The 56,950-nt window shown below is 45.8% G+C and carries 60 protein-coding genes (2 of these 60 only partly in view); 44 read left to right on the top strand and 16 right to left on the bottom strand.

What is annotated here, in order from left to right; all coding sequences use genetic code 11:
- The 10 genes from dapD to FQV30_RS05995 form a co-directional block, all read left to right on the top strand.
- Window positions 1–23: the final stretch of a 2,3,4,5-tetrahydropyridine-2,6-dicarboxylate N-acetyltransferase gene (dapD, locus tag FQV30_RS05950; RefSeq protein WP_146499183.1), read on the top strand. 691 nt of this gene lie to the left of the window's left edge; the window shows 23 of its 714 coding nt (coding positions 692–714); its start codon lies off the left edge, out of view; it ends in the stop codon at window positions 21–23.
- Window positions 24–26: 3 nt separating this feature from the next.
- A complete protein-coding gene (locus tag FQV30_RS05955) occupies window positions 27–1,151 on the top strand; it encodes an N-acetyldiaminopimelate deacetylase (RefSeq protein WP_186725539.1) in 1,125 nt (374 codons plus the stop codon).
- 113 nt (window positions 1,152–1,264) lie between these two features.
- A complete protein-coding gene (locus FQV30_RS05960) occupies window positions 1,265–3,625 on the top strand; it encodes a hypothetical protein (RefSeq protein WP_146499184.1) in 2,361 nt (786 codons plus the stop codon).
- Window positions 3,622–4,557: an ABC transporter ATP-binding protein gene (locus FQV30_RS05965; protein WP_146499185.1), complete on the top strand. Its 936-nt coding sequence runs from the start codon at window positions 3,622–3,624 to the stop codon at window positions 4,555–4,557. Before FQV30_RS05960 ends, FQV30_RS05965 begins: the two co-directional genes overlap by 4 nt.
- Window positions 4,554–5,396, top strand: a complete 843-nt coding sequence (locus FQV30_RS05970; protein WP_146499186.1) for an ABC transporter permease — start codon at window positions 4,554–4,556, stop codon at window positions 5,394–5,396. Before FQV30_RS05965 ends, FQV30_RS05970 begins: the two co-directional genes overlap by 4 nt.
- 12 nt (window positions 5,397–5,408) lie before the next feature.
- Window positions 5,409–6,845 carry a hypothetical protein gene (locus FQV30_RS05975; protein ID WP_146499187.1) on the top strand — a complete coding sequence of 479 codons (1,437 nt, stop codon included), beginning with the start codon at window positions 5,409–5,411 and terminating at the stop codon, window positions 6,843–6,845.
- Window positions 6,846–6,859: 14 nt separating this feature from the next.
- Window positions 6,860–7,852 (top strand): AAA family ATPase, encoded by a 993-nt coding sequence (locus FQV30_RS05980; protein ID WP_146499188.1) that lies wholly within the window; start codon window positions 6,860–6,862, stop codon window positions 7,850–7,852.
- Window positions 7,849–8,709: a DUF58 domain-containing protein gene (locus FQV30_RS05985; protein ID WP_146499189.1), complete on the top strand. Its 861-nt coding sequence runs from the start codon at window positions 7,849–7,851 to the stop codon at window positions 8,707–8,709. The genes FQV30_RS05980 and FQV30_RS05985 overlap by 4 nt, the downstream gene beginning before the upstream one ends.
- Window positions 8,710–8,720: 11 nt before the next feature.
- Window positions 8,721–10,454 (top strand): vWA domain-containing protein, encoded by a 1,734-nt coding sequence (locus tag FQV30_RS05990; protein ID WP_146499190.1) that lies wholly within the window; start codon window positions 8,721–8,723, stop codon window positions 10,452–10,454.
- Entirely contained in the window at window positions 10,441–13,008 is a 2,568-nt protein-coding gene (locus FQV30_RS05995; RefSeq protein ID WP_255473361.1) for a VWA domain-containing protein, read from the top strand. The genes FQV30_RS05990 and FQV30_RS05995 overlap by 14 nt, the downstream gene beginning before the upstream one ends.
- A gap of 31 nt (window positions 13,009–13,039) precedes the next feature.
- On the opposite strand, the gene FQV30_RS06000 is transcribed toward FQV30_RS05995, so the two are convergent.
- On the bottom strand, window positions 13,040–14,230 hold the full coding sequence (locus FQV30_RS06000) for an MFS transporter (RefSeq protein ID WP_146499192.1): 1,191 nt from the start codon (window positions 14,228–14,230) through the stop codon (window positions 13,040–13,042).
- 359 nt (window positions 14,231–14,589) lie between these two features.
- Between FQV30_RS06000 and FQV30_RS06005 the strand changes: the two genes are divergently transcribed.
- Together FQV30_RS06005 and FQV30_RS06010 are read left to right on the top strand one after the other, a co-directional pair.
- Window positions 14,590–14,895, top strand: coding sequence for a hypothetical protein (locus FQV30_RS06005; protein ID WP_255473362.1), 306 nt, complete (start codon window positions 14,590–14,592; stop codon window positions 14,893–14,895).
- A 127-nt stretch (window positions 14,896–15,022) separates the two neighbouring features.
- Window positions 15,023–15,682 (top strand): potassium channel family protein, encoded by a 660-nt coding sequence (locus FQV30_RS06010; RefSeq protein WP_146499194.1) that lies wholly within the window; start codon window positions 15,023–15,025, stop codon window positions 15,680–15,682.
- 39 nt (window positions 15,683–15,721) lie between these two features.
- Here the strand turns inward: FQV30_RS06010 and rnjA are convergent, their stop codons facing one another.
- Both rnjA and FQV30_RS06020 read right to left on the bottom strand, forming a co-directional pair.
- Entirely contained in the window at window positions 15,722–17,389 is a 1,668-nt protein-coding gene (gene rnjA, locus FQV30_RS06015) for a ribonuclease J1 (protein ID WP_146499195.1), read from the bottom strand.
- Window positions 17,390–17,391: 2 nt separating this feature from the next.
- Window positions 17,392–17,604, bottom strand: a complete 213-nt coding sequence (locus FQV30_RS06020) for a DNA-dependent RNA polymerase subunit epsilon (protein WP_146499196.1) — start codon at window positions 17,602–17,604, stop codon at window positions 17,392–17,394.
- A 278-nt stretch (window positions 17,605–17,882) separates the two neighbouring features.
- Here FQV30_RS06020 and FQV30_RS06025 point away from each other — a divergent pair, with 278 nt between their 5' ends.
- Complete coding sequence (locus FQV30_RS06025) at window positions 17,883–18,653, top strand: Cof-type HAD-IIB family hydrolase (protein WP_146499197.1); 771 nt, start codon at window positions 17,883–17,885, stop codon at window positions 18,651–18,653.
- A gap of 16 nt (window positions 18,654–18,669) precedes the next feature.
- On the opposite strand, the gene def is transcribed toward FQV30_RS06025, so the two are convergent.
- Entirely contained in the window at window positions 18,670–19,236 is a 567-nt protein-coding gene (gene def / locus FQV30_RS06030) for a peptide deformylase (RefSeq protein WP_146499198.1), read from the bottom strand.
- 144 nt (window positions 19,237–19,380) lie between these two features.
- Here def and FQV30_RS06035 point away from each other — a divergent pair, with 144 nt between their 5' ends.
- The 6 genes from FQV30_RS06035 to FQV30_RS06060 all read left to right on the top strand — a co-directional run bounded on the left by FQV30_RS06035 (window position 19,381) and on the right by FQV30_RS06060 (window position 26,322).
- Complete coding sequence (locus tag FQV30_RS06035; protein WP_146499199.1) at window positions 19,381–20,016, top strand: YkyA family protein; 636 nt, start codon at window positions 19,381–19,383, stop codon at window positions 20,014–20,016.
- A 261-nt stretch (window positions 20,017–20,277) separates the two neighbouring features.
- Window positions 20,278–21,390: a pyruvate dehydrogenase (acetyl-transferring) E1 component subunit alpha gene (gene pdhA / locus FQV30_RS06040; RefSeq protein WP_146499200.1), complete on the top strand. Its 1,113-nt coding sequence runs from the start codon at window positions 20,278–20,280 to the stop codon at window positions 21,388–21,390.
- A gap of 3 nt (window positions 21,391–21,393) precedes the next feature.
- A complete protein-coding gene (locus FQV30_RS06045; RefSeq protein WP_146499201.1) occupies window positions 21,394–22,371 on the top strand; it encodes an alpha-ketoacid dehydrogenase subunit beta in 978 nt (325 codons plus the stop codon).
- Between the two features lie 28 nt (window positions 22,372–22,399).
- Window positions 22,400–23,791, top strand: a complete 1,392-nt coding sequence (locus FQV30_RS06050; protein ID WP_146499202.1) for a dihydrolipoamide acetyltransferase family protein — start codon at window positions 22,400–22,402, stop codon at window positions 23,789–23,791.
- A gap of 4 nt (window positions 23,792–23,795) precedes the next feature.
- Window positions 23,796–25,205 (top strand): dihydrolipoyl dehydrogenase, encoded by a 1,410-nt coding sequence (gene lpdA, locus FQV30_RS06055; RefSeq protein WP_146499203.1) that lies wholly within the window; start codon window positions 23,796–23,798, stop codon window positions 25,203–25,205.
- Window positions 25,206–25,449: 244 nt separating this feature from the next.
- Window positions 25,450–26,322: a polysaccharide deacetylase family protein gene (locus FQV30_RS06060; protein WP_146499204.1), complete on the top strand. Its 873-nt coding sequence runs from the start codon at window positions 25,450–25,452 to the stop codon at window positions 26,320–26,322.
- Between the two features lie 45 nt (window positions 26,323–26,367).
- Here FQV30_RS06060 and FQV30_RS06065 read toward each other — a convergent pair whose 3' ends face one another.
- On the bottom strand, window positions 26,368–27,837 hold the full coding sequence (locus FQV30_RS06065; RefSeq protein ID WP_146499205.1) for an aminotransferase class I/II-fold pyridoxal phosphate-dependent enzyme: 1,470 nt from the start codon (window positions 27,835–27,837) through the stop codon (window positions 26,368–26,370).
- 136 nt (window positions 27,838–27,973) lie between these two features.
- Here FQV30_RS06065 and FQV30_RS06070 point away from each other — a divergent pair, with 136 nt between their 5' ends.
- The gene (locus FQV30_RS06070) at window positions 27,974–28,939 is read left to right on the top strand and encodes an NAD(P)H-dependent flavin oxidoreductase (protein ID WP_146499206.1); all 966 of its coding nucleotides are present in this window, start codon (window positions 27,974–27,976) and stop codon (window positions 28,937–28,939) included.
- A gap of 15 nt (window positions 28,940–28,954) precedes the next feature.
- A complete protein-coding gene (locus tag FQV30_RS06075) occupies window positions 28,955–29,233 on the top strand; it encodes a UPF0223 family protein (RefSeq protein WP_146499207.1) in 279 nt (92 codons plus the stop codon).
- Window positions 29,234–29,456: 223 nt separating this feature from the next.
- On the opposite strand, the gene FQV30_RS06080 is transcribed toward FQV30_RS06075, so the two are convergent.
- Complete coding sequence (locus FQV30_RS06080) at window positions 29,457–30,077, bottom strand: YktB family protein (protein ID WP_146499208.1); 621 nt, start codon at window positions 30,075–30,077, stop codon at window positions 29,457–29,459.
- Window positions 30,078–30,242: 165 nt separating this feature from the next.
- On the opposite strand from FQV30_RS06080, the gene FQV30_RS06085 reads away from it, so the two are divergent.
- The gene (locus FQV30_RS06085) at window positions 30,243–30,437 is read left to right on the top strand and encodes a hypothetical protein (RefSeq protein ID WP_146499209.1); all 195 of its coding nucleotides are present in this window, start codon (window positions 30,243–30,245) and stop codon (window positions 30,435–30,437) included.
- An 87-nt stretch (window positions 30,438–30,524) separates the two neighbouring features.
- Window positions 30,525–31,316 (top strand): inositol monophosphatase family protein, encoded by a 792-nt coding sequence (locus FQV30_RS06090; RefSeq protein WP_146499210.1) that lies wholly within the window; start codon window positions 30,525–30,527, stop codon window positions 31,314–31,316.
- Window positions 31,317–31,353: 37 nt separating this feature from the next.
- Here FQV30_RS06090 and FQV30_RS06095 read toward each other — a convergent pair whose 3' ends face one another.
- Window positions 31,354–31,539, bottom strand: coding sequence for a YlaF family protein (locus tag FQV30_RS06095; RefSeq protein WP_146499211.1), 186 nt, complete (start codon window positions 31,537–31,539; stop codon window positions 31,354–31,356).
- Between the two features lie 109 nt (window positions 31,540–31,648).
- Here FQV30_RS06095 and typA point away from each other — a divergent pair, with 109 nt between their 5' ends.
- On the top strand, window positions 31,649–33,496 hold the full coding sequence (gene typA, locus FQV30_RS06100; protein ID WP_146499212.1) for a translational GTPase TypA: 1,848 nt from the start codon (window positions 31,649–31,651) through the stop codon (window positions 33,494–33,496).
- A gap of 24 nt (window positions 33,497–33,520) precedes the next feature.
- Window positions 33,521–33,850 (top strand): YlaH-like family protein, encoded by a 330-nt coding sequence (locus FQV30_RS06105; protein WP_146499213.1) that lies wholly within the window; start codon window positions 33,521–33,523, stop codon window positions 33,848–33,850.
- Here the strand turns inward: FQV30_RS06105 and FQV30_RS06110 are convergent.
- From FQV30_RS06110 to FQV30_RS06120, 3 genes are read right to left on the bottom strand one after another with little or no spacing between them, the layout of a single operon-like run.
- Window positions 33,844–34,293 carry a hypothetical protein gene (locus FQV30_RS06110; RefSeq protein ID WP_146499214.1) on the bottom strand — a complete coding sequence of 150 codons (450 nt, stop codon included), beginning with the start codon at window positions 34,291–34,293 and terminating at the stop codon, window positions 33,844–33,846. The two genes, FQV30_RS06105 and FQV30_RS06110, sit on opposite strands and share 7 nt — an antisense overlap.
- Window positions 34,293–34,496: a YlaI family protein gene (locus tag FQV30_RS06115; RefSeq protein ID WP_146499215.1), complete on the bottom strand. Its 204-nt coding sequence runs from the start codon at window positions 34,494–34,496 to the stop codon at window positions 34,293–34,295. The genes FQV30_RS06110 and FQV30_RS06115 overlap by 1 nt, the downstream gene beginning before the upstream one ends.
- A 12-nt stretch (window positions 34,497–34,508) precedes the next feature.
- Complete coding sequence (locus FQV30_RS06120; protein WP_146499216.1) at window positions 34,509–35,015, bottom strand: peptidyl-prolyl cis-trans isomerase; 507 nt, start codon at window positions 35,013–35,015, stop codon at window positions 34,509–34,511.
- A gap of 166 nt (window positions 35,016–35,181) precedes the next feature.
- Between FQV30_RS06120 and FQV30_RS06125 the strand changes: the two genes are divergently transcribed.
- The 3 genes from FQV30_RS06125 to pyc all read left to right on the top strand — a co-directional run bounded on the left by FQV30_RS06125 (window position 35,182) and on the right by pyc (window position 40,154).
- Window positions 35,182–35,463: an Fpa/YlaN family protein gene (locus FQV30_RS06125; protein WP_146495747.1), complete on the top strand. Its 282-nt coding sequence runs from the start codon at window positions 35,182–35,184 to the stop codon at window positions 35,461–35,463.
- Window positions 35,464–35,531: 68 nt separating this feature from the next.
- Window positions 35,532–36,698 (top strand): FtsW/RodA/SpoVE family cell cycle protein, encoded by a 1,167-nt coding sequence (locus FQV30_RS06130; RefSeq protein ID WP_146499217.1) that lies wholly within the window; start codon window positions 35,532–35,534, stop codon window positions 36,696–36,698.
- A gap of 15 nt (window positions 36,699–36,713) precedes the next feature.
- Window positions 36,714–40,154 carry a pyruvate carboxylase gene (gene pyc, locus FQV30_RS06135; protein ID WP_146499218.1) on the top strand — a complete coding sequence of 1,147 codons (3,441 nt, stop codon included), beginning with the start codon at window positions 36,714–36,716 and terminating at the stop codon, window positions 40,152–40,154.
- A gap of 30 nt (window positions 40,155–40,184) precedes the next feature.
- On the opposite strand, the gene FQV30_RS06140 is transcribed toward pyc, so the two are convergent.
- The gene (locus FQV30_RS06140) at window positions 40,185–41,102 is read right to left on the bottom strand and encodes a COX15/CtaA family protein (RefSeq protein WP_146499219.1); all 918 of its coding nucleotides are present in this window, start codon (window positions 41,100–41,102) and stop codon (window positions 40,185–40,187) included.
- 348 nt (window positions 41,103–41,450) lie between these two features.
- Here FQV30_RS06140 and cyoE point away from each other — a divergent pair, with 348 nt between their 5' ends.
- From cyoE to FQV30_RS06175, 7 genes are all read left to right on the top strand, one after another.
- Entirely contained in the window at window positions 41,451–42,368 is a 918-nt protein-coding gene (gene cyoE / locus FQV30_RS06145) for a heme o synthase (RefSeq protein WP_146499220.1), read from the top strand.
- Between the two features lie 53 nt (window positions 42,369–42,421).
- Window positions 42,422–43,516 carry a cytochrome c oxidase subunit II gene (gene coxB, locus FQV30_RS06150; protein ID WP_146499221.1) on the top strand — a complete coding sequence of 365 codons (1,095 nt, stop codon included), beginning with the start codon at window positions 42,422–42,424 and terminating at the stop codon, window positions 43,514–43,516.
- A gap of 32 nt (window positions 43,517–43,548) precedes the next feature.
- Window positions 43,549–45,432 carry a cytochrome c oxidase subunit I gene (gene ctaD, locus FQV30_RS06155; RefSeq protein ID WP_146499222.1) on the top strand — a complete coding sequence of 628 codons (1,884 nt, stop codon included), beginning with the start codon at window positions 43,549–43,551 and terminating at the stop codon, window positions 45,430–45,432.
- On the top strand, window positions 45,419–46,045 hold the full coding sequence (locus FQV30_RS06160) for a cytochrome (ubi)quinol oxidase subunit III (protein WP_146499223.1): 627 nt from the start codon (window positions 45,419–45,421) through the stop codon (window positions 46,043–46,045). The genes ctaD and FQV30_RS06160 overlap by 14 nt, the downstream gene beginning before the upstream one ends.
- 1 nt (window position 46,046) lies before the next feature.
- Window positions 46,047–46,379, top strand: a complete 333-nt coding sequence (gene ctaF, locus FQV30_RS06165; RefSeq protein ID WP_146499224.1) for a cytochrome c oxidase subunit IVB — start codon at window positions 46,047–46,049, stop codon at window positions 46,377–46,379.
- 287 nt (window positions 46,380–46,666) lie between these two features.
- A complete protein-coding gene (ctaG, locus tag FQV30_RS06170; protein WP_146499225.1) occupies window positions 46,667–47,590 on the top strand; it encodes a cytochrome c oxidase assembly factor CtaG in 924 nt (307 codons plus the stop codon).
- A 24-nt stretch (window positions 47,591–47,614) separates the two neighbouring features.
- The gene (locus FQV30_RS06175; protein WP_146499226.1) at window positions 47,615–48,076 is read left to right on the top strand and encodes a DUF420 domain-containing protein; all 462 of its coding nucleotides are present in this window, start codon (window positions 47,615–47,617) and stop codon (window positions 48,074–48,076) included.
- A gap of 76 nt (window positions 48,077–48,152) precedes the next feature.
- On the opposite strand, the gene FQV30_RS06180 is transcribed toward FQV30_RS06175, so the two are convergent.
- A complete protein-coding gene (locus tag FQV30_RS06180) occupies window positions 48,153–48,518 on the bottom strand; it encodes a YugN family protein (RefSeq protein ID WP_146499227.1) in 366 nt (121 codons plus the stop codon).
- Window positions 48,519–48,660: 142 nt separating this feature from the next.
- Here FQV30_RS06180 and FQV30_RS06185 point away from each other — a divergent pair, with 142 nt between their 5' ends.
- Window positions 48,661–49,725 carry a CAP domain-containing protein gene (locus tag FQV30_RS06185; RefSeq protein ID WP_146499228.1) on the top strand — a complete coding sequence of 355 codons (1,065 nt, stop codon included), beginning with the start codon at window positions 48,661–48,663 and terminating at the stop codon, window positions 49,723–49,725.
- On the opposite strand, the gene FQV30_RS06190 is transcribed toward FQV30_RS06185, so the two are convergent.
- Entirely contained in the window at window positions 49,640–50,014 is a 375-nt protein-coding gene (locus FQV30_RS06190; protein WP_255473330.1) for a PaaI family thioesterase, read from the bottom strand. The genes FQV30_RS06185 and FQV30_RS06190 overlap by 86 nt on opposite strands.
- A 217-nt stretch (window positions 50,015–50,231) precedes the next feature.
- Here FQV30_RS06190 and FQV30_RS06195 point away from each other — a divergent pair, with 217 nt between their 5' ends.
- On the top strand, window positions 50,232–50,678 hold the full coding sequence (locus FQV30_RS06195; RefSeq protein ID WP_146499229.1) for a YlbF/YmcA family competence regulator: 447 nt from the start codon (window positions 50,232–50,234) through the stop codon (window positions 50,676–50,678).
- 90 nt (window positions 50,679–50,768) lie between these two features.
- On the opposite strand, the gene FQV30_RS06200 is transcribed toward FQV30_RS06195, so the two are convergent.
- Window positions 50,769–51,680: a glycerophosphodiester phosphodiesterase family protein gene (locus tag FQV30_RS06200; RefSeq protein WP_146499230.1), complete on the bottom strand. Its 912-nt coding sequence runs from the start codon at window positions 51,678–51,680 to the stop codon at window positions 50,769–50,771.
- A 265-nt stretch (window positions 51,681–51,945) separates the two neighbouring features.
- Between FQV30_RS06200 and FQV30_RS06205 the strand changes: the two genes are divergently transcribed.
- Window positions 51,946–52,218, top strand: coding sequence for a YlbG family protein (locus FQV30_RS06205; RefSeq protein WP_146499231.1), 273 nt, complete (start codon window positions 51,946–51,948; stop codon window positions 52,216–52,218).
- On the opposite strand, the gene FQV30_RS06210 is transcribed toward FQV30_RS06205, so the two are convergent.
- Entirely contained in the window at window positions 52,219–52,599 is a 381-nt protein-coding gene (locus FQV30_RS06210) for a DUF7147 family protein (RefSeq protein WP_146499232.1), read from the bottom strand.
- Between the two features lie 81 nt (window positions 52,600–52,680).
- Between FQV30_RS06210 and rsmD the strand changes: the two genes are divergently transcribed.
- From rsmD to FQV30_RS06225, 3 genes are read left to right on the top strand one after another with little or no spacing between them, the layout of a single operon-like run.
- On the top strand, window positions 52,681–53,256 hold the full coding sequence (gene rsmD / locus FQV30_RS06215; protein ID WP_146499233.1) for a 16S rRNA (guanine(966)-N(2))-methyltransferase RsmD: 576 nt from the start codon (window positions 52,681–52,683) through the stop codon (window positions 53,254–53,256).
- Window positions 53,249–53,728, top strand: coding sequence for a pantetheine-phosphate adenylyltransferase (coaD, locus tag FQV30_RS06220; RefSeq protein ID WP_146499234.1), 480 nt, complete (start codon window positions 53,249–53,251; stop codon window positions 53,726–53,728). Before rsmD ends, coaD begins: the two co-directional genes overlap by 8 nt.
- 55 nt (window positions 53,729–53,783) lie before the next feature.
- Complete coding sequence (locus tag FQV30_RS06225; RefSeq protein WP_146499235.1) at window positions 53,784–54,809, top strand: SepM family pheromone-processing serine protease; 1,026 nt, start codon at window positions 53,784–53,786, stop codon at window positions 54,807–54,809.
- Here FQV30_RS06225 and FQV30_RS06230 read toward each other — a convergent pair.
- Window positions 54,797–55,996, bottom strand: a complete 1,200-nt coding sequence (locus tag FQV30_RS06230) for a nucleotidyltransferase (protein ID WP_146499236.1) — start codon at window positions 55,994–55,996, stop codon at window positions 54,797–54,799. The genes FQV30_RS06225 and FQV30_RS06230 overlap by 13 nt on opposite strands.
- Before the next feature lie 127 nt (window positions 55,997–56,123).
- Between FQV30_RS06230 and FQV30_RS06235 the strand changes: the two genes are divergently transcribed.
- The 3 genes from FQV30_RS06235 to FQV30_RS06245 all read left to right on the top strand — a co-directional run.
- Entirely contained in the window at window positions 56,124–56,657 is a 534-nt protein-coding gene (locus tag FQV30_RS06235) for a YceD family protein (RefSeq protein ID WP_146499237.1), read from the top strand.
- A gap of 24 nt (window positions 56,658–56,681) precedes the next feature.
- Window positions 56,682–56,855, top strand: a complete 174-nt coding sequence (gene rpmF / locus FQV30_RS06240) for a 50S ribosomal protein L32 (RefSeq protein ID WP_106534910.1) — start codon at window positions 56,682–56,684, stop codon at window positions 56,853–56,855.
- A gap of 78 nt (window positions 56,856–56,933) precedes the next feature.
- Window positions 56,934–56,950, top strand: partial view of an enoyl-CoA hydratase/isomerase family protein gene (locus FQV30_RS06245; protein ID WP_146499238.1) — the 5' end (the start) only. The gene runs 736 nt beyond the window's last position; the window shows 17 of its 753 coding nt (coding positions 1–17); the start codon lies at window positions 56,934–56,936; its stop codon lies off the right edge, out of view.

Raw genomic sequence — 56,950 nt, forward strand, 5'->3', positions numbered from 1 at the left:
AACACGAACTAAGACAGCTTTAATAGGTGTCTGCCATGGATTTAGTGAAAATCAGAAGAGACTTGCACGAAATTCCGGAAATCGGCTTCCAGGAAATCAAAACCCAAAGCTACCTGCTTGAGCGCATCTCTTCGCTGCCGCAAGAACGGCTTGAAGTTGCCCTGTGGAGAACGGGGATAGCGGTGAAGGTTGCAGGATCGAATCCGGCAAAAACCATCGCATGGCGGACGGATATAGACGGCTTGCCGATTACTGAAGAAACGGGTCTGCCGTTCAGTTCAGCGCATCCAGGCTTTATGCATGCCTGCGGACATGACATCCATATGGCGACGGCGCTTGGTCTTTTGGGAAAATTGATTGAAGAACCCCTTGAAGACGACGCGGTGGTACTGTTTCAGCCAGCCGAAGAAGGCCCGGGCGGCGCATTGCCGTTATTGGAATGGCTAAAAACCGAAAAGCAAGATTTTATGCCGGACCTGATTTGCGCACTGCATGTGGCGCCGGAATATCCGGTCGGGACGGTTGCGACAAAACCGGGCTTGCTGTTTGCCAATACGTCGGAGCTGTTTATCGATTTGCACGGCAAGGGCGGGCACGCAGCTTATCCGCATTTAACGGAAGACATGGCAGTTGCGGCCGCCTCCCTGCTGATGCAGCTGCAGACAATCGTCAGCCGGAATATCAATCCGATGGACAGCGCGGTATTGACGGTCGGCAAGCTAAGCGCCGGTACAGTGCAGAACATCATTGCTGAACATGCAAGGCTGGAAGGAACAATCCGGACATTGAACAACGAGTCAATGGCAAAGGTTAAAAAGCGCATCGAGGCAATTTGCCGGGCGGTTGAAGAGGCATACAACTGCAAAGTATCCATCGATTACGGCTCCAGCTATCTAGAGGTCGATAACGATCCAGAGCTTGCCGAAGGATTCTTGGAGTTTGCAGGAACGTTTAGCGGCATCACGGCAATAAGAAGCGAAGCAGCTATGACTGGCGAAGATTTCGGCTATTTTACAGCTGAGATCCCAGGCCTGATGTTTTGGGCCGGTGTCGATTCCGAGTTCGGCCTTCACCATTCAAAGCTTAGCCCTGATGAAGCGATTCTTGGCATCATGCCGACACTCATCCACCAATTTTTTAAATCTCTATAACAAGTAGGCTGTCGAGAACCCATTCCCGGCAGCCTATTTTTTTCTGTGAAGAAGGAACTAATTATCATGTGCAACGTACTAATTAGAAGAGAGCAGAAAAAGGGGGATTCATTATGCAGAAACGTTTGTTGGCCATACTGGCAAGCGCTTTTTTAACTGGATTATTTTTGTTGCCGCAAACATCATTTGCAGCTCCGGACATAACCGTCGATGCAAGTGCCGGCCTTCAAAATAAAGTGAAATACGAGGAAGGGTTGCCGCTCCAGTTTACGTTGACGAACAATGGAACGGCATTTTCCGGCGACCTTGTTTTCAGCTATTCAGAAAGCTACTCTGTGGGCACTGGAGTAGCTGTGCCGATAGAACTAGCTGGCGGTGAAACCAAAACTGTGCAGGTTGCCTCATCCGGTTTGTCCGATATGTCTTATATGGCCGGCACATCCGCCCAGAACATATTTTTGTTTGAAGGCGGATGGGAGGAAGGGGAATCCATTAAGTTCAATGGATCTAAAACGTTAAAACCTGCCTACTTTCCTCCTGCTTCATTGTTTATAGCCAGTCTGACTTCCAATTCCGATCGCCTTCAGCAGCTTAAGGAAGTGTCTGCCGGCAATAGCGAAGGAACACAAGTTTTTCATCTTAACCAGATGAACCAATTCACACTGCCTACAGAAGCGATGGCGTGGGAAGTTATCGATTATTTAATAATTGATGAGTTTGCGTATAGCGACTTGCCGTCTGCCGTCCAACAGGCTGTTGTTCAGTGGATGCAGCAAGGCGGCCATATAGTCGTTGGTTCAACAGGGAACCTTGCCGCTGAACTAGGCAACTTGAGTGAATTTTTGCCGTTAGATTTAGGCGGGTCCATACAAGTGTCTGCCCCGGGAATGGAGCAGCAGGTGCCGGCATTTGAAGCGACAGCGAAAGACGGAGCCGAAATTCTTCTGGAAGACAATGGACAGGTGCTTGCTGCAAGCCGGAAAATCGGATCCGGAACCTTGACGCAAACCAGTTTTTCATTGGGGGATGAAGTTGTTTCATCCCAGAAAGGGTATCCTAAACTTATCAGCAGCTTTCTGCAAAATAACAGCAGTCCTAATCCAAACATCCAAGGAGAGCCGTTGACGGACAGGATGGCCTACCAAGTCGGGGACGTCAACGAATTGTTTGAGAGTTTTGCCGTATCTAAAACGTTGATCATGGGCATCATCATTCTTTATATTGTCCTGATCATTCCGGTTCTTTACGTGATTTTGAAAAGGAGGGACAAGCGCGAATACGCTTGGTTCATCATTCCGGCAGCAGCCATTCTAACCTCCATTGGGCTTTTTGCTCTTGGCGCGAAGGACCGCATTGGAAATGCCCAAATACAGCAGACCGGTTTTTTTGAAGTGGACGCGAACAAAGGCTTAAGCGGTTATTACGTCAATTCTTTGCTGTCGAACTCGGGCGGTGATTATCAGTTTACGGCTCCTTCTTCTACAACAATGAGCTACCGTCTGAAGTCGCAAATGACGGAGGAAGAGCCACATCAAGCTGCGATATTGGAACGGCAGGCTGCCGGCAGCACAATGACATTGCGTGACATGCGATATTGGTCTGTAGCATCGATAATGGGTGAATCTTATATTGAAAATACTGGGAATTTTGATGTCCGGCTGAACGTGGCCAATCGGACAATAGCAGGGACCATCACGAATAACTTTCCATTTACAGTAGAAGATGTCTCAGTTTGGACAGGAACCCGCTTACTGTCGCTGGGCAACATGAATCCAGGACAGGAACTTCAAGTCGAGGAAACCATCAGCTCTGATATTTTGGCGCCTGCGTCATCCATCGGCCAGTCTTTTGGTTATCAGCCGATTGCCGATGCGAAAGCCTTAGCCCAGGCAAGACGCCAGTCGCTCGTGACGATTTCATATGATGAACTTGAAAAAAGCGGAACATCTCCCTACATCATCGGCTATACAAAAGACGCCATTGTGCCAATTTCGCTGGAGGAGCAGCGGGCTTCGGTTTCTTCACTTCACTTGATTGCGCAAAGTTTCAAGCCTGAAACGGCATTGAGCGGGAATATCACCTTGGATCCGGAAACGTTCAATATGGAAGTGAAAAGTGTGAACCAGCAGGCTTACTTCGAAAATGTTTCAAATGATCCCTTCTACTATTATTTTGATGATGGCGACTACGAAATCACGTATCAAGTGATTGATGCGATTGATTTAAAGCAAGCGCGATGGGAAGAACTTGGCATCAGCATGTCAACGCCAGGCCCTAAAATTTCCATTTATAACGAAAAGACAAACGGCTATGAAGAAATTTCAGGAACGCGCCAAACATTCGATAAACAAGTGGAACAATATATTTCACCAGAAGGCACCATCAAGTTTTCTTTAGAAATGAGGGCCGGCGCTTCAGGGATGCCAGAAGCCACCTTGCCGAAACTGAAGCTGAAAGGAGTGGTAGCGCCATGATTGAAACGGTAGGATTGACAAAAAAATACGGCTCCTTCTACGCGTTAAAAGACTTGAATCTGACAGTGGAAGACGGAACGGTTTTCGGGTTTGTGGGAGCTAACGGTGCCGGAAAATCGACTACATTCTCCATTTTGGCTACACTTCTTCAGCCGACTGCCGGCGATGCTTTTGTCAATGGATTAAGCGTCACTAAACATGCGCATGAAGTAAGAAAGCAAATTGGCTATATGCCGGATTTTTTTGGGGTGTACGATCAGCTGAAAGCGGATGAGTACCTGGATTTTTACGGAGCCAGCTATGGCTTGAAGCCAAAAGAACGTGAAGCGCTCATTCCGAAATTGCTGGAACTGGTCAACTTGGAGCATAAACGCTATGAGTATGTTGATTTGCTGTCGCGCGGTATGAAACAGCGGCTCTGTCTTGCTCGATCGTTGATACATGATCCGAAAATCCTCATTTTGGATGAGCCGGCATCCGGGTTGGATCCGAGGGCAAGGGTGGAAATGAGGGATATTTTAAAAGAATTGAAAGCAATGGGCAAGACCATCCTAATATCATCCCATATCTTGCCGGAACTTGCGGAAATGTGCGACAGCATTGGCGTGATCGACTCAGGGGAACTGATAGCCCAAGGTTCGGTTGCCGATATCCAGGCGCAGCTTCAAAGCGAGAAAGTGATGCGTGTGAAGGTAGCGGGATCGTCAAAAGAGGCGGTGCTGTTTTTCGAAAACGATCCGTATGTTTCGAGAATCATTGAATCGCCCGAAAAACAGCTTGTTCAGTTTCTGTATAGGGGATCAGAAGAAGACCAGCTGAAACTATTGCAAAAAGCTGTTTCCATGCAATTGCCGATTTTATCTTTTTCGGAGGAAGAAACCGATTTGGAAGATGTCTTTATGGCGATCACGAAAGGGGCAGATGTGGAATGAGAACGCTCCTGGCTAATCCGGTGCTGATCAAAGAAATCAAATTGCGTTTCCGCAATTTGAAGAGTTTCACGGGAATTTTGTTTTATTTGATTGCAATGAGCATTTTTGTGTTTGGCTTTATTCTGTTGACCACTTCCTTTAGCGGAAGCGGTTATTTCCGTCCGGATGAAAGTTTTATGCTGTTCAGCATGATGACTTATATCCAATTGGGGTTAATCCTCTTTATTACGCCTGCTTTGACGGCGGGAACAATCAGTACAGAGAGGGAAAAACAGACTTTGAATATTTTGCTGACAACATCACAAACTTCCTTCCAGATCATTTTTGGGAAAATGACGTCTTCTGTCGCCTTCCTATTACTGATGATTGTTTCCGGACTTCCAATTTACAGCTTGGTGTTCTTATATGGAGGGGTGTCGCCGACCCAGCTTTTCGTCATTTTCCTGTTTTACTTTTTGACATTATTGACGATTGGCAGTATAGGGGTGATGTTTTCGACCCTTATTCGGAAAACGATTGTCGCCATTATTGCCACGTATGGTGCCATGATTTTTCTTGTCGCGGTTACAGGCTTTTTCATGATTATTTCGATGCAAATTTCACAAATGGGCATGAGCGCCGCAAGCTTTTCGCCATTCACGCATTTTTGGGCCAGCATCAATCCTGCGGTAGTAATGTTCACCTTGCTGCAGCCGATGTATGCCGAAGAACTCCAAACGATGACTCTTGTCCCTTTGCCGCTATGGGTCGGGTATTTGTTGTTTTATGCGGGCTTAGGTGCAGGTGCTCTCTTTATCGCAGTCAACCGGCTGCGCGTGAATATGACTAAATACAAATAAGGAGGAAAAGTTATGGACAGCCGGGAAATTAAGAAGTACGTAGCAAAAACCAACCGGTATTTGAAAATAGTGCATATAGTGAAAGCTTTTCAAAGAGCTTTGCTCTTTGGACTGGCTGCTGCCGCCGCAATGCTTTTCATATCCCGGCTGTTCGTCCTTCCTTATTATGGATTTTATGCATATGGAGCAGGGGGGCTGCTCTTTGTGGCGTGGATTCTTGCTGCGCTTTACCAGCTCCCAAAACGGGAACAGGCGGTACGCGCACTTGATCGATTCACACCGCAAAATCAGCTTTTAACTGTATGGCAGTTTGAAGAAGACAATGCGCTAACACAAGCTTTAACCCGAAAAACAGAAGAAATTTTGCCATTCAGCTATGGGTTGTTCCGGAAAGAGCCGAAAAACTGGCTTCTTGGCAATTGGGTGGCAGGTGCCGTAGTCAGTGCTGTTTTGGTTGTGCTGTTAAGTGTATTTCCAGGTACTCTGCAGCAGCAGGCGAAGGAAATTGAACGCGACCAGGAATTGGTGGAGGAAATGGCTGAGAAAGTGGCTGAAACAGAAGACAGGGCAAAGCTTGAAAAAGTAAAAAAGGAATTGCAGGAACTGCAAGAAGACATCAAGAAGGCTGAAACAGCCGAAGAGGCTTTAAAAGAAATGGTCAAAAAGCAAAAAGAGTTGAATTTACAGAAACAGCAGGCGAATGATGAGACTCAACAGGGGCTAAAAAAAGAACTGGAAAATGCTTCCGGGGAATTGGCTGAACAAGCGGGCAAAACACAGACCGCTTTAAGCAATATGGGAAAACCAGTGCCATTCCCGCTTGAACAGACTATAGCCAACAGCAGCCCATCGGCAGCCGCCGCAGGCTCTGAATCTTCTGGTGCTGGAGCGTCAGACGATGCAGCTGCAAGCGGCTCTGAGAGTTCTTCAACTAGCAGCGGCACCGAACAGAGCCAAGAACAGGGACAAGAACAGGGGCAAGAACAGGGACAAGGACAAGGACAGGGACAAGGACAGGGACAAGGACAAGAACAGGGGCAAGAACAGGGACAAGGACAAGGACAGGGACAAGGACAGGGACAGGGACAGGGGCAAGGACAAGGACAGGGACAGGGGCAGGGGCAGGGGCAAGGACAGGGACAAGGACAGGGGCAGGGGCAAGGACAGGGAGCAGGTCTTGGGCAAGGCGACCGGGAGCTGTTGACTGTTCCTTCAAGAATCGGCGGGACAGGCGAGATGGCAGTGGACAATGGAGAACTTGGCGAAGGGCAAGCAGTGAGCGAGCAAAAAGGGGGAGTGCCGGTTGAAAAAGGCGAGGCCCGTCCTTATGCGGAAGCTGTAGGCGATTATTCGGAATCATATTTTTCAAGCGCCGAGCGTATGCAACTGCCTCCGGATTTGCAGAAAGTTGTTGAACAATATTTCACTTCAATTGAAACTGAAGAGTAGAAAGCAGGGAGAAAATGACATTGACACCAGATCAATTTACAGAAATGAGCAAACGGCTTCAAGAGGTAAGGGAGGAAATTGGCCGCTTCATTGTCGGACAGGAGGAAGCGGTCGAATTTTCCCTCTATGCCATTTTGGCTGACGGCCATGCCCTTCTTGAAGGCTTGCCCGGCCTTGGGAAAACGATGCTGATCCGGACCATTTCCGAAGTTTTGGATCTATCGTTTTCGCGCATTCAGTTTACACCCGATCTGATGCCTTCTGATATTACAGGAACGAGTTTGATTGAGCGGGATGCAAATGGAAAGCAGCATTTTTCTTTTAAGGAAGGGCCGATTTTTCACCAGATGGTCTTAGCCGATGAGATCAACCGGGCGACGCCAAAAACGCAGAGCGCCCTTTTAGAAGCAATGGGTGAAAAGACTGTAACCATTCTAGGCGAGACGAAATCGATGGCCCGTCCGTTTTTTGTTTTGGCAACTCAAAATCCCATTGAAATGGAGGGGACATATCCTTTGCCGGAAGCACAAATGGACCGTTTCCTTTGCAAAATTCTAGTGGCTTATCCGAATCGGGCAGAGTTGGCGGAAATCAGCAGGCGGACAACAGGTGCGCAGACAATCGAGCTGGAAAAGAAAATGACGGGGCTGGAATTGCTGGAAGCTCAGCAGTTGGTCAAATCTGTCATGATTGCAGAAGACATTTTAATGGTGGCGGTCGATATTATCCAAAATACCAACCCGCTTGAAAGCGAAATCGGCCAAATCCGGGAATTTGTCCAATATGGCAGCGGCCCCCGCGGCTTGCAAAGCTTGATCCGGCTGGCGAAGGCGCGCGCTTTGGTAGAAGGGCGATTCCATGTTTCCATCAGCGATTTGAAGCATGTGGCCAAGCCTGCTTTAAGGCACCGGCTGCTGCTGAACTATGAAGGAGAAGCGTCCGGGGCAAGTGCAGACGAACTGGTCGGGCAAATCACAGAAATTGCCGGGAAGGGCGTATTAAAATGACTTCGCTGCACTTGCCGGGCGATTGGATAAACCGTCTGAGCCGCTACTCGATAGGCACAAAAGCGAAAATCCGCGGACACCATAAAGGGTCGCATCGTTCTATGCGCTTCGGCTCTTCATTGGATTTTTCGGATTTCCGTGAATATCATCTTGGAGATGATGTCCGCCATATCGACTGGAACGTTTATGCGCGCACCGAGAAAGTTTACATAAAGCGCTTTTTGGATGAGCAAGAGATGCGTGTCCATCTGCTAATGGACAATTCAAAATCAATGGAGAAAAAATGGCTTTTTACGAGGCAATTGGCTTTTTCGCTTGGAATGATGGTTTTGTCGGGCGATGACCGGCTGACGGTTTCGGCGGGGCAAAAAGAAGGAGCGCCTTTCCGTAAAAAAGGGAAATCAGCCAGGAAGCTGTTCGAGCACTTTGTATCGAACCTGCAGGAGCCGGCTGCTTTATCGTTTGCCAGAACTGCCAGTTTCCATGCGGCTAAAGACTCGACTGTGGTGTTCGTTTTGTCGGATGGTTTGGAACCGCTTGAAGACTGGCGGCAGTTTTTCAAACAGGCGCCAAAATATTCGCATGATGTTCGTTTTCTGCACATCCTGTCGAAAGAAGAACGTTTGCCTGAGTATACCGGAGATGTCCGATTTATCGATGAGGAAACCGGTGAAGCTGTCAATGTGACCTTGACGCCAGATGCCGCCGCCAGTTATCAGGAGAAACGCGAAATGCATGAAAAAGGGCTGGAAGCGCTGTGCCGAAAGCATGGCATACATTATTTGCAAGTTTCCGTCGAGGAAGGGATACAGCATGTGTTGTTTCAGCAAATGGCTCGAAAAAAATGGATTGAATGAGGTGAAGCGGCATGAGTTTTTCAGAATGGGGATATTTATGGGCTGCTGTTATGCCTCTTGCCGTACTGCTATATTACTTTTTCCGCAAAAAATACAAAGACCAGCACGTTTCATCCACTTTGCATTGGCGCGAACTCATGAAAGAAATTCATGCATCGCCTTATTTGAAAAAGCTGCAGCATCATATCCTGCTTTATTTGCAGCTGGCGGCGCTCTTGATTTGTCTGTTCGCGCTCCTCGGCCCGCGGTTGGATTCGGAAACATTGGAAGGCAATGAATTCATATTTGTCGTCGACACTTCTGCAACAATGCTGGCAGGAGAACCGGCGGCTTTTAGCAGGCAGCAGGAACTGATGAAAAACCTGATCACTCAAACTGGCGGAAAGCCGGTCACTATCGTGACGACGGGGGCAAGGCCTGAAGTGGTAATGAGAAAAGAACGTGATTCCGATAGGCTGGAAAAAGCGATAGACCAATTGGAAGTCGCCTATGAAAATGCGGAGATAGAACAGACTCTGCTTTTTGCTGAAACGCTTGTTGAAGATGCCTCTACCGTAATTCATGTGTTTACAGATTCTTTGGACCGGTCACTTCTTGCCCATAAAATCGATCAGGTTTATGAGGTCCATGCTATCGGACAGCCTTTGCGGAATGTTTCTATTCGCCAATTCGGGTTGTCGGAAACGGAGGAAGGCATGCGGGCAATCGTTCAAATTGTTAACGAAACTTCAGAAGCCGTTTCCGGCAAACTCATACTTACAGGTGAAGGAATGGAGAAAACAGCGGATATTCAACTGTCATCCAAGGAAGAACTTTTGGTGCCGTTCGAACAATTGCCGGACCAACCGATATGGCAAGCCGAACTGCAAATCGGAGATGATTATTCCGCTGATAATTCCATGGTGGCTGCTGTCAATGAAACCTCAAACAGCGTTGTCGTCGATTCATCGCTCCATGAATTGGTCGGTACGGGTTTCCAATCGCTGAAAGTGGAAGTTAACCTGATGGAACCTGGCCAATTGGCGCAGGCGGCCGCTGTGCCGCTCGTCACTAATCAGACCGATTTGCTGGAAGCCGATATGCCGCTTTTGCTTATCGGACGGGCCGATGAGAAGACCCATCCGGTGGCGGGACCAATCGAAACGGTTCCGCATGCGCTTTTCACGTATGCCTCTCTTGAAGATGTGTATGTTTCGGAAATCTATCCGCCATTTGAAGGCTATGAAACCATCGCTACAATAGGCGAAGAGCCGCTGATTCAAATCTCTCCGGATGGGGATGTTGCCGTATTGACGGACATTCAACTGACAGATTGGCCACTCCATCCGTCTTTCCCGCTGTTTTTATGGAGCACGATCGGCGAACTGTCCGGAACAGACACTCTCTTGGGGTTTTTCCAGCCGAACGAACAGCGTGCAGTGGCGCTCGCTTCAAAAAGCGGAGAATGGGAAGTTTACAAAGACGGGGAATATCTCCAGTCCTATATGGAAGGGCAAGGGCCATTTACAGCGCCGCGACAGCCAGGAGTCTACGAAATAGTGGGAGATGGCAGGACGTTGAAAATGATTGTGCAATTAAGCAATGAAGAGAAAACAATGGCCGAAGGAACCAGTTATAAAATAGGTCGCGCGGAAGCGACTGGTGGAACAGTGGAATTTTCAATTGTTCCTTGGCTGATTTTTGCGGTGCTGTTTCTTCTTGTAGCGGAATGGGAGGTGTATCGCCGTGGAAATGCGCATCGATAATCCCATTTGGCTTTGGTTTTGTTTGCCGGCGATTTTGTATTTTGGATTGGTTGCCATCCAATTTTGGCCGAAAAGCTCAGCGCTTTATCGAACGGTCTATTGCTTGCGCGTAGCTGCTGTTGCTTTATTGATCTTTGCGCTGACAGATCCTTCCCTTTACCGGTCGGAAAAACAGGAACAGATCATTTTTTTGATGGACCGTTCCGCTTCAATGGCTGGCTTGGAAACGGATATGTCCACAACAATCAATGCTGCCCTTTCCGAAAAAGAAGATCATCAATTGGCAGGCGTCTATACGTTTGCGGAAGATTTTCAAAGCTTGGTTCCGATATCAAAAGAGCGGCAAACGGTGCCTGCAGATATCAGCATCAACCAAAACAAGCATACCAATATTGCCCAGGCGCTTGAACTTGCCGCAAATAGCGGAAACAAGGATTTAGCAACACGGATTGTGCTGCTGACCGATGGCAATGAAACCCAAGGTTCGGCGATTGAAAGTTTGGAGCGGCTGCAATCCGAGCGGCTGCAAGTAGACGTTTTCCCGGTAAAACAGCAAGCGGAAAACGATGCAGCCATCACACGGTTTGAAACTCCGGAAAGTGCTTTTCTAGGAGAAGCCCAAGCGTTTTCTGTTTCCATCCATGCAGAAGCCGATGCTGCCGCGCGTTTGATATTTTCAGTGAATGACCAGGATTTTGACCAGAAAGAAGTGTCCTTGTCAGCAGGCAGCAATGTGTTTTCCTATTCCTATCCTGCCGAAGAAGAAGGGCTTGCAAAATATGAAGCGAGGATTGAGGTCGCTGAAGACGCCTTCTTGGAAAACAATAGGTTGGCCAGCATTACTGATATAGGTGGAACGCCTGAAGTGCTGGTTGTCGAAGGTGCGGAAAAGAGTCCGATACCGGCAGTGCTCGACAGGGAAAGAATCAATGTTTCTGAAATGGCTGCAACGCAGCTTCCTCAAAATTTATCCTCAATTCTTGGATACGATGCCGTCATTTTTGATAATGTACCCGCAACTTCAATCGGAGAACAGCAGATGGCAGTGATTGAACAGGCGGTGAAGCAATTCGGACTCGGCTTTATGATGGTCGGCGGCGATCAAAGCTATGGCCTTGGCGGATATTTTAAGACGCCGATTGAACAGCTGCTGCCAGTCGAGATGGAAGTGAAAGGGAAGCATGAATTGCCGTCGCTAGGACTAGTCATAGTTATGGACCGTTCCGGCAGTATGGCAGGAGGGAAAATGGAACTGGCGAAAGAGGCAGCGGCGCGTTCAGTTGAGTTGCTTCGGAGTGATGATACAGTCGGCGTAATCGCTTTTGATGACCGGCCATGGGAAATTGTCCCGACAGAAAAACTAAAGGATCCAAAAGCGGCGACGGACAAAATTTTGTCGGTTGCACCAGGCGGTGGGACAGAAATATACAAGTCGCTCGAAGAAGCCTACAAACAGCTGGAAGACCTGGAATTGCAGCGCAAGCACATCATCTTGCTGACTGACGGGCAATCGGCCACTTCCAATGATTATGATGCCTTGATTGAAGCGGGGATAGAAAACAACGTTACGCTTTCGACCGTTTCAATCGGGCAGGATGCGGACAAAGGTTTACTTGAAGGAATGGCTGGGTCAGGGAACGGCCGCTTTTATGATGTAACAGATGCTACAACGATTCCAGCTATTTTATCCAGGGAAACGATTATGATGTCGCGCACTTATATCGTCGATAAACCATTTTACCCGACAGTTTACAGCAGTAAATGGAATCCTCTTTTCTCAGACGGAATTCCGCAGATGAATGCGTATATCGCTACTACCGCAAAAGGAACTGCTTCAGTCGCACTTGAAAGCGAAGAAGAGGATCCCATACTTGCAACATGGAATTACGGGCTTGGAAAAACTGTCGCCTATACATCAGGCAGCGGTGCATGGAGCGGTGGATTCCAGACTTGGAAAAACTGGCCGGCTTTTTGGAACCGCAATGTTTCCGAGCTGCTTCCTGCATTTGAGGAAGTGCCGTTTTCGGTAGCCAAAAAAGCACAGGGCATTTATACAGTAGAAGATCCGTCGCATTCATCCGCTATATTGGATATCACCGTAGTGGATGAAAAGGGAGACGAAGTGCCGATTCAAACCCAGCCGATTGCCCCAGGAAAAGTGGAAGTTGCATTGGATGCGGAACCAGGCCTGGTATTTTTCAGCATTTCCAACGAAACTGGTGCAGCTTATAAAACCGGACTGGCAGTTCCTTACGGAGATGAATACCGTATAGATGAGCCGAACATGGCAATGCTTACGGCAATTGCAGAAAGAACGGGGGGAACAGTGGCAGATTCGCTGGATGAGGTATTCCGAAATCTTCCGTATGAAAGCGGAACAAAACAGCCGATTCGGCATAACCTGCTCCTGTTTGCAATGATTCTATTTTTCATTGATATCACATTGCGGCGGTTTGGCCTGAAACTGCCGAAAAAACCACTTAAAAGGGCCGCTGAAACCGAAAAGTCTCCAAGAACAGTTGAACAATTGATAAAAGCGAAAAAGAGAAGTTGATCTCTTTTTCGCTTTTATTTTGACGGCAAATTTAAGTTCTGCTCAGCTCCAATAAGTGCTGCTTTTTCAATGACCAAATATTGGCAAGGAAGAAGCAGCCAATCAATATGACGGTTCCGGCGATATACGGGAAGCTGATATTGATATCAAACAAAATCCCGGCCAAAGTAGGGCCGATCATAGTTCCTAAGCTCATGTATGCATTGTTCATACCAGCAGCAAAGCCTTGTTCGTCGCCTGCAAGTTTCGATATCAAAGTGTTGATTGCCGGCCGAAGAAGCGCAGCGCCGGTAAAGAAGACGGAGGATACCAGCAAAATTGTCCAATAAGTATGGACAAACAAAATGGCAATCATGGTAATCGACAAAACTATTAGATTCACCAGGATAATCTTCATTTCACCATAACGCTTGAACAGCCTTTCGATGATGAAAGTTTGGACTATGACTCCTGCAAATCCGCCGACTGTCATCAATACGGCAATATCTGTCGGCGTATAATTGTATTTATGGTCGACGTAAAGAGAAATGGTCGACTGGAAATTTGCGAGGCCAAAAGAGAAAAATAACATGACAAGCAGCATAACAAAATACGGTGTCGCAGTAGAACGTTTCATCTGCCGGAAAAGATTTTCCTGTTTCTCATTGTTGTTTGGAACAGAAGGCACGATATTCGGCAAGACGAAAAATGATACGGCTGCCGCAATCAATGCAACGGATGCGGCGATATAAAAAGGGAACTGCAAACTGACGCCAGCTAAAAATCCCCCGACTCCGGGGCCGATTGTAAATCCGAGCGACATGGAAGCGCCAAGCAATCCCATGCCTCTGCCGCGTTCTTCGTAAGTGGTGATATCTGCTACAAAAGCCATCATCGGCGGAATCAAAAACGCAGAACCAAGGCCGGTGAAAAAACGTGCTAAATATAGAATCCAAAGATCCGTGGCCAGTCCGAAAACCAGTTGAGAAAGTCCGAAAACAATCAATCCAAAAACAATCAAGTTCTTCCGGCCATATTTGTCCGATAATTGGCCGGAAATGGGGGAGAACAGAAATTGCGCCAAAGCAAATGTGGCAATCAATGTTCCGAGTGCCTGTCCGGCAACGCCGAAAGTTTCAAGGTAGGCAGGCATGATCGGAAGGATCAGCCCTATTCCGCTCATAGCAATAAACATATTGAACATCAGTACGTAAAGTGCATAATTTTTTGATTCTGTTGCCATCGGCAATCCTTCTCTCTTCGTTGTTTCGTGTTCCTAAAGTTTAGCATATCTGACTGAACAACTATACCCGAATTGGGAAGAAAAAAACAAGCGGAAAACCTCTATACCGCTCCTTCCTGCATATTTAGAATTGGAAAGCAACAAAGTCCGCCATCTGCTCATCAGCAAATTTGTCATTTTGGAGAACGCTTTCATTCTGTTGTATAAATTTTTGAAAAACTTATTCATATCTATTGCAATTCTTGTTCAAAAGTCTTTATTATAAAGGAACGACAGAAAGAATTTTGCCGCAAAACACGCATTTGATGCTATTATGGTAAAGGTGCTTAAAAAGAAGAAGCTTAGCCATTACTTTGGGAGTGATCCGCTTGAACGGGAAAATGAATTTTTTTCTGGACCCAGCAAAAAGGGTGGTCCGAAAATCTTCAATCATGAATTACAAACAAAACCAACAAGGACTTTATTTGGTTGCAAATAAAAAATTTATCAATTGGATGGAAGTCCATACGTATTGCCATACGTGCTTATCCGCTCTTACATTCGATGACGAGTTCGATGCAAGCTACTGTGCGACATGCAACGAGTGGCGTGAAGAACAATGCAGCGACAGCAGCTGCGAATATTGTGAGAATCGGCCGACGCGGCCGTTAGATCCCCGCCGATGAGGCGGGTTTTCTTTGTTTTACCCCAGATTGATGAGAACAGATCTTTAGAATGGATTGAAGCTTTTTCTTTATGAGGATGGGAAAAGTAAGGTAATATGGAAGTAGCAAAGGATATGGAGGAAGCACAATGAAAAAGGAATTTGTAGTTATTGGATTAGGGCGTTTTGGAGGAAGCATTGTCAGAGAACTGATTGAACAAGACGCAGATGTGATGGCGATCGATAAAGATTCTGAGCGCGTAGATGAGTTTGCGACAATCGCCACCCAAGCCATTGTTGCGGATACGACCGATGAAGCTGTGCTTAAATCTCTTGGCATCCGAAATTTTGAACACGTTATTGTGGCAATCGGAGAAAATATCCAAGCGAGCATCTTGACGACATTGATGCTTAAAGATATTGGTGTGAAAGAAATCACGGTAAAAGCGCAAAATGATTACCATGCAAAAGTATTGAGTAAAATCGGCGCTGACCATGTGGTCCATCCTGAACGCGATATGGGAATCCGGATTGCCCACAATATGTTATCGAATAACGTGCTGGATTACTTGGAGCTTTCAGATGAGCATTCCATCATGGAAATCCGTGCAAATGAAAAATTGGCCGGCTTTACATTGATCCAGCTCGATATCCGCGCAAAATATGGCATCAACATAGTGGCTATCAAGCGGGGCGGGGATATTATTGTATCGCCGCAAGCTGATATGGAAATTCAATTAGGAGATATCTTGATCATTATCGGTTCAGATGCCGACATCAACCGTTTTGAGAAAAAAGTTCTCAACTAAAAAAGGAAGCCCCGATATCGGGGCTTCCTTTTTGGTTGCTTAAACTTCCATGATGATTGGCAATACCATCGGACGGCGTTTTGTTTTTTCATACAAGTATGGTCCGAGCACGTCAGAGATTTCGCTTTTCAGCTCAGCCCATTCGGTGTTTTTGCCGTTGATTTTCTTGTTCAAGTGGCGGTTCAGCATTTGCTGCGCTTCATAGATCATTGTACCGGATTCACGCATGTACACAAAACCGCGGGAAATGATATCCGGCCCTGATACCATTTTGTTTTTCTGCATATCGACGGATACGACAACGATAACCAAGCCTTCTTCCGAAAGGATGCGGCGATCGCGAAGTACAATATTGCCGATATCGCCAATGCCGCTGCCGTCGATGTAAACATCGCCGGAAGGGACGCGGCCAGCGATTGAAGCTTCATCTTGCCCCAAAGCAAGAACTTCACCGTTTTCCATGATAAACGTATTTTCTTCTGGAACGTCGCAATCGATGGCAAGCTGCGAATGCATTTTCAACATCCGGAATTCGCCGTGTATTGGCATGAAGAATTTCGGTTTGATCAAACGAAGCATCAGTTTCTGTTCTTCTTGTGAACCATGTCCGGATGTATGGATATTGTTGAGCGATCCATGAATGACATCCGCTCCGGCGCGGAACAGCAAGTTGATGGTACGATTCACGCTGCTCGTGTTCCCCGGAATCGGAGAAGATGAGAACACAACTGTATCGTTCGGCTGAATTTGAATTTGGCGATGAGTACCATTGGCGATGCGTGAAAGTGCGGCCATCGGTTCACCTTGAGAACCTGTGCAAAGAATCAAAACTTCGTTTGCAGGGAGGCGGTTCAATGTCTGGGTGTCGACAAATGCATCTTCTGGTGCATTGATATAGCCAAGCTCACGGCCGATTGTAATGGCGTTATCCATGCTACGGCCAAAAACTGCGATTTTGCGGCCTTGGGCTACCGCTTCGTCCGTCACTTGCTGCAACCGGTAAATATTTGAAGCAAATGTCGCAAAAATCAAGCGGCCATCCACTTTTCTCATGATATCCCGGATCGTGTCCCCGACTTTGCGTTCTGACATGGTGAAGTTTGGAACCTCAGCATTAGTGCTGTCAGAGAGCAGGCATAAGACGCCTTCGCTGCCGATTTGCGCCATTTTCAGCAAGTTTGCTGGCTCGCCTACCGGAGTGAAGTCGAATTTGAAGTCTCCTGTATGCACAATATTGCCGGGCGGCGTTTTAACGACAACACCGAATGCATCCGGAATACTATGGGTGGTACGGAAAAAGCTAACTGCTGTTTTACGGAACTTGATGACATCATCTTCTTCGATTTCCGTCATTTTTGTTTGGCGCAAAAGACCGTGTTCTTCAAGTTTCTTGCGAAGCAATCCAAGGGCCAATTTGCCTCCGTATACAGGAATGTTGATTTTCTTCAGCAAGTAAGGAATACCGCCGATATGGTCTTCGTGGCCATGTGTGATGAAAAGGCCTTTGATCTTATCAATATTTTTAACTAAATACGTGTAATCCGGAATTACATAATCGATTCCGAGCAAATCGTCTTCCGGAAATTTGATGCCTGCATCAATAAGGATGATTTCATCCTGAAATTGAACGCCATACGTATTTTTGCCGATTTCGCCCAGTCCGCCAAGTGCGAAAACAGCTGTTTGATCATTTTTTACAAATTTCATACTTATTTAAGGCTCTCGACTTCGTAATTTTGGCTCGCTTGTTCATATTCCAAATGGCTGCCTTCAAGCAGCTGAACAAACTCGATGTTGTAGTTGCGGTCTTTTAAGTGTTGGCGCACTTCACGCTCGGTAGATGCTTCAACATAGAGGCTTTTAGTGTTTTCGCGAACTGGTACCTCAAAACGGTTTTCTTGATAATAAACTTTAAAAATCATAATTTGCTCTCCTTTTTCCACGTTCAAAATAAATTCACTTTCTTTATATTATCATGTCATTGTTTTAAAATAAAGAATAGCCCTCCTTTTTATCAAGGAGGGCTACCAAATTATGCAATTTTCTTTTTGTTCATGATGCCATTAAGCTGTCTAACAAGTTTTCTTTTTAAACGCTTTAACATGGCTAATCACTCCTTATGCATAGTATACTATATTTTCAGAAAAAAGTAAACCAGAGCTGCTGTTGCTGCGAACTGGGAAAGAATGGAGAATGCAAGGTGGGAAAGTTATTGCTTTTGGACATTGATGGGACTTTACTGAATACAAAAAAAGAGCTGCCGGCATCTGCGAAAGAGGCGCTTCTGGCAGCCCGTGCGAACGGCCATGAGCTGGCGGTCGCCACCGGGCGCGGGCCTTTCATGGCGAAGAAAGTATTAGATGAACTGAAGATCGATACATTTATCACCTTCAACGGACAGTACATAGTCCACCAAGGCGTGCCAGTGCATAAAGAGGCACTGGATCCGGACACGCTTTCCGATATAGTTGAGTTTGCTGAGAAACGGGATCATCCGCTGGTCTTTTTGACGGATGAGAAGATGGTCTCAAGCATCGACTACCATCCGGATATTGATGAAAGCATTAAAACACTCAAATTTTCCCATCCGAAAATGATCGAGAATTTCCACTTGGAAAACGATATTTATCAAGCGCTGCTGTTCTGCGAGCAGGAAGAAGAACCGCAATACAAAGAGGCGTTCGCGAATATGGATTTTATCCGCTGGCACCGCGTTTCTTGCGATGTCGTGCCAAAAGGCGGCACAAAAGCGCGCGGCATTGAACGGCTGATCAAAATAACAGGCCACTCGATCGAAGACACCATCGCGTTCGGAGACGGTTTGAATGATGTTCAAATGATGGCTACCGCAGGATACAGTGTTTCTATGGGGAATGGAACAGAAGAGACAAAACAACAGGCATCTTATGTGACAGACCACGTCGACAACGATGGCCTGGCAAAAGCATTCCGCCATATCGGATTGATTTGAAAAAGAGCTTCGGGAATTATTCTCCCGAAGCTCTATCTATTGGAATGGCATTTTCGATTTCTGCAAATGGATTTTTAGGGTTGATATGATCGAAGAACATGACACCGTTCAAATGATCCAGTTCATGTTGAAAAGCGATAGCCGGCAATCCTTTCAGGCGCATCTTGTATTCCTTGCCTTCAATATCAAACGCTTTGACCGTAACGCGGGCATATCTCGGCACATAGCCGGGAACGGCCCGGTCAACGCTCAAACAACCTTCGCCCGCTGACAAATAAGCTTTTTCGACCGAATGGCTGACAATTTTCGGGTTTATGGCAATCAAGCTTAAATTCTCGCCGGAGTTTTCATCAAAGTGCAGAGCAAAAATGCGCTTTGGCACATTGACTTGAGGCGCAGCAATGCCGACCCCGGGCCGCAAGTCATATTTCTCGATCATTTCATCATTCTGGCTGTTAACTACATATTCCAGCAAATCCTCGCTGAGTTTGCGGTCTTCTTCGGATAGCGGAAATGCAACTTCTTTTGAACGCATGCGAAGAGTCGGATGTCCTTCGCGGACAATGTCTTTCATAAGTATCAAGTTGTTTCATCCTTTCATTGGTCGTACCATTCCCATAAGTATAGCGCAATAAAAGCCGGGGAGAAAGAAAAAAACCCAGAGAGTCAGTTGTGTTTTTTTTGGCGAAAGTCTATAGTTAACTCATGTATGTAAGGAGGGTTTTGAGTGAAAAGGACTATGATGGCTACATTATTTTCAAGTGCATTGCTTTTAAGCGCCTGTTCAGGACCATCTCCTGGTGAGCAATTGGACAACGTGCTGAAAGATACGTTTGAAGCAGAACAGGACTACCGAAGCACCCAAGGTGAAATGGAAAAGCTGGAGAAAAATGAACAGCAACTCTTCGAATCAATCATGGCTCTTACCCAAGAGCAGCAGGAAGAAGTAAAGGCCCAGGCAGAAGAAGCACTGGCTTCGGCAGACGAGAGGCTGGCTCTTCTTGAACAGGAAAAAGAATCCATGGGAACTGCTGAGGAAAGCTTCAGTGAAATTGATACAGTGATCGAGGAAGCGGAAGAGGGGGTCAAAGCGGATCTGGCGGCATTGAAAGAAAAAATGCAAGAACGTTTTAATGCGCACGCCGAATTCGCGGATGCCTACGGAAAGCTTACAAACCTGCAAAAAGAATTATATGAAATGCTCCTTAACGAAGAAACGGATATTCAGATGCTTCAAGAAAAAACTGCAGAAGTGAACGAGCAGAATGAGATTGTCCAAAAAGCTGTTACAGTGTTCAACGAACATACAGAACAGTTTAATGAATTGAAAAATAGCGTGATTGACAACTTAACGCAAGAATGACGATATAGCAGCCTTTTGGCTGCTTTTTTCTGTCCTATAAAAGATGCTGTAAAAAAATACTGTTTTATAATACAGTGTTCGATAATGTACTGATACAGTTTTTTGAAAGCCGAATGGGGTGGTATTAAACAATGCTTGATAATATTAGGTTCGCAATGATTGACCACGTAAATCTACTAACGTATACTGAGTAAGGAAATGCAATTGTATTACTAAATAAATAGAGTAATGTTAATACAGATAAAAAGGAGAGTTGCTTTTATGGCTGAGAAAAAATCACTGTTGTTCGATCCAGTGGAAACGCTTCACTCAATCGAAGAAAAGTTTGAAATGGTCCAAATTTTGAACGAAGAAGGCGAAATTGTCAATGAAGAGGCAGATCCGAAGCTATCGGATGAAGATCTTCAGGAATTAATGAGCCGTATGGTATACACAAGAATTCTGGATCAGCGTTCTATTTCGTTGAACCGCCAAGGCCGTTTGGGTTTCTATGCTCCAACTGCCGGGCAGGAAGCTTCGCAATTGGCTTCGCAATTTGCACTTAAAAAAGAAGATTTCATTTTACCGGGATATCGTGATGTGCCTCAATTGATTTGGCACGGTTGGCCGCTGCACCAAGCATTCTTATTCTCGCGAGGCCATTTCATGGGCAACCAGATGCCTGAAGGCCTGAACATTTTGCCGCCGCAAATCATCATCGGGGCGCAATACATTCAAGCTGCAGGAGTTGCACTTGGCATGCAAAAACGCAAGAAAGAAGCGGTTGCCATTACGTACACAGGAGACGGCGGTTCTTCGCAAGGCGATTTCTATGAAGGCATCAACTTTGCTGGATCTTACCGCGCGCCGGCAATCTTCATCGTGCAAAACAACCAATACGCGATTTCTACGCCGCGTGAATTGCAGACATCTGCAAAAACCATCGCTCAAAAAGCAGTAGCTGCAGGGATTCCTGGAGTATTGGTGGACGGCATGGATCCATTAGCAGTTTATGCAGTGACACGCGACGCCCGCGAACGCGCAATCAGCGGCGGCGGCCCGACTTTGATCGAGACAATGTGCTACCGCTATGGCCCTCATACAATGGCAGGGGATGACCCGACTCGCTACCGTACTTCGGATATCGACAGCGAATGGGAAAAGAAAGACCCTCTTGTTCGTTTCCGCAAATACCTGGAAGCGAAAGGCTTATGGAGCGAAGAGAAAGAAAACGAAGTAATTGAAAGAGCTAAAGATGAAATCAAGGCAGCTATCAAAAAAGCGGACAGCGCGCCGAAACAGACTGTTACAAACATGCTGGAAATCATGTACGAAGAGGTTCCATTCAATGTGAAAGAACAGCTGGAAATCTACAAAGCGAAGGAGTCGAAGTAAGCAATGGCACAAATGACGATGATTCAAGCGATTACGGACGCTCTGAGAACAGAATTGAAAAACGACGAAAATGTTCTTGTTTTCGGTGAAGACGTCGGAAATAACGGCGGAGTTTTCCGTGCAACTGAAGGTTTGCAAAAAGAGTTTGGCGAAGACCGCGTGTTTGATACACCTCTTGCGGAATCTGGTATTGGCGGCCTTGCGATCGGCTTGGCTTTGCAAGGTTTCCGCCCGATTCCAGAAATCCAATTTTTCGGATTCGTTTATGAAGTGATGGATTCCATCAATGGACAAATGGCTCGTATGCGTTTCCGCAGCGGCGGCAGCTTGAATGCGCCTGTAACGATCCGCTCCCCATTTGGCGGCGGTGTTCATACACCGGAAATGCACGCTGATTCATTGGAAAGCTTGATGACTTCACAGCCAGGCTTAAAAGTGGTTGTACCATCAACACCATATGATGCAAAAGGTTTGCTTATCTCTTCTATCCGCGACAATGATCCGGTAGTTTTCCTTGAGCATTTGAAACTTTACCGCTCTGGCCGCCAGGAGGTGCCGGAAGAATCTTATACGATTCCTTTAGGCAAAGCCGATGTGAAACGTGAAGGAAAAGACCTTTCAATCATCACTTACGGCGCAATGGTCCAAGAAAGCCTGAAAGCGGCTGAAGAACTTGAAAAAGAAGGCTATTCAGTGGAAGTGGTCGACTTGCGTACGATCCAGCCTCTAGACATCGAAACAATCATTGCTTCTGTCGAGAAAACTGGCCGGGCAATGGTAGTGCAGGAAGCACAAAAACAAGGCGGCATTGCAGCTGGAGTTGTAGCTGAAATCACAGACCGTGCGATTTTGAGCTTGGAAGCGCCGGTATTGCGTGTTACGGCACCGGATTCAATCTTCCCATTCTCGCAAGCTGAACAAGTTTGGCTGCCGAACTCGAAGGATATAGTAGAAACAGCGAAAAAAGTTCTTACGTTCTAATAGTTGCGTAAAAGAAAGGGTGAAACTAATGGCTTTTGAATTTCGTTTACCGGATATCGGAGAAGGTATCCACGAAGGTGAAATCGTAAAATGGTTCGTCACAGTTGGAGACACAATCGAAGAGGACGACATTCTGTTTGAAGTGCAAAATGACAAATCGGTCGTTGAAATGCCTTCACCAGTGACAGGGAAGATTTTAGAAATCCTAGTTGAAGAAGGAACTGTAGCAGTAGTGGGCGACGTATTGGTTCGCATCGACGCAGAAGGCGCAGATGACATCCAATTCAAAGGCAGCCATGCCGGCCAAGACGGCAATGTCCAAGAAGTTGAAGAAAGCACAGAAGAATTGGTTCAATCCGGCACTTCTGAGTCCAGCCAAAAAGTCGACAAAGCTCCTGTCAAAGAAGAAGTTCCGAATGTAGGGAACACTGGAGCTGGCGCTCAGCCTCAAGTTGAAACCGAAGCAGATCCGACAGCGCGAGTTATCGCAATGCCATCTGTCCGCAAATTTGCCCGCGACCAAAACGTCGATATCAAGCAAGTGAACGGTTCCGGCAACAATGGCCGAGTTCTAAAAGAAGATGTTGAGTCGTTCTTGAGCGGCGGCCAGCAATCATCAGCTGCTCCTGCTCCTGAAGAAGCGAAAGCGGAAGCTCCAGCTGCAGCAAAAGAAGAAACGCCAAAAGCGCCATCAACTGTTTCTGTGCCTGAAGGCGAATTCCCGGAAACTCGTGAGAAAATGTCTGGAATCCGCAAAGCAATCGCTAAGGCGATGGTCCATTCGAAACATACAGCACCTCACGTAACGCTTATGGATGAAGTGGATGTTACAGAACTTGTCGCGCACCGCAAAAAGTTCAAAGACATCGCTGCTGAAAAACAAATCAAGTTGACGTATTTGCCATATGTGGTAAAAGCGCTAGTCAGCACATTGCGCGAATTCCCGGCTTTAAATACATCTCTTGATGATGCAACAAGCGAAATCGTCCAAAAACATTACTTCAACATCGGCATCGCGGCGGATACTGACAAAGGCTTGTTAGTGCCGGTCGTTAAGAACGCTGACCGTAAATCTGTTTTCTCGATTTCATCAGAGATCAACGAACTAGCTGAAAAAGCCCGTTCTGGAAAATTGTCTCCAAATGAAATGAGAGGTGCGTCTTGCTCGATCACGAATATCGGTTCTGCGGGCGGCCAGTGGTTCACGCCAGTTATCAACCATCCGGAAGTTGCAATTCTTGGAATCGGACGCATTGCAGAAAAGCCTGTAATTAAAAATGGTGAAATCGTGGCAGCTCCTGTGTTAGCATTGTCATTGAGCTTTGACCACCGCATGATTGATGGAGCGACTGCGCAGCATGCATTGAACCACATTAAACGCTTATTGAGCGAACCAGAACTATTATTAATGGAGGCGTAAACTTATGGTAGTAGGAGATTTCCCAATCGAAACAGATACGCTCGTCATCGGCTCCGGCCCTGGCGGATATGTTGCAGCGATCCGTGCTGCTCAAACAGGCCAAAAAGTAACAATCGTTGAAAAAGAATATATCGGCGGCGTGTGCCTTAACGTCGGCTGTATCCCATCAAAAGCGTTGATTTCAGTAGGGCACCGTTTTGAAGAAGCGAAGCATTCGGATGATATGGGTGTCATTGCAAACGAAGTTACCCTTAACTTTGAAAAAGCCCAAGCTTTCAAAAATGGCGTAGTTAAGAAATTGACTGGCGGTGTTGAATCGCTGTTGAAAGGCAACAAAGTAGAAATCGTACGCGGGGAAGCTTACTTTGTTGATACGAATACAATTCGTGTCATCACTGAAAACGCTGCTCAAACGTATAAATTCAAAAATGCCATTATTGCTACCGGCTCACGCCCTGTAGAAATCCCGACATTCAAATTCTCGAAACGCGTCATCAACTCAACGGGTGCTTTGAATCTTGATGAAGTGCCGGGCAAACTAGTAGTTATCGGCGGCGGCTACATCGGAACGGAACTTGGGACAGCATATGCAAATATGGGTTCTGAAGTGACAATCCTTGAAGGTGCTCCGGATATCTTGGCTGGATTTGAAAAACAAATGACAGCTATCGTTAAAAAAGGCTTGAAGAAAAAAGGCGTTGAAGTTATCACTAATGCTTCTGCAAAAGGCGTTGAAGAAACTGAAACTGGTGTTACAGTCACTTACGCTGCAGGCGGAGAAGAAAAAACGGTTGATGCCGATTACGTATTGGTGACAGTTGGCCGCCGTCCGAACACGGATGAGATGGGACTTGAAGAAGTCGGAGTCGAATTTGGCGAGCGTGGCTTGATCAACGTTGACAAGCAGTGCCGCACAAACGTTCCGAACATCTATGCAATCGGTGATGTTGTCGCAGGCCTGCAATTGGCTCACAAGGCATCATACGAAGGGAAAGTTGCTGCGGAAGCGATTGCCGGCGAGTCATCAGTAGTCGATTACTTGGCAATCCCTGCGGTTTGCTTCACGGATCCTGAACTTGCTAGCGTCGGTTTGACTGAAGAGCAAGCAAAAGCAGAAGGATTTGAAGCAAGCGCTGCTAAATTCCCATTTGGCGTAAACGGCCGCGCGCTTTCATTGAATGCAACTGAAGGGTTCGTGAAATTGGTTTCGCGTAAATCAGACGGTTTGCTTCTTGGAGCACAAATTGTTGGAGCTGGCGCATCAGACATGATCGCTGAACTTGGCCTTGCAATCGAAGCAGGAATGACTGTTGAAGATATCGCAATGACAATCCACGCTCACCCAACGTTAGCTGAAGTTACTATGGAAGCTGCCGAAGTAGCAATGGGAGCACCAATCCACATCCTTAAATAAGTTGAAAGAAGCCGCAAATCTTTGCGGCTTCTTTTTTTGTTCAAAAGGTCCCTGGGAATTTGCAGGAAATATCGCTTGCATATTAAAATTGGAATAAAAAGGGCGGTTTATCCCTTATCATATAAATAAACGCGAGGAAAACCGGTCGTTGGTAAGTTCCGCCTTGTGGGCTTCTGTAATTTTATGTAATGAATGATTGATTTATGCTAAAATTGAGGTCGAAAGGATTACAGGTGATAAAACGATGATATATGCGAAATTCTTTTTTATGGCCGCAAGCTTGGCTTTATTGACAGCATGCGGCAACGGTGGAGAGTCTGCCGAAGAAGCAACAGAATCTACAGAGCAGCAAGGAACAGTCGAAGAGACTGCTGCCGAAACAGAAGAAACCGCTGATGCTGAAAAAGAAGCAGCGGAAAAAGCGGAAAAAGAAAAAGCCGAAAAAGAAAGAGCCGAAGCGGAAGCGAAGGCTGAAGCAGAAAAACCGAAGTACAAACTCAATCCGGCATTCTGGGGATTCGAACCCCTTGAAGGCGCTGAAGCCGAAGCTGTCCTTGTCACTATAGATGATGCTCCTGACAAGCATTCACTGGAAATGGCAGAAACGCTGAAAGAAAAGGATGTGCCGGCAATTTTCTTTGTCAATGGGCATTTCCTGGATACGGATGAGGAAAAAGAAACCTTGAAAAAAATCCATGATATGGGCTTTGCAATTGGAAACCATACGGAAACGCATGCAAATCTACAAGGAATTTCTAAAGAACAGCAAAGGGAGGAAATTTTGGCCCTAAGCAAGACAGTTGAAGAAGTGACTGGTGAAAAACCGGAATTTTTCCGTGCACCTCAAGGGCTCAATACAGATTTCAGCAAGGAGCTTGTTGAAAAAGAAGGCATGTTGCTTATGAACTGGACATATGGCTATGACTGGAACCAGGAGTATATGGATGCCTCTGCATTGGCTGATATCATGGTCAATACAGAGTTTTTGACCAATGGCGCCAATCTTTTGATGCATGACCGCGAATGGACCGCTGAAGCATTATCGGACATAATAGATGGCCTGAATGAAAAAGGCTATAGCTTTATCGACCCGGCCGAAATCGAAGGCGTGAAATGAAAGAACGGCCCGGAAGCTTGCTGCTTCCGGGCCGTTCTGCTGATTTTATCTGATGGCTTGCTGCTCCTTGATAACACGGAGCATTTTTAAACTATCGTCTTCAGGTCCTTGAACCGGCAGGCCGGCTTCAATGTTCATGCGGATATATTCAATATTTTCCTGGGTGATGATTTCCCCCGGGATAAAAATCGGGATGCCTGGGGGGTAAACCATGATAAATTCCGCAGAAATGCGCCCGACAGCTTCAGCGATCGGAATCACTTCCGTTGTTGCGTAAAACGCGTCACGAGGCGTCATGGCAAGCCGCGGAATGTCTGGAATAAGAACAGTAGGCTCAACAATTGCAGCTTCAGAATCGAACGTGGCGCTCATTCTTTGAAGTGCGTTAATCAGCAGGTTTAGCTCTTTGCGCGAGTCGCCGATCGTTATCAAGCATAAGATATTATAGAGGTCGGACAATTCCACTTCGATATTGGCTTTTTCCCTTAGCCATTCCTCTGCCTGATGGCCGGTAATGCCAAGATCTTTGACACTGATCAATAATTTTGTCGGATCCATATCAAATGTCGCCGAAGTTTTCAGCAATTCTTTGCCTACACAGCGCAAGTGCGGAATTTTGTTGATGCGTTTGCGGCCGTCCTGAGCCAGGCGGATTGTTTGGTCAATCAAGTCATAGCCATGGACTGCAAGCTGTCTGCGGGCAGTATCAAGAGATGCCAGAATTGGATAGGATGTTGAAGTCGTGGTTAACATTGAAAGAGTCGATTGAACGCGTTTCGGCGAAACAAGGCCTTCGCGCACGTTCAATACGGAACTTTGTGTCATTGATCCGCCCAATTTATGGACGGAAGTTGCGGCCATATCGGCGCCAGCCGCCATTGCGGATACCGGCAATGCTTCATGGAAATGGATATGGACGCCGTGGGCTTCATCCACCAGCACTGGGATGTCACGGGTATGCGCGATATCCACTATACGCTTCAAATCGGCAGCTACACCGAAATAAGTCGGGTTGATCACGAGTACCGCTTTGGCATCCGGATATTCATTCAATGCTTTTTCTACAGCTTCGGCAGAAATGCCGTGTGAGATGCCAAGGTCCGGATCGACTTCCGGATGGATGAAAATTGGAATGGCTCCTGCAAAAACAATGGCCGACATAATGGATTTATGTACATTTCTCGGCACCAGGATTTTGTCGTTTGGACCGACGACGCTTAAAATCATCGTCATGATGGCGCCGCTCGTGCCCTGTACAGAAAAGAAGGTGTAATCTGCGCCAAACGCTTCGGCAGCCAGTTCTTGCGCTTGTTTGATGGCTCCTTTGGGAGAGTGGAGATCATCCAAAGGGGCTATATTGATCAAGTCGATGGATAATATATTATCGCCGACAAATTCCCGGAACGCGGGATCGACGCCTTGGCCTTTTTTATGGCCGGGAATGTGAAATTGGATCGGGTGCCGGTTTCGGTGCTTCAGTAACGCATCGAATAACGGAGTTTCTAATTGAGACAATGGGTAGCACACCTCGCTTTATAAAAATGAAAACAAAAAGAATTATAGCATGATGCTACACGCTATACTATAAAAATAAAAGGATTTTGCCTCCCTCCATCGAATACAGGAAATATAGGGAAAAGGAGAGGGTAGTATGCGCTTTGATACAAGAGTTACCGAGTTGCTCGGTACCCGTTTGCCGATTGTCCAAGGCGGGCTTGCTTATTTGGCCTACGCAGAACTTGCGGCAGCTGTTTCTAATGCCGGCGGCCTCGGCCAGATCACAGCGATGAGTTTGGGTACGCCTGAGCAGTTGCGTGAAGAAATCCGGACGGTACGCAGATTGACGGATCGGCCATTCGGCGTTAATTTTGCAATAGGGGAACATGGGCGCGCGTTTGCTCCTATGCTTGATGCGGCAATTGGGGAAAATGTTCCGGTCATATCCATGACCGGCGGCAATCCTGCACCAATTTTTGAACAGCTGGCAGGAACTTCGGTTAAAAAATTGGTCTTGGTAGCCGCCAGGCGGCAAGCGGAGAAAGCTGAAAATCTTGGTGCAGATGCTGTGATGGTGGTCGGCCAAGAAGGAGGGGGGCACTTGGGGCGTGATGATGTCGGCACAATGGTGCTCATCCCCCAAGTTGCAGATGCTGTCTCGATACCGGTGATCGCTTCTGGGGGAATCGGTGACGGACGAGGTTGGATGGCCGCCCATGCCCTAGGGGCTGAAGGCATTGAAATGGGTACGCGCTTTATTGCAACCAAAGAATGTGTGCATGCATCTGAAGCGTATAAAAAGGCGTTGGTCAGCAGCTCAGAGAGCGAAACCGTCGTCATCAAGCGAAGCATCGGCGCACCCGCCAGAACGCTTCATAACAGCTGGACGGACCGCATTCTGGAAGTTGAGCGGGAAAATCCCAGCTATGAAGCGCTGAAGGAGCTTATTAGCGGGGAAGCCAATAAAAGGTTTATTTATGAAGGAAATGCAGAAGAAGGATTTGGTTGGGCAGGCCAGGTGACCGGCCTGATCAAAGATGTGCCGAGCGTTCAGGAATTGTTGGATAGGATGGAGCAGGAAGCCATTGCTATCCGCAAAAAATGGGCGACTATTTTATGAAAGCAGGGAAGGCAGATGGAATATTCTTATCCATTCTCAATAGACTGGTCAACGGATGAAATTATAGACGTTGTATCTTTTTTTGAAGGAATCGAAATGGCATACGAAAAAGGAATCAACCGGCAAGACATGTTTGCGCGCTACAAAAAATTCAAGGAAGTGGTTCCTTCGATGTCGGAAGAAAAAACATACTTCCGTGAATTTGAAGAGGAAAGCGGATATGCAAGTTTTCCTGTCATCAAAGACATGAAATCAAAAGGCGATGGCGACTTGATAAGGCTCCAAAAAAAATAAAAAACCCCGCAGCGGAAAGCTGCGGGTTTTTTGGATGATAATCTATAGAATCCAAGGTTTGGGAATTTTCTTGCATGATCCAACCTGGCTGGTGGATTGCTCACCGCTTTTTTGGCCGATAGGATTTCACTCCTGCGGTTGAAGACTATCGGATATAATGAGTCATATTTAGCGCAAAAAAAGGAACGGTGAACCAATTTTCAGATAAGTCGTACATTTCCCTTTACTTTTGTGTCAAAATAGTATATAAAGGAAGCAATTCTTCGAATGTTTGGTCGACAAGCTTTTCAAAGTCTTTTTCTGGCATTGAAACAGCTTGCTCTCGTGGAAGGTGCCGGCCGATGACAAACTCCCCTTTTTTTACATCTCGGAGCCGGATGACCAGTTTTTCAATTTCTTCTTGGCTCAATTGATCCAAAGAAGTCGCCTCCGGTTTCATATGGTCCCCGGCGATGACAAAATCATCCGGCAATGAATGGATGATTTCGGTCTTCAAAAGTTGTTCAGCCATTTTGCTTTTGCCCGGTGCTTCGTAAATGACGGCTAAAATGATGAACACATGGCTTTCCCATAAGCCGATCTGGAAATGGGGAACCGCTTTATAGCCTCTTTTATATGGAGCAAATGCCACCCAGCTGTCTTTTGGCGGATGTACTGTTCTGCGTAAGTGTTTTGCGACGTGAGGAAAAAATTCATCGCCGGTTTTCCCGGAGAAGAATGATGAATACTCTCGTCCAAGCTCTTCAAATTTAGGGCGCACGCGTTCGATCAGTGCTGCCATTCGTCCCTCTAACCCTGGTGTTTCAAAAACTTCAAAGTCGTGCTCATTCCAAAAAGTTGTCACGGTTATTTTTCCTCCTTAATTTCACAATACATGTTTCATCTTACCCGACTTTGGGAAGAAAGAATATAAATATACTTTTCTCCCATAAGCCGCTGGACAACCGTTTCTCTTGCTCTAATAATATTTCAGAATTATTGAAAAATAGGACGGAAAGGGGTGCTCGTTATGAAACAGATGATTCAGATTATCCGAAAGGCGGACGTCGAAAAAGAATATATATCCGTACTGAAACTAGAACTAGATTATGAATTAGCTTCTTTATTCGACGCGTTGAAAGTAAACGAAAGCCGGCAGATAGAAAAAAGCAAAAAACGGCTTCATGAGATTCATGCGGAACTGGAGGCACTTCATGCGTTCTAATTTATTCATCACATAAAGGCACCTACTGGTTCAAGACAGTAAGTGCCTTTCTCGTTATAATGGAGAAAACAGAAAGGAGGCGAAAGGATGGAATTGCATGCAATGGACCTGTACATAAAATCCTTGATCAAAGAGGCAGGCCACTTGATCCGCAATTCGTTTGTAACTGAATTGGTTGTCGAAGCAAAATCGAATGTCAATGATTTGGTGACGAATATGGACAAGGAAATTGAAAAGTTTTTTATCTCCCGAATCCGTCGTGATTTTCCGGGACACCGGGTATTTGGGGAAGAAGGTTTTGGGGACGTTATTGAAGATTTGGCAGGCACAATCTGGATGTTGGATCCGATAGATGGAACGATGAATTTTGTCCATCAAAAAAGCAATTTTGCCATATCGCTGGGAGTTTATGAAGATGGAGTCGGAAAGCTTGGATACATATATGATGTGGTCAATGACAACTTTTATCATGCAGTCCATGGAGAAGGCGCCTATTGCAATGATGAAAGGCTGATGCCTTTAGAAGAAACTTCTTTGGACAAGTCAATCGTGGGCATCAATGCGACTTGGGTTACGCCAAACAAATATATTAGGCATGAGGACAGCATCCGCTTGATCCAGGATGTGAGAGGGACCCGCTCCTATGGCTCTGCCGCTTTGGAATTGGCTTTTGTCGCATCAGGCCGGTTGGATGCCTATGTATCCATGAGGCTATCTCCTTGGGATATTGCGGGAGGCATGGTTATTGCGCGGGAAGTGGGGGCGGTCGCCACCAACTTCAAAGGCGAACCTGCCAACTTGCTGGGGCAGGATTCGTTTATCGCCGCCAACCCTTCGGTGCATTCGCAAATCTTAAACGGCTACATCAATTTAAAATAAGAAAAAGGCGCAGAACTGTCTGCGCCTTTTTCTTGTTTTATAATAATCCGGCATCCATCATTTCTTTCTTTTTCTTAAAGCCTAGTCCCATAACCGCGCACAAGGCCAAAACAGCAAACAAAATTCCTGGAATGCTCCGAAGCCCTACTGCTGCGCCGATTCCGACCATTGACAATATGGCTGCGAGCGAATATAACATGAAGATCCATTTTATATTTTTCAATCGATTTGCCTCCCGCCGCTTTGCTTGAAATAAAATCTTAGGGTTTTGCCCCTATATGTGCTATACTAACACAGTTATAGACATGAAAAAAGAATATTGGAGTGAAAGTATGACGAACTTACGTAATGACTTAAGAAACATTGCTATTATTGCCCACGTTGACCATGGTAAAACAACTCTAGTGGATCAGCTTCTTCAGCAGTCAGGGATTTTCCGTTCAAACGAACATGTAGAAGAGCGCGCAATGGACTCGAATGACATCGAAAGAGAACGCGGAATTACAATTCTTGCGAAAAACACTGCGATTCAATATAAAGACGCTAAAATCAATATTTTGGATACTCCAGGACACGCCGATTTCGGTGGAGAAGTAGAGCGGATCATGAAAATGGTTGATGGTGTTTTACTTGTTGTCGATGCTTATGAAGGCTGTATGCCGCAAACCCGTTTCGTTCTGAAAAAGGCTTTAGAGCAAAACTTGAAGCCGATTGTTGTTGTTAACAAGATTGACCGCGATTTCGCACGCCCTGAAGAAGTGGTTGACGAAGTCATCGAATTGTTTATCGAACTTGAAGCGAATGACGAGCAATTGGAATTCCCGGTTATTTTTGCCTCAGGCATGAACGGAACTGCCAGCCTTTCATCTGACCCTGCTGACCAAGAAGAAAACATGCAGGTTATTTACGATGCAATCATGGATCATGTGCCAGCGCCAGTCGATAACAGAGATGAGCCACTTCAATTCCAAGTAGCGCTTCTTGATTACAGTGACTACGTTGGACGTATCGGGATTGGCCGTGTGTTCCGCGGAACTATCGAAGTGGGGCAGTCTGTTGCTTTGATGAAACTGGACGGTTCTGTCAAGAATTTCCGGGTTACAAAAATGCATGGATTTATGGGCCTTAAACGCGTAGAAATCGAAAAAGCCGAAGCTGGTGATTTGATTGCTATTTCGGGGATGGAAGATATCAACGTCGGGGAAACGGTTTGTCCTGCAGACCATCCAGAAGCTTTGCCGGTTCTTCGCATTGACGAGCCGACACTGCAAATGACATTCCTTGTCAACAACAGCCCGTTTGCTGGTAAAGAAGGAAAATGGATCACTTCTAGAAAAATCCAGGAGCGTTTGGATGCCCAGTTGCAAACTGACGTATCATTGCGTGTAGACCCGACAGATTCACCGGATGCATGGATTGTATCTGGACGCGGAGAATTGCATTTGTCGATCTTGATCGAGAACATGCGCCGTGAAGGATTTGAACTTCAGGTATCAAAACCGGAAGTTATCGTCAAAATGGTTGACGGTGTCCGTTGTGAACCTGTAGAACGTGTACAAGTTGATGTTCCTGAAGAATATACAGGAGCTATCATTGAATCACTTGGAGAACGAAAAGGTGAAATGCTTGATATGGTCAATAACGGAAGCGGCCAAGTCCGTTTGGTATTCAATGTGCCGGCACGTGGCTTGATCGGTTATACTACTGAATTCCTGACGCAAACTCGTGGATACGGAATCATCAACCATACGTTCGACAGCTACCAGCCGGTTGCTTCAGGACGCGTCGGTGGACGCCGTCAGGGTGTATTGGTTTCCATGGAACGCGGTAAAGTTTCCACTTACGGCCTGATGGGCATCGAAGACCGTGGAACGGCATTCGTAGAAGTCGGCGCTGAAATTTATGAAGGCATGATCGTCGGCGAACACAACCGCGACAGCGATTTGACAGTTAACATCGTCAAAATCAAAGCTGCGACTAACATCCGTTCAGCTAACAAAGACCAGACAACTACATTGAAAAAAGCCCGTTTAATGAGCCTTGAAGAAGCGCTTGAGTATTTGGCTGATGACGAGTATTGCGAAATCACTCCACAGACCATCCGTCTGCGCAAGAAGATTCTTGATAAAAACGAGCGCGAGCGCATGGCGAAGAAGAAGAAAGTTGCTATTGAAGAATAAATGAATGGGAAGGATGTATAACCCATGGGCGATCAAGCTTTTGTCTATGAAAGGATGTATCCGTTAGCCCGGTTTTTATATGAGACAATGCCAAACTACGAAGTTGCAGGCTACGCCCTTTTTGCTGTGATCTTCCTGTTGTCTGCGTTTGTCTATAAATTAGGTTTTGCCAAAAAATTATCAATCGGTAAAAATGCTGTTATCGCTCTGTTTCTTCTAGTCGGTGGACTAGGGCTGACATTCTTGGCCCTTTTCTTGCCGGTTGTCGAAGGGCTGGTCATTGCAGCGCTGATTTTGATTTTGTATAAAATTCGATTATGGCGCGAAAAACGCGAAAACGCTGCTTCTCATTGAGAAGCAGCGTTTTTTCGTTCAAAGGCCTTATAAAGAATGGGCAAAGCCAATGCATAGGCCAAATGGGCAAAAATCCAGTATAAGATTGCTTCCGCATCAAGCGCTCCGGGAATTTCCGGATTTTTTGCAAGAACCGCCAATGGGAAATAAAGCACATATGTCGGCGCGCACAGAATCAAACTGAGAAGCGCCAGTTGCCCGAAAGGATATGGCTGCCGTTTGGCAAGGTAAACATAGATGATGCCTATGATCAGCGATACGGCAACATGGAAAGAAAACTCTACAGGCTCCGACCAATCAACTGAGCCGATGATCGGCATAAAATCGACATTTAAAAGCAAGGAGTAAACTTCGACCCCCGTAATCGATTGAATCCATTTTAGTAAAAAGCCGAGCATGAGTCCGCTCCAGAGACCGATCCATATGCCTTTAAGCAGCTTCATCAAAAGTCATCCTCTATTCTGCGGGAGCTGCGGTAGAACCGGAAAGAGCCGGTAGCAATGCGTTCTTTCGTCCGTTCCGCAATCCGTTCATAGCATTCATCACACATATGTGTATGGATGGGCCGGTTCCGCAAGCGCTTTGCTTGGAGAGTGTCGTCATTCAGCTCTTCAATTTTGTCACAGATTACACATTGTACACGCATCATTGATCTCCCCTATTCGACCCGGATCGCTGTAACATCCGTTATCGGATTTTGCTGATTCGAACCATCCGGCAGCAGCACATGGACAGGTCCGTCTTCTTTCAACGGCTTGCCATCCTGGCTGAATTTGAAAATCAGTTTCTTTGCTTCTTCGATGGAAAAGGATTGTTCGCCGTTTGCAGTTTCAATCACAACGGTGCTTGCCTGTTCACTCGGTTCTGCATTTTCAAGAAACGGTTTGAAGGCCATGCCGAATGTGCCGGCCATCATTTCATTTTTTTCTTTTCTATTATATGTCTTCTCGGAGTTTAAAGTCGGAGGGACAGTCGCGCCTTCCATGATTTCTCTCGACCAGTGCTCACCCATGCCGCGCTTGTATTCTTCAAGCTCATCGCGCTCTACTCTTGTTTCAACGAAATACGTATTCAGATCGAGTTTACGGTCGTCAAAAATCCAGACTGTCGGATCGATTGTAATTTTATACTTTACCTCACCTTTAAACGGTATAATAAATTCCATTTCAAACCCTCCATTAAATTATCTATCTTTAATCAGTATACCGTTTCCTTGAAAATTCCCAAAGGGATTAATTCTCGAGAGGATAGAGGCTTGCAATTTTACTGTCTAGCATATACACTTTAAACAAGTCACAGACCTGAAATATCATATAAATGGGGGAGTCCTCATGGAACATACAGAAGAACAAACTTACCAACTAAAAGCTTTAGAACTCCTCAGAGCAGATGCAGAGAAAATTGAACAATTGATCAAAGTCCAAATGGACAATTTGACATTGCCTTCCTGCCCATTGTACGAAGAAGTTCTTGATACACAAATGTTCGGCTTGTCGCGTGAAATTGATTTTGCCGTTAAACTGGGCCTGATCGAACGCGAAACCGGCAAGAATTTGATAGATACGCTTGAAAAGAAACTCTCTATTTTGTTGGAAGCGTATACCAATAAATGATTTGAAACTCAAACGAACTTTGTTTGAGTTTTTTTACTAATCCCATAAAACAAACGAGGTAATAGGCAATGAAACAATACATCAAAAGATATGCAAAACATTTGGATTACCCGCTTTTATTTACATACATAGCGTTGTCGATATTCGGTCTGGTGATGATTTACAGTGCAAGTATGGCATGGGCGGTGAATGTGTACGGTTGGGAAGCAAATCACTTCTATAAACAGCAACTGGTCAACTTGTCTTTGGCTTTTCCTGTTTTTGCGATTGCAGCCCTTTTTCCGTACAAGCATTTCAGCAGAAAAGGCATGATGAAACTGGTTTTGGCTGTCATTTTTATCGGTTTGATCTTGGTTCACTTGATCGGCTACGCAGGCGGCGGTGCGCAAAGCTGGATCAATCTGGGGTTTGCGAGCATACAGCCTTCAGAAGTGGCGAAAGTGGGGATTATCCTTTATCTGGCGGGGGTCTTTTCCAACAAAAACAAAAAAGGCATGATCAACAATTTCAATGAATCGATTGCGCCGCCGGTCATTGTTTTGACGTTTGTCCTGTTTTTTGTATTCCTGGAACCGGATTTGGGTTCAATGCTGATCATCGGGGCAGTCGGTTTGTGCGTGATGCTGGCGAGCGGCATCCGGTTCAAGCTTTATCTCAAATTAGCCTCGATTGTAGTTGCTGGAGCTGCGCTGTTTATCTTGCCGATGGTGATTTTTGCGCAAGACCAGATCTTCACGGAAAAACGGCTTGGCCGATTGGATGCTTTTTTCAATCCATTTGAAGATGAATTGAATTTTGGGATGCAAATCGTCAATGGATATCTGGCTATCGGCTCCGGGGGCTTAAGCGGGCTTGGACTTGGGCAGTCTGTCCAGAAGCTGGGCTATTTGCCAGAACCGCATACGGATTTTATCATGTCTGTTATCGCTGAGGAATTGGGCGTCTTCGGAGTGGCTTTTGTCTTAGTCGGCTTAGCTTTCATCGTCCTTCGGGGGCTGACAATTGCCATGACGACAAAAGATCCGTTGGCCAGAATGCTGGCGGCTGGTGTAGCAAGCATGATAGGGATCCAGACATTTGTCAATTTGGGCGGTTTGACGGGCCTTATCCCTTTGACAGGCGTAACACTGCCATTTATAAGCTATGGCGGAACATCTATAATTTTGTTATCTTTAGCTATGGGAGTATTGATGAATGTTTCCATGTTCCACAAAGTTGAAAAATTGAAAAAGTAAAGGATGTGCTGCGGAGTGAAGACAATCAACAAAATCTTAGTAGCAAATCGCGGGGAAATCGCTATCCGGGTTTTCCGCGCTTGTACAGAACTGAATCTTCGGACAGTTGCAATTTATTCACAAGAGGACAGCGGATCTTATCATCGTTTCAAAGCGGATGAATCTTATTTGGTCGGCAAAGGGAAAAAACCGATCGACGCGTATTTGGATATAGAAGACATCATCCGGATTGCCAAAGATTCGGATGTTGACGCAATCCATCCTGGATACGGCTTTTTATCGGAAAATGTTCATTTTGCCCGCCGATGCGAAGAAGAGGGAATCGTCTTTATCGGTCCGACTTCCCGCCATCTGGATATGTTCGGCGATAAAGTAAAAGCGCGTACACAAGCGATAGCAGCTGGAATACCCGTTATTCCAGGCACAGACGGACCTGTGGAATCCCTTGAAGAAGTGGTGGATTTCAGCCGAAAAGCCGGATTCCCATTAATGATCAAAGCTTCTCTTGGCGGTGGTGGGCGCGGCATGCGCATCGTCAGAACGCCAGAAGAACTGGCACAGTCGTACGAACGTGCAAAATCTGAAGCCAAAGCAGCATTCGGCTCTGATGAAATGTATGTTGAAAAGTTCGTTGAAAAACCGAAACATATCGAAGTGCAGATTCTAGGGGACAAAGATGGCAATGTCGTCCACCTTTATGAACGGGATTGTTCCATTCAGCGCCGCCATCAAAAAGTAGTGGAAATCGCGCCATCCAATTCAATCAGCAACAAGCTGCGGAACGAGATTTGTGATGCGGCAGTAAAATTAATGAAAAATATCGATTACATAAATGCAGGGACCGTAGAATTCTTGGTTGCTAACGAAGAATTTTATTTTATTGAAGTGAATCCCCGGATCCAAGTTGAGCACACGATTACGGAGATGGTAACCGGAATTGATATTGTCCATGCACAGATCAACATCGCCAGAGGCCATACATTGCACAGCGAGGAAATCAATATTCCGTTTCAAGCGGATATTCCATTGTTCGGTTTTGCGATTCAATCTCGCGTTACTACTGAAGATCCATTGAACGATTTTATGCCTGATGCGGGCAGGTTGATGGTTTACCGTTCAGGCGGCGGATTCGGCGTCCGTTTGGATGCCGGCAACGGTTTCCAGGGAGCCGTTATTACGCCATACTATGACTCTTTGCTTGTAAAGTGCTCGACTTGGGGAGTTACGTTCAAAGAAGCGGCCGCAAAAATGGACCGCAATCTCCAGGAGTTCCGGATCCGGGGCATTAAAACCAATATTCCTTTCCTTGCGAATGTTGTAAGGCACTCCAACTTCTTGAAAGGCGAATTTGATACAAGCTTTATCGACACAACACCAGAGCTGTTCATTTTTCCGGTGCGGCAAGACCGCGGAACCAAGCTGCTGAGTTATATCGGCAACGTCACAGTCAATGGTTTTCCGGGCATCGAAAAGAAAAAGAAGCCTATTTACTCCCATCCGAGAAAACCTGAAGTGGATTTGGCTTCGCCTCCACCGAGCGGCACCAAGCAAATCTTGGATGCGCATGGAGCGGAAGGGCTAGCCCAATGGATTCATGACCAGAAAGATGTGCTTTTGACGGATACCACTTTCCGTGATGCCCATCAATCACTTTTGGCAACTCGTTTGCGTTCGTACGATATGTTCGAAATCGCGAAGGAAACGGCGCGCCTGCAAAGCGACCTATTCTCGCTTGAAATGTGGGGAGGCGCAACTTTCGATGTGTCATACCGCTTCTTGAAAGAAGATCCATGGCAGCGGTTGATCAAACTTCGCCAGGAAATTCCGAACGTGTTGTTCCAAATGCTTTTCCGCGGCGCCAATGCAGTGGGCTACAAAAACTACCCTGACAACGTGATTCGTGAATTCGTCCGTAAATCAGCCGAAGCAGGGATCGATGTTTTCCGGATATTCGACAGTTTGAACTGGATCAAAGGCATGGAAGTGGCAATTGATGAAGTGCGCCAATCCGGGAAAGTGGCAGAAGCAGCTATTTGCTATGCAGGAGATATCCTGGATCCGAGCCGCGACAAGTATACTGTGGAGTATTACAAAAAAATGGCGAAAGAATTGGAAGCGTCAGGCGCCCATATTCTCGCGATCAAAGACATGGCGGGCTTACTGAAGCCTGAAGCGGCTTATCGGTTGATATCCGAACTGAAAGACACGACTTCCTTGCCAATCCATCTTCATACGCATGACACAAGCGGCAATGGCATTTATCTGTATTCAAAAGCGATTGAAGCGGGAGTCGATATTGTAGATACGGCCCTTGGCTCAATGTCCGGTTTGACTTCTCAGCCAAGCGCCAACTCATTGTACTATGCAATGAGCGGAAGCGGGCGTGAAGTAAGGACCGATATTCAGCCGCTTGAGCAGATTTCGCATTACTGGGAAGATGTCCGCAAGTATTATTCCGACTTCGAAAGCGGCATGAACAGTCCTCATTCTGAAATTTATGTCCATGAAATGCCGGGCGGCCAATACAGCAACCTGCAGCAGCAAGCAAAAGGCGTCGGGCTAGGGATGCGCTGGGATGAAGTGAAGGCGATGTATTCACGGGTCAACTTGCTGTTCGGTGATGTGGTCAAAGTGACCCCTTCGTCAAAAATTGTTGGGGATATGGCGTTGTTCATGGTACAGAACGACTTGGATGAATATACAGTTTTAACAAAAGGAAGATCCATGGATTTCCCGGAATCCGTAATCGAGTTTTTTGAAGGCTATATCGGACAGCCGTATGGCGGATTCCCGAAAGAATTGCAGGAAGTTGTGCTGAAAGGGCGCCAGCCGATTACGGTCCGTCCGGGCGAATTGCTGGAGCCGGCCGATTTCGAAGCGATCGAGAGAACGTTGTATGGCATGCTCGAACGTCCGGTTACGCGCCATGAGGTTTTGGCATATGCCCTTTATCCGAAAGTATTTGAGGAGTACACGGCAACATTCAAGCAGTTTGGCAATGTGTCGGTTCTGGATACATTGACTTTCCTTTACGGCATGAGGCTCGGGGAAGAAATTGAAGTGGAAATCGAAAAAGGGAAGACCTTGATGATCAAACTGGTTTCCATCGGCGAGCCGCAAAAAAATGGCAAACGGACAATCTATTTTGAACTGAATGGCCAGTCGCGGGAAGTGGACATTCAAGACATAACGGTTGAAACAGACGTAACAGCGAAACAGAAAGCGAATCCGACCGATGAATCCCATATTGCAGCGACCATGCCGGGAACAGTTTTGAAGGTGGTTGCTGAAAAAGGAATGAAAGTGGACCGCGGGGACCATTTGCTCGTTACAGAGGCCATGAAGATGGAGACGACTGTACAGGCGCCGTTTGACGGCACTGTAAAAGAAATATACGTCAACCCAGGCGAAGGCATCTCTACCGGAGATTTGTTGATCGAAATGGAAAGACATTAAAAAAAGCAGATGCCCAGAGGCATCTGCTTTTTATTTTGTTTTAGCCGTTCTGCTTCGAGAAACGAGCAGCACCATGTAGCACAGCAATCCGAATAGCATAGAAATCAGCAGTGAGTGGAGAAGCGCGACCGCTAGATTCAATCTGGTCAGGACAACCAGCATGCCGGTTGTCGCTTGAAGCAATACAATAATGAACGCAGTCAGCCAGCCCATGTATATGACTTTCTGGTCCTTATACTCTTTGAAAGCATGCCAGGCAATATAGCCGAGCCAGAGGACGATCAATCCGGCTGCCGCCCGGTGGCCCATCTGCACCCACTCGTACATATTGTTTGGAAGGGCAAATTGGTCATTGCGGCATAGCGGCCAGTCCGAGCAAATCAAGCTGGATTCTGTATGCCGCACAAGCGCGCCAGTGTAAACGACGATATAGGAATACAAAGTAACTCCGATCGTATGGAATTTCAATTTGCCGCCGATTTTCACACGCTCCGCGTCAAACTTCTGATCCACTTCAAACACCAACAGGGTCAACAATAAAACCGAGGCAAAAGAAATCAGTGAAATGCCGAAATGAAGCGCGAGTATAAAGTCGCCTTGTCCCCATTTGACTTGGGCAGCACCGATCAACGCCTGAAGAACTAAAAAGAAAATCGCCATGACGGCTAAAAATTTTGTTTCACGTATATGGCCATATTTTCGCCAAGCCCATACCGCCAGCACGACAATTAAAATGCCGACAGTCCCTGTAACGAGTCGATGAGAAAACTCGATCAAGACTTCGGCTGTGATTTCATCCGGTATCAGCTGCCCGTTGCAGCCAGGCCAATGTCGGCCGCAGCCCATTCCGCTGTCTGTCTTTGTTACCAGAGCCCCTCCAAGAAGGATTAAGAGCATCCCGATGGTCGCTGCTACTGCAAACCATTTAATATATTTACTTTGCTGCAAGTATGCCACCTACTTTTTCTAAATGAAACTCTTGAAACGTCCGTAACCTGCATACTCGATAATAGCGAAAGTTCCTTTAAAACACAACGGAAAATCCCGAATACCGGAAACTTTCAAGATTTAGACATAATAAGGAGCTGCTTCACAAACTGTTCAAAAACAATTATTTTTCTATATTAAAAAAATGCGGACACTAAGGTATGATAGGAAGAGCGTATTTCAGAGTTCGTTCACTTGAATATCATTGCTTTTATCAGGAAATTTCAGTTAGCGGTAGAAATAAAACTGGAATTTAGATATAGTTATGGTTAGCGGAATATGCTTACAACTTTGAAAGGAGGGGATAATATGTCAAACGGCCGGTCATTGTCTGCGGAAGTTCATCAGACGCCGGAAACAACAACGTTCCTGAATGATTTTCTCGCACTTATTAAAATTGGAATCGTCAATTCAAATTTAATAACCGTGTTTACAGGAATGTGGTTGGCGTTTCAGTTTTCCGACAGGCATTTCCTGCAAGAGCTGGACATCCTCGCCTACACCTTGGTCGGTTCAGCATTAATCATAGCAGGTTCTGCTGCGATGAATAACTACATTGACACAGATATCGATCCGTTGATGGCGAGCAAAAAGTCGCGTCCGACAGTGACGGGAAGATTTAAGCCATCTGCTGTATTGGCACTCGCTTTATCTTTCATTGTTTTAGGCGAATTATTTCTGTTCTCAGCATCAGTATCAGCCGGCTTCTATGGAATAGCAGGAATCTTTGCATATGTAGTCCTGTATACCATGTGGTCGAAAAGAAGACATGTCGGCAATACGATTGTAGGGAGCATCTCGGGAGCAATCCCGCCGCTTATTGGCTGGGCTGCAGTTGAGCCGACACTCGGCATGGGCGCATGGGCATTGTTTTTAATTATGTTCGTATGGCAGCCGCCTCATTTCTATGCATTAGCGATGAAACGAACAGAAGAGTATCGTGCCGCAGGCATCCCGATGCTTCCAGTGGTGAAAGGCTTCCACCGGACTAAGAAATCGATGCTTGCATGGGTTTTGCTGCTGTTCCCTCTGCCATTCCTGTTAATGAACCTGGGAATGGGCTTTATCATTCTTGCTTCATTATTGAATCTTGGCTGGCTAGTGCTTGCTGTACGCGGATTCAAAGCGCAGGATGATTTGAAATGGGCGAAGACAATGTTCATCTATTCATTGAATTATATGACCATCCTTTTTGTTTCAATGATCATCTTCGCAGTCTTCGTTTAATTTCTACCGTTGTTAGTACAAATTTTTTACTTGAGAGAGGGGTATGAAAAGCTATGATAAATGGGCTTAAAAAGTGGCGTCTTTTTACATTGATGGCCGCCTTGATCTTCTTTCTTGCGGGGTGTGGGCGAGAAGAGATCTCCACATTGATACCGGCCGGCGGAGTAGCTCAAGACCAGTTCAACTTGCTGATCTTGTCTTCTGTGGTCATGCTATTTGTTATTATTGTCGTTACTATTGTCTACGTATTGGCAATAACAAAGTTTCGCCGCTCAAAGCTTGGGGATGAATTTATTCCTGAACAAGTGGAAGGAAGCGCAAAACTTGAATTTCTATGGACAGCAATCCCGATTGTCCTGATCATCATCATTGCAATCCCGACTGTTTATCAAACTTTCGATTTAGCGGATACTCGCACAATGGATGTTGAAGCGGAAGACGGTTCTATGACCAACTTGACGGTCAACGTTATTGCAAAACTTTACTGGTGGGAATTTGAATATCCTGAGCAAGGAATTGTCACTGCACAAGAATTGGTTGTTCCGACCGATCAGCGAGTTTACTTTAACGTAGTTTCTGCTGACGTGAAACACTCCTTCTGGATTCCTTCTATCGGCGGGAAAATTGATGCCAACCCCGAAAACACCAATACGTTCTATTTAACATTTGACCAGGAATCTTCTGAATTGGAAGATGGCGTGTTCTACGGAAAATGTGCTGAGCTTTGCGGCCCATCACACGCGTTGATGGATTTCAAAGTTAAAACCATGAACTCTGGCGACTTCGACCAGTGGGTAACAGCTATGCAGGAAGAACAGCCTGCACCGAGTGAAGAACTTGCTCAAACGGGCGAAGAATTGTTCGGCCAAGATGGATTAGGCTGTATTGCTTGCCACGCTACATCTGGTGTAGGCGAAGGCAATATTATGGCTGGTCCAAACTTAGCTACTTTCGGTGACCGCAACCGCGTTGCCGGCATCTTGGAACACAACGAAGAAAACCTGAAAGCTTGGATCAGAGATCCACAACAATACAAGCCGGGCAACCAGATGCCGGATGTTAAATCATTGAATGGCGGGCAGGATGTATCCGAGCAGGACCTTGACGCACTTGCTGCATATTTAATGAGCTTATCTGTTGAACAGTAAAGAATCGAAGCTAAAAAAAGGAGGTATACATTGTGAGTTCTAACGCTCAAAAAAGTGGCTTCGGTGCTACCATATGGGATTACATGACTTCTGTAGACCATAAAAAAATCGCTATCCTTTACCTCATGTCAGGTGGTCTGTTCTTCCTGATCGGGGGAATCGAAGCGATGATGATCCGAATCCAGTTGATGAAAGCCGGAAATGATTTCCTTAGTGCCGGAACATATAACGAAGTTTTGACCATGCACGGAACAACAATGATTTTCTTGGCGGCGATGCCGTTATTATTAGGATTTATGAACGCCATTATGCCTTTGCAGATTGGCGCGCGCGACGTAGCTTTCCCGTTTTTGAACTCTCTTGGTTTCTGGCTCTTCTTCTTCGGAGGAGTATTCTTAAACCTTTCTTGGTTCTTGGGCGGAGCTCCAGATGCAGGGTGGACAAACTATGCTTCACTTGCGCTTGCTTCTGAAAGCCACGGTATTGATTTTTACTCGCTTGGATTGACTATTTCTGGTTTCGGTACGTTGATTTCCGGGATTAACTTCCTTGTTACCATCATCAACATGCGCGCACCAGGGATGACTTACATGAGAATGCCTCTATTCACATGGACAACATTTGTTGCTTCGGCATTGATCCTATTGGCTTTCCCGCCACTTACAATCGCTATCTTCTTTATGGTGTTTGACCGTCTTTTCGGTTCCCACTTCTTCGATGTAGCGGCTGGCGGAAACACGATTATCTGGGAGCATTTATTCTGGATTTTCGGTCACCCTGAAGTTTACATCTTGATCTTGCCGGCTTTCGGTATTTTCTCTGAGATTTTCGCGATTTTCTCTCGTAAGCGCCTGTTCGGTTATACGGCACTTGTGTTTGCGACAATCCTGATCGGTTTCTACGGATTCATGGTTTGGGCTCACCACATGTTTACAGTCGGTCTTGGGCCTACTGCTAACGCGATTTTCGCATTAGCTACTATGATTATCGCTGTACCGACCGGGGTAAAGATCTTCAACTGGTTATTGACCATCTGGGGAGGAAGTGTTTCCTTCGCTACTCCGATGCTTTATGCTGTCGGATTTATCCCTTCGTTCGTAGCAGGCGGGGTAACAGGGGTTATGCAAGCAATGGCTCCTCTTGATTATCAATTGCACGATTCTTACTTTATCGTAGCGCATTTCCACTACGTAATCGTTGGTGGGGTAGTACTCGCAATTTTCGCGGCCACTCATCTTTACTGGCCGAAAATGTTCGGAACTATGCTTAGCGAAAAACTAGGTAAAGTGACTTTCTGGTTGTTCTTCATCGGATTCCACTTGACTTTCTTCATCCAGCATTTCCTTGGGCTTATGGGTATGCCTCGCCGCGTGTATACGTTCGGAGCTGACCAAGGCTGGGATTTGTTCAACGCCATCAGTTCGGCTGGGGCAATATTCATGGCATTAGGTGTCATCATTTTGCTTGTGAACGTCATTATGACCACAGTTAAAAATGAGCGCGTAGGAAATGACCCATGGGGAGACGGACGTACTCTTGAATGGGCAATCCCGTCGCCGCCGCCATTCTATAACTTTGCACAAACTCCTCTAGTGCGTGGACTTGATACGTACTGGATCGAGAAGATGGAAGGCAACAAGGAAGGCATGATTTACGCAGAACCGCTTGGCGATATCCACATGCCAAACAACTCGTTTATTCCAGTGGTTATGTCATTTGGTTTGTTCGTCGCTTCTTTCGGGGCGCTTTACCATCCGGATGATCTGCCTTGGACAGTTCCTGTAATTGTTCTAGGTTTGTTAATAACTTTCGGCTCGATGTTGCTTCGCTCATTGAAAGATGATCTAGGATTCCATGTTCATAAAGAAGATTTGATCAAGGATCGAGAAGGGGTGAAAACCGATGGACATCAATAAAAAATATACCCCTCATTCGTGGCCGGATCATCCTGAAACTGCTACAATGGAAGGGAAAAATAAGTTTGTCGGTTTCTGGCTGCTTCTAGCTGCTGAATCGGTAACATTCGCTTCTTTGTTTGCAACTTATCTTGCATTGAAAGACAAAGGGCCAAGCGGCATGGAATTTACAGCCGCTGGACTTTTCGAACTTCCTCTTGTGTTCGCGATGACGATGATTCTTTTAACTTCATCGCTGACAAGTGTGTATGCTATGTACCATATGAAAAACCATAACTTCAAATCAATGCAAGCATGGCTCGCTGTTACAGTTTTGCTTGGAGCCACTTTCCTTGGATTAGAGATTTACGAGTTTAACCATTACGTACACTTAGGCTTCGGCTACACAAACAGTGCTTTCAGTTCAGCATTCTATACGCTTGTCGGAACACACGGGGCGCACGTATTGTTTGGTCTAGGCTGGTTTATCGCTTTAATGGTCCGAAATGCGAAACGCGGATTGAACACTTACAATGCTCCAAAGTTTTTCCTGGTTTCGTTATACTGGCATTTTATTGACGTAGTATGGGTATTTATCTTTACTGTAGTCTATTTGATGGGAGTGATCGGATAATATGGCACACGACGTTCACGAACACGTAAGAACAAAAGAAGAGTATGAATATGTCCGGCGCCAAAGAGCTCAAGAAATGCGCCACATGCTGACATCGTTTGCAATGATGATCTTTTTGACTTTGATCGCATTCACAGCGGTAGCAGCCGGCTTTTCTACATACTTGATCGTGCCGATCATTTTGTTGTTGGCAGCTATTCAAGTAGTGCTTCAGCTTTATCACTTCATGCACTTAAGCAATAAAGGTTCTGGCACAATCGCATTCTTTATGTTTAGCGGAATGTTTGTTGCTTTTATTGTAATTCTTACTTTTGTAACCATCATTTGGTGGTAAGCAAAAACCCTTCATCTTTCGAGGTGAAGGGTTTTTATTTTCTTTTGCGGAATAAGAGTTAAACAACGATTCCGCTTGTCTGTCAGCAAAATCGGCTCCTATGCCTTTCTTATGGAACCAGCAGTTTCCGGCCCTTGGGCCGTAAGCCGCTCCGGGAAACAGTCTTCCGTTTGGCGGTGTTGGTTGGCTGTTTCCGCTTTTCTAAGCAATTGTCATAGTTCGTTCATTGATATAGCAAGGTTGCGACTATATAATGAGGATACCTAAGAAAAAGGAGGCACGTTAGCATGCCAATCAGCATCTTCGGGTTCCAGGCATTGTGGAGTCCGGTATATTTGGGAGTTCTCGTTCTAATTACGATGTTATATTTTTTAGTATTAGTAAAATGGAGAAGCAAGTTCGAAAAAAGTGAACCCTTAAAAGTGAAGGAGGCTGGCTTGTTTGTGTCGGGCATGGTTTTGTTGTATGCGGTCAAAGGTGCTCCGACTGATTTGCTTGGCCATATTCTTTTCAGTTTCCATATGGCTCAAATGGCAATTCTGCTATTGCTTATCCCGCCGCTCTTTATAATGGGAATTCCTGCATGGGCATGGAGAGCGTTTATTGAATTGCCGGTGATCAAGCCGATTTTCAATTTTTTCAGCAAACCAATGATGGCGATTATTCTATTTTCCATGGTATTTTCCTTTTACCATATTCCCTTGATTTTTGATTTTGTGAAACAGGGAGCGCTCATCCATGGAATCGTTAACGTCATTTTGTTCACTTCCGCGATGTTTTACTGGTGGCCAATTGTTAATACCTTGGAAGGGACACATAAGTTCCATGGATTGAAAAAGCTGGGCTATCTTTTTGGTTTAAGTGTCACTTTAACACCTGCATGTGCGTTGATCATTTTTGGCGGCAATCCTTTTTATGCTACTTATACTGACGGCGAAGCATGGCTGCAGGCTATGGCATTATGTGTGCCGACAGGGACGCTATCGCAATTGGGATTATCCGGTCCAGAAATGTTTTCAAGCATGACGCCACTTGAAGATCAGCGGACTGGCGGGATTGTTATGAAAGTATTGCAGGAACTTGTATTCACTGTATTTCTATGGCTTGTTTTCTATGAATGGCTGCGCAACGAGAACGATAATGCAGATGAAATTACTGCAAAGGCTTTGCGTGACCGTGAAGCGATGGCTTATCACAGACATAACGCTTAATGAATTTAAAGGGGATTTAATGAGATGAATTTGCCGCTATTACCAACAATCAGTACGTTTTTTATCGTTTTAAGCGCTATATTTGTAGCAATTGGATGGAACTTGATCCGCCGCCGCAAAATAGAGGCACATAAGAAGGCCATGCTGGCAGCCGGGGTTTCCGCATTGATCTTTTTCATTATTTATGCGTCCCGGACGGTATTTGTCGGAAATACCGCATTCGGAGGGCCTGACAATATCAAAATTTTCTATACGGTATTTTTGATTTTCCATATCATCCTTGCGACTGTAGGGGGGATTTTGGGAGGCTATAATATCTGGCTTGGACTGAAAAATCAGATGGCCAGACACCGCAAACTGGGGCCGCCTGCCAGCGTCATATGGTTTTTCACCGCAATTACCGGTGTAATGGTTTACTTGCTTCTTTATGTAATTTATGAAGGCGGCCATACAACATCCGTTTTCAAAGCGATATTAGGCAATTGAAAAAGAGAACCTCTATGGTTCTCTTTTGGTTTATAGAAATAAAAAAACTGCAGTTCATAATTGAACTGCAGTTTTTTTATGCCTTTACTTCAAAAGCTTGCACTTCTGATTTGATTGTTTTCAAAATTTCAGCGCAAGTTTTAACTAAGTGTTCCGGGAAATGTTCATCTTCTCCATACTCTACGCCATGCGGGTAGTAGTATTTGCCAAGAACAGGCTTCATGACATGAAGGATGGCATCGTTTGAATCGATATCGCCTTCTACGGCATATGCAAATACGCGCAAAAAGTAAGTGCCTTCGCGAATAATGAATTTACGGTCGTATGTAACCCGTTCGTAATCCCATTGACCTTCCTTAGTCAAACCGTGCTTGCTCATGATGTGATCGAGTAATGTAAAGTCTACACGAATGTTTTCGAGTCCTGTATTTTCAAAATACATCGGATCTCCTCCTCTATATCATAACTGGCTAAATGCTCCTTTAATAATAGAGCAATTTTACGGTTGTTGCAATGGCAAGATTGTGTCAGAATGCATACGGCTGTTATAATTATATAATGACACCAATTAAGGAGCTGATCGATTGAAAGACTTGCTGCGCATAATGATTTTTCTATCGATTATTCTTTTGGTCTTTTTCTATTTTGACTCACCGATCAGTGAAAACGAAACTCTGGAGGCCCCAGAAACTGTAGATCCTTTGCCCGCTCAGGATCTTATAGAGAAATCCCTTGATGTGGAGCGCCCAGCTGAAGGGATTTCTACTTATATAGGAAAACCGGCAAAAATTTGGATTGCCGATTACGGACAACCGGACCGGATAGAACCTTCGGCCTTTGGCTACGAATGGTGGGTTTACAATAGTTCTTATTCCCGATACGTTATGGCGGGTGTGAAAAAAGGCGAAATTATCCAAGTTTATACTGCCGGCACAGCAACAGACGCTTCGCCTTTCCAAATCGGCCAGTCACTGGATCAGATATACCGATTTACTATTATAGAAAATGAAGTGACGGTAAAGTACGGATCCAGTATTTACACCTTCAGTTTACGGGCAGAAGACATAAACAAACAATTGCTCGTTAGTTTTGATGGGGTTTATGCCCAGTTATATTTGGATGAAGAGACTAAAACTCTGCAGGCCGTCAGATTTACGGATGCGGAGACTTTAATAAGGCATCGTCCATACGATTTGATGTATTCTGGGGACCTATTGCCTGAGGTAAACCCTTCATCGAGTTTGCAAAAGTCTATTGACGAGGCGAATGCCAAGCAAGTTATCGATTTGACAAATGTATACCGGCTCCATAAACAAAGGAAGCCATTGGTGGAAAACCGGGCTGCTACTATGATTGCAAAGACGCATAGCCAAGCGATTGCAAAACAGCAGTTTTCCTCTGAAGAGATTGAACTGCCCAATTTGGAAAAGCGGCTGACCGATGCCCAGGTTGTTTATAAGGAAGCAGGGGAAAACACTGCAACCCAGTATTTTGACGCGGCAGAGACCGTTCATGGCTGGAGCAATTCTTCTGATCACAGAGACACACTATTGTCTGATCGCTTCAATCAAACCGGCGTCGGTGTTTTCGGTAAATTTTATACCCAGATCTTCCTCCATCAAGAGCCGACAGACGCAAAAAGCCAGTAACTTGCATCTTAACTTGGTTTAGGTATGATAAAAAAGAACCGGCTGCAGTCGCCACAGGTCTACCGTCCTGTTGTACAATGTTGCCTTCTATTGCCATCGTATGCCTGCCTTGGCGTATGATTCGGGCTTCTGCAAGGATTGTTGGTTCATCCGCCACAGCCATATAGTGGATGTTCAAGTTAGTGGGGACCGCACCAAAACCGACAGGGCATAGGCTGTTCGCTAAGGTGCCCAGAGCGCTATTCGGAATGGTGAGAGTGCTGGCATCTCCTGAAGTTACACGCTCCATGCCAAGGCCGGCACTTTAATAAGTAGTAAATTCGCCTTGTTGTTTCTTTCCGAAGTTAGCGATAAAATCAGATAAAACAGTTAAATCTTATTCAGAGCCATTGCTAAGGATATGCTGAAATTTTTCAGCTAGTAGTTTCATAGGGTGAATCCTTTCTATATGGTATTAAAATGAATAATTTTCTGCTAAGATGGATATCGTAGAGGAGGAAAACGATATGTTTATGACCTATGAATGGTCCCTAATTACTGACTCTGCTGATGAGCTGAGTGAAATGATCATCCAATCGGAGCAAGCTAAGCAGTACCAAGAAGCTTATAGCACCGTTTACAATAATAAGGACCTCGCAAATCAAATCCATGATTTTGCAAGGCTGAAAGAGCGGTACGAAGAAGTCCAGCGGTTCGGGAAATACCATCCGGACTATCAAAAAGTGATGAAGCAAATCCGCATCGATAAACGGAAACTGGATTTGAATGAACACATAGCAGCGCTGCGCCTTGCTGAAAATGAATTGCAGGATTTGATCGACCAAGTGAGCTTCATCATTGGCCGATCCGTTTCTGAAGCTGTCAAGATTCCGTCCAGCAATCCGTTTTTTGCATCAGATTCTTCTTGCGGAGGCAGCTGCGGGACAGGTGGCGGCTGCTCTTGCTCGGCATAAGAAAAGTGCAGGCATCCATAGAGCCACGACGAGCGCGGCAAACCTAGTTTCAGATATAAAAAAATGTGCAAGGATTTCCTTGCACATTTTTTATTTGTCTTCAGTTTTATCGATAGCGGCGACAGCCAGGTCCGGCCGGTCGGTGACGATGCCTTTCGCCCCAGCCGCGATTAATGCTTTCATTTGTTCAGGTTCGTTCACCGTCCAATAATGGACCGGCACGTTCAGATTGCCAAGGAACGAAATGAAGCGGGGCGAATCCAGGCGGAATACGGAATGCCTGACGGGAATTTGAAAAACATCGGCGCGAGGTTTGTACAAATGGCCTAGCTGGCTGTTAAAAGCGGCAAACGCTTTTTTCACTTCATTTTCGCCAGCCCCGATCGCTACACGATTTTGCGCATATAAATTGAAGCGATCGATTTGTTCGTCATAAAAACTTGTAACAACTACACGGTCTTCAACGCCCAACGCTTCAATCAACCGCCAAAGTTTAGAAGGAATAAGGCTTCCTTCATATGTCTCCGGAGAATCTTTTATATCAATATTGACATACATTTCGGGAAACGCTTCAAGAAGCTCCTTCAACAACACCACTCTTTCTCCCATACCGCGGAAAGAGCGTTCTCCTTTAGCGTCGGCAAAATGGTAGCCAAGATCAAATGTCCGTAGCTTGCTGAGCGACATATCGGCTACTCGGCCAGCGCCGTCAGTAGTCCGGTCGATATATTCATCGTGGAACACGAGGATTTCTTCGTCGCTTGTCAATCGAATATCGATTTCAAAACCTTGCACACCCAACTCTGCGGATTTAGAGAAGGCGGCCATCGAATTCTCGGGAGCGATCGCCAGTCCGCCGCGATGCGCCAGGATGAGTGGAGAGTCGTAGCTTAAAACCTTTTTTGCGGGCCGGATTTGCGGAGTAGAAAGGGCCTTGGAGCCTGCCCAAGCAGCTGCACTTACGGCCACCGCAGCAATCCCTAGTTTTGTTTTTTTGCCCATGCTATAGAGTACCTCCTTGAATATAGAACTAAAGCCATTATAGCGAATTGTCTTCTGTTTTGTTAGCTTAAATTATTGAGATAAAGCAAGAGATTTTCCCCCTTGAAAAAATTGAAGGTGCATCCATAGCAAGGCCCAAGAAAGCGCAAATTACAAGCTGCACTAAAATTACTGGGAACAGGGTGCCGTGCTGGCTGCTGTTTTCCCAGGTTGCGGCATTTTTCTCTCCTATGGTATTCTAGAAACTAAGAAAAGAGGGATAGATATGCGTGATCGCCAAGGCCTTATCGTCTACGTGCATCATTTGAAGCAAGCGAAGTCGCTGCGCAAATACGGACACGTACACTTTATTTCAAGAAAGTTAAAGTACGTCGTTCTTTACATGGACCAGGAAGTTATCGAGAACACGAAAGAAAAACTTATAAAGTTGCCGTATGTCAAACAGATTCTGGAATCCCAACGCCCATTCCTGAAAACTGAATATGAGAATGCCAAGCCGGACAAAGCGAAAGAATACGATTATAAAATTGGTTTGTGATTATTGCATAGGCGGAATAAAGTGATTCAAGCGCAGAATCGCAATTAAGTGGCTAAAGAAAAATTGTTTCTCCGTATAGACAGAGGAATGTTTTACTTCCATTTTGATCGGCTGATGGCCAAGCTCTTTGACCGCTTGTTCAAATATCTCCAATCGTTTGGAGTTTTCTGGAATTCCTTCTCGGCACAAGTAAATCGGCATGAAATTGCCTTCATCCGTCGGCTTGAATGCCGCGGCTATCGAAAGCACGGAATTGCCTTTTGGATCTTTCGAGACAAATACGAAGCCATGGAGGAAACGGTGTGAATTTGTCGAGATGAGCTCCCGGAGTTCGTAAATGTCTCCGTAACCTTCTCCTAGTTCAATAAAACGCTGTATCATTATGTACACGTCCTTTCCATGTTTTATTTTAGCATATGAGGATTTTTTTCATAAGAAAATAGTAAATAAGAGGCGATAAAATTGCGGGTTGTAGCAGGAACAGCAAAAGGGCTGCAGTTGAAAGCAGTCCCGGGCATGACGACAAGGCCCACAACAGACAAAGTGAAAGAATCGGTATTCAACATGATCGGCCCTTTTTTTGATGGGGGCAACGCGTTGGATTTGTTCGCAGGCAGCGGAGGCCTCGGCATCGAAGCGATAAGCCGGGGAATTGACCGGGTGATTTTTACGGACAAAGACCGAAAAGCGATTGAGACCATTCGGTTGAATTTGGAAAAAACACGATTGAAGGATCAGGCTGAAGTCTATTGCGCAGACGCTGATCGGGCTTTGAAAGTCCTAAAGAAAAAAGAAGTGCAGGCCAGGCTTTTGTTTCTTGATCCGCCGTATCATATGGAAAAAGCATATGATTTGATGGATAAGGCAGCGGAGCTCGGCATCATGACTGAGGATTCCATAGTGGTTTGTGAGCATGCGAAAGAAGTGGAATTAAAAGATAGTACACGCTTTTATGAACGTTTTAAAAAGGAATCATATGGCAGCACCATCATTTCAATTTACCGCTATCGCGGGGAAGAGGGAGCAGAATTTGAGTAAAATTGCTGTAGTGCCAGGGAGTTTTGATCCCATTACAATGGGTCATCTCGACATCATCAAAAGAGCATCAAATATTTTTGACGAAGTGAAAGTGGTTGTCATGAACAATTCGTCAAAAAACCCGCTGTTTAGCGTGGAGGAAAGAAAAGCGCTTATCTCAGAAGTGACAAGCGATATACCGAATGTGGAAGTGGATTCGTTTTCAGGATTGCTGATCGATTATTCGGTAAATGTGAAAGCGAATGCCATCATCCGGGGCTTGCGTGCGGTGTCCGATTTTGAATATGAAATGCAGATTACGTCGATGAACCGGTTTTTAAATGAAGACATTGAAACTTTGTTCATGGTATCGAACAACCACTACTCTTTTTTGAGTTCCAGCATCGTCAAAGAAGTGGCTAAATACAGAGGGAATATCTCCGGTTTGGTGCCGGAAGCGGTAGAAAACGCATTAAAGTTGAAATTCCAATAAGTCACGGCATCGTGGCTTTTTGTTATTGTGCTGAAAAGGAAAAGAGGCGAATTGGATGAAAAACAAAAAAGCGGTCTTTCTGGTTGTAGTTTTGGCCTTGTCTGTTTTTCTCTCCACTTATCGATTGGACCTCTACATCTCAAAACCAGGCGGTGCCTATGAACTCTCGCCACTAGTAGAAGTGGAAGGCGGAGATGAAGACGACCAAGGAAGTTTGAGTTTAATGACGGTGTCCATGATGACGGCAACTCCTACATTATATCTCTATTCTAAATTCCAAGACGGCTATAAAATATTGCAGCCAGAACAAGTGCGGAGCCCCCATGAAAGCGATGACGAGTACAACGTCCGCCAATTGAAATTGATGTCGGATTCTCAAATCAACGCATTGCAAGTGGCTTTTGAAGAAGCGGATCTGCCGCATGAAATGAGCAGCAATGGCGTTTTTGTGTTGAATGTCATTCAAGGGGGCGCGGCCGACAAAATTCTTGCTCCGGGAGACCGGGTATTGTCGATTGACGGCCATGCCTTTGAAACCATGGAAGAGTTTGTTGGCTATATATCCGGCAAAAAGGAAGGCGATGGGGTCGAGGTGGCCTTTGAACGGGAAGACCGGGAGATTACAGAGACGATAGAACTGGCGCCTTTGCCGACAGAACCGGAGCGTGTCGGACTCGGTATTTCATTTGTTGAAGATAAAAAAATCACGACCGACCCTGAGGTGAAAATCAATTCCGATCAGATCGGCGGACCTTCTGCGGGATTGATGTTCACTCTTGAAATCCTGAACCAGCTGCTCGATGAAGATATCACCAAAGGCTATAACGTGGCAGGAACCGGCACGATGGAAAGTGACGGGGCCGTCGGCAGGATCGGCGGCATCGACCAGAAAGTCATTGCCGCCGATAATGATGGAATCGAGATTTTCTTTGCACCCGATGATGAAGTGCACGAAGGTGTGGAAAGCAACTATGCACTGGCAAAAGAAACGGCAGAAAAAATCGGCACGGACATGGAAGTCGTGCCGGTAAAAACGCTCCAAGACGCCTTGGAATATTTGGATGGGCTTCAGCCAAAATAAAGCGGCGGCGTCGTATACTCCTTTTTCAAAGCCGTCTGGCCAAGGCCGAGGAGGTACATGCTGGTGGCATGAATATCGAGTTTTCCCATGGAATCATCCAAGCTTGCTGCTCGGCTGATAATGGGAAGCCCGATATTCTTTTTTTGTTGATTCAAATAGCTTCTGCCTGTTGCCGACATGCCAAGAAGCCGCAAATAACCTGGGGATTCAAAAGAGTGCAGCTTTTCCCAGGTAAAGCCGGTATAGATATGTGTCAGCATCCTCTGCACGCGTGTCCGGGTAAAGCGTTTGGATTTGACGCGGCCGATGAATTTTTCGAATGCTTCTTCTTTTTTTGCAGCTTCATAAATCAAGTTTTCGATTCCTTCCGTCACTTCCGCAAACCTATGGATGCCTTCGGGCCGTTCCCTTAAAATAGTATAGCGGAGGAGCGGATAAAAGCGGTCCCAGCTTCCGAAAGAACCCACTTCTTTTTGAAAGTTTTTCAAAGCGAGGATGGATGTTTCAGGCATGAAGGCAGAAAGTTCTTCAATGGATGAATTCCCAAAAAAGGCTTTCCGTATCCCGGTGGCGCTGGCAATCTCTGTTCCACTGTGGATCGGATCATGATAATTGGCGCCGATCCGCTGTATGGTCAATGGTTTGATAGGAGAATTCAGCTTTCTGGCAGCCTCCAAATAATGAAAACCGAGAATATTGTTGGGCTGTGTCAAATCTGCAAAGCCGTTCGAACTGCCGGTAAGTTCCGTGTAGGCTTTATTTAGCGCCATAGGATAGCTGACACCTGTTTGAATGGTTTCGTGGATAAGGCGCTCATAATCTTCTCTTCGGTTGTCCAGAAGCCTATGAGAGCGAAGAAACGGCTCGATTTCCCCCTGCTCGCTGCCAAAGCAAAAAGATTCACAGCCGATTGCATCCAGCAGCGCAATGCCGCCTTTTGCGAAATCGGAAGCTTGGGCTGTGGCATAAGCATAAGGCAGTTCAATGACCAGGTCGATGCCGGCTCTTAGCGCCATTTCCGTCCGGGTCCATTTGTCGGCAAAAGCCGGTTCTCCACGCTGCAAAAATTGGCCGCTCATTACCGCCACAAGCACATCTGCCCCCGCTTTTTCTTTTGACGATTCCGCATGATGGAGATGGCCGTTGTGGAATGGATTGTATTCGACAATAATGCCTGTAGCTTTCAATTGAACCTCTCCTTTGCTAAACTTATCTTTAAGTATATAGTTGCCGGGAATCGTCTGACAAGATTTTATCTTGACATCTTTTTCCGTACATTATATAATCAACTTTGTTGTCTTGAGGTGATTACTTATGAAAATGGCGATTCAACAGCTTCAAAAGCATCGCAAAGACGGAATGCCAATTGACGAAACTGTCCGGTTGGATGCGGTGAAAAAACGGAATAGCGATATTCGGGATGTTTCACCAATGCACGTCACAGGACACTGTACGATTGGTTCGCAACAAATCACGTGCAATATTCATCTTGAAGGCATGCTCATATTGCCTTGCGCACGAACTTGGGAAGATGTTGAGTTCCCTATTGACATTGACTCGGTTGAAATCTTCTCTTGGTCTGAAAAAGACAAAGGGAGCAAGGATGATAATGTTCATTTTGTAGAGGCTGAAACAATTGATTTGCAGCCGGTGCTGGAAGAACTTATTTTGCTTGAAATTCCGATGCAAGTGTACAAAGAGGACGCCGATCAAGCCGTTATCAAAGGCGGTACTGACTGGTCATATTTAACAGACGAACAAGTGGAAGCCGAGAAAGAAGAAGCACAAAAAAAACCGGATCCAAGACTTGCTGATTTAGCCAAGTATTTTGATCAGTCAGATGAATAGAATCATTGTAAGGAGGTGTCACCAATGGCTGTACCAGCTAGAAGAACGTCCAAAACCGTTAAAAGAAAACGCCGTACACATTTCAAATTGTCAGTGCCGGGCATGGTAACTTGCCCAAGCTGTGGCGAATCGAAATTGGCTCACCGCGTCTGCAAAGCATGCGGATCATACAAAGGGAAAGAAGTAGTAAGCAAATAAAACAGTATTTGCTTCTAAAGGCTATTGAGAGGCCATGGCTCTCGATAGCCTTTTTCTCTATCCAAAAGGAGTGGTTGGGTGTCCTATAAAATAGA

The sequence above is a fragment of the Planomicrobium sp. CPCC 101110 genome (assembly GCF_007859395.1).
In the GTDB taxonomy this organism is placed as follows: Bacteria; Bacillota; Bacilli; order Bacillales_A; family Planococcaceae; genus Planococcus.

Bases quoted from the DNA above. Each gene is read 5' to 3' on its own strand.
- FQV30_RS05960 (WP_146499184.1), top strand. From the start codon at position 1,265: ATGCAGAAACGTTTGTTGGCCATACTGGCAAGCGCTTTTTTAACTGGA.
- FQV30_RS05965 (WP_146499185.1), top strand. From the start codon at position 3,622: ATGATTGAAACGGTAGGATTGACAAAAAAATACGGCTCCTTCTACGCG.
- FQV30_RS05970 (WP_146499186.1), top strand. From the start codon at position 4,554: ATGAGAACGCTCCTGGCTAATCCGGTGCTGATCAAAGAAATCAAATTG.
- FQV30_RS05975 (WP_146499187.1), top strand. From the start codon at position 5,409: ATGGACAGCCGGGAAATTAAGAAGTACGTAGCAAAAACCAACCGGTAT.
- FQV30_RS05980 (WP_146499188.1), top strand. From the start codon at position 6,860: ATGACATTGACACCAGATCAATTTACAGAAATGAGCAAACGGCTTCAA.
- FQV30_RS05985 (WP_146499189.1), top strand. From the start codon at position 7,849: ATGACTTCGCTGCACTTGCCGGGCGATTGGATAAACCGTCTGAGCCGC.
- FQV30_RS05990 (WP_146499190.1), top strand. From the start codon at position 8,721: ATGAGTTTTTCAGAATGGGGATATTTATGGGCTGCTGTTATGCCTCTT.
- FQV30_RS05995 (WP_255473361.1), top strand. From the start codon at position 10,441: ATGCGCATCGATAATCCCATTTGGCTTTGGTTTTGTTTGCCGGCGATT.
- FQV30_RS06000 (WP_146499192.1), bottom strand. From the start codon at position 14,230: ATGGCAACAGAATCAAAAAATTATGCACTTTACGTACTGATGTTCAAT.
- FQV30_RS06010 (WP_146499194.1), top strand. From the start codon at position 15,023: ATGAAAAAGGAATTTGTAGTTATTGGATTAGGGCGTTTTGGAGGAAGC.
- rnjA (WP_146499195.1), bottom strand. From the start codon at position 17,389: ATGAAATTTGTAAAAAATGATCAAACAGCTGTTTTCGCACTTGGCGGA.
- FQV30_RS06020 (WP_146499196.1), bottom strand. From the start codon at position 17,604: ATGATTTTTAAAGTTTATTATCAAGAAAACCGTTTTGAGGTACCAGTT.
- pdhA (WP_146499200.1), top strand. From the start codon at position 20,278: ATGGCTGAGAAAAAATCACTGTTGTTCGATCCAGTGGAAACGCTTCAC.
- FQV30_RS06045 (WP_146499201.1), top strand. From the start codon at position 21,394: ATGGCACAAATGACGATGATTCAAGCGATTACGGACGCTCTGAGAACA.
- FQV30_RS06050 (WP_146499202.1), top strand. From the start codon at position 22,400: ATGGCTTTTGAATTTCGTTTACCGGATATCGGAGAAGGTATCCACGAA.
- lpdA (WP_146499203.1), top strand. From the start codon at position 23,796: ATGGTAGTAGGAGATTTCCCAATCGAAACAGATACGCTCGTCATCGGC.
- FQV30_RS06060 (WP_146499204.1), top strand. From the start codon at position 25,450: ATGATATATGCGAAATTCTTTTTTATGGCCGCAAGCTTGGCTTTATTG.
- FQV30_RS06070 (WP_146499206.1), top strand. From the start codon at position 27,974: ATGCGCTTTGATACAAGAGTTACCGAGTTGCTCGGTACCCGTTTGCCG.
- FQV30_RS06075 (WP_146499207.1), top strand. From the start codon at position 28,955: ATGGAATATTCTTATCCATTCTCAATAGACTGGTCAACGGATGAAATT.
- FQV30_RS06085 (WP_146499209.1), top strand. From the start codon at position 30,243: ATGAAACAGATGATTCAGATTATCCGAAAGGCGGACGTCGAAAAAGAA.
- FQV30_RS06090 (WP_146499210.1), top strand. From the start codon at position 30,525: ATGGAATTGCATGCAATGGACCTGTACATAAAATCCTTGATCAAAGAG.
- typA (WP_146499212.1), top strand. From the start codon at position 31,649: ATGACGAACTTACGTAATGACTTAAGAAACATTGCTATTATTGCCCAC.
- FQV30_RS06105 (WP_146499213.1), top strand. From the start codon at position 33,521: ATGGGCGATCAAGCTTTTGTCTATGAAAGGATGTATCCGTTAGCCCGG.
- FQV30_RS06110 (WP_146499214.1), bottom strand. From the start codon at position 34,293: ATGAAGCTGCTTAAAGGCATATGGATCGGTCTCTGGAGCGGACTCATG.
- FQV30_RS06115 (WP_146499215.1), bottom strand. From the start codon at position 34,496: ATGCGTGTACAATGTGTAATCTGTGACAAAATTGAAGAGCTGAATGAC.
- FQV30_RS06120 (WP_146499216.1), bottom strand. From the start codon at position 35,015: ATGGAATTTATTATACCGTTTAAAGGTGAGGTAAAGTATAAAATTACA.
- FQV30_RS06125 (WP_146495747.1), top strand. From the start codon at position 35,182: ATGGAACATACAGAAGAACAAACTTACCAACTAAAAGCTTTAGAACTC.
- FQV30_RS06130 (WP_146499217.1), top strand. From the start codon at position 35,532: ATGAAACAATACATCAAAAGATATGCAAAACATTTGGATTACCCGCTT.
- cyoE (WP_146499220.1), top strand. From the start codon at position 41,451: ATGTCAAACGGCCGGTCATTGTCTGCGGAAGTTCATCAGACGCCGGAA.
- coxB (WP_146499221.1), top strand. From the start codon at position 42,422: ATGATAAATGGGCTTAAAAAGTGGCGTCTTTTTACATTGATGGCCGCC.
- FQV30_RS06160 (WP_146499223.1), top strand. From the start codon at position 45,419: ATGGACATCAATAAAAAATATACCCCTCATTCGTGGCCGGATCATCCT.
- ctaF (WP_146499224.1), top strand. From the start codon at position 46,047: ATGGCACACGACGTTCACGAACACGTAAGAACAAAAGAAGAGTATGAA.
- ctaG (WP_146499225.1), top strand. From the start codon at position 46,667: ATGCCAATCAGCATCTTCGGGTTCCAGGCATTGTGGAGTCCGGTATAT.
- FQV30_RS06175 (WP_146499226.1), top strand. From the start codon at position 47,615: ATGAATTTGCCGCTATTACCAACAATCAGTACGTTTTTTATCGTTTTA.
- FQV30_RS06180 (WP_146499227.1), bottom strand. From the start codon at position 48,518: ATGTATTTTGAAAATACAGGACTCGAAAACATTCGTGTAGACTTTACA.
- FQV30_RS06190 (WP_255473330.1), bottom strand. From the start codon at position 50,014: ATGGAGCGTGTAACTTCAGGAGATGCCAGCACTCTCACCATTCCGAAT.
- FQV30_RS06195 (WP_146499229.1), top strand. From the start codon at position 50,232: ATGTTTATGACCTATGAATGGTCCCTAATTACTGACTCTGCTGATGAG.
- FQV30_RS06200 (WP_146499230.1), bottom strand. From the start codon at position 51,680: ATGGGCAAAAAAACAAAACTAGGGATTGCTGCGGTGGCCGTAAGTGCA.
- FQV30_RS06205 (WP_146499231.1), top strand. From the start codon at position 51,946: ATGCGTGATCGCCAAGGCCTTATCGTCTACGTGCATCATTTGAAGCAA.
- FQV30_RS06210 (WP_146499232.1), bottom strand. From the start codon at position 52,599: ATGATACAGCGTTTTATTGAACTAGGAGAAGGTTACGGAGACATTTAC.
- FQV30_RS06225 (WP_146499235.1), top strand. From the start codon at position 53,784: ATGAAAAACAAAAAAGCGGTCTTTCTGGTTGTAGTTTTGGCCTTGTCT.
- FQV30_RS06235 (WP_146499237.1), top strand. From the start codon at position 56,124: ATGAAAATGGCGATTCAACAGCTTCAAAAGCATCGCAAAGACGGAATG.
- rpmF (WP_106534910.1), top strand. From the start codon at position 56,682: ATGGCTGTACCAGCTAGAAGAACGTCCAAAACCGTTAAAAGAAAACGC.